We start from the raw sequence: 57,671 nt of genomic DNA, 5'->3' as shown, positions 1-57,671 counted from the left end.
GCTGCTCAGGAGAAACTTCTCCGGTCAGCGCACCCTGTTCGGGTTGTACAGCAGAATTCTGTGCGCCGACAGTAATTTCTTTACCTGCCAGGCCATCGATCACTTGATTGATGAACAGGGCCGGTGGAAATACCGCGACTTCCACTCCGCTCGGCAAGGCAAGATTGCTCAAGCCTTCGGTCAGCTCAGCGACGCTAGCGCGGGTACCGTGCATCTTCCAGTTACCAGCTACCATAGGGCGACGCATGCTTTACCTCGTCGGTCAAAGTGGGCGCAGATCTTACCCAACCAGATCTGCGCTGGCAAGCGCCTTCAGACACAAACTTCGCCGACCAGCTTGGCCAGTGCTTCCGCATGACCACGCACCTGGCTTTCGTCCTCGCCCTCGACCATCACCCGCACCAGAGGCTCGGTGCCCGACTTGCGCAACAGCACGCGGCCACGGCCAGCCAGTGCTTCGGTAACCTTGGCACTGGCCTCCTTGACGGCCGGGTGCTCCAGCGGGTCGACCTTGCTGGCACCGAAGCGTACATTGATCAGCACCTGCGGGCACTTGCGCAGGGCCTGACGGGCCTGAGCCAGGGTTTCGCCACGACGCTTGAGCGCCATCAACACCTGCAGCGCAGCGATGATCGCGTCACCCGTGGTGGTGTGGTTGCAGCACACGACGTGGCCGGAGTTTTCACCCCCCACCAGCCATTCACGCTCCAGCAGCTCGGCCATGACGTACCGGTCGCCGACCTTGGCCCGCACGAACGGGATATCCAGGTCCTTCAGTGCCAGCTCCAGGCCCAGGTTGCTCATGAGCGTACCCACGACCCCGCCCTGCAACTTGCCACGCTCGTGCAGATCGCGCGCGATGATGAACAGCAGTTCGTCACCGTCAACAATGGCACCGGTGTGATCGACCATCAGTACGCGGTCGCCATCACCGTCGAAGGCAATACCGAGGTCGGCATGGCCTACCAGCACGGCGGCCTGCAACGATTCGATGTGAGTCGAACCGCAACCTTCGTTGATGTTCAGACCGTCCGGCTGGGCATGCAGCACCGTTACGTCGGCACCCAGCTCGCGGAATACGCTAGGCGCGACCTTATAGGTGGCACCGTGGGCGCAATCGACCACCAGTTTGAGCCCGTCGAAGCTGGTGCTGGTCGGTACGCTGCTCTTGCAGAACTCGATGTAGCGGCCGGCAGCATCGTTGATGCGCGAAACCTTGCCCAGCTTGCCCGAGTCAACAACCGTCATCGGCTGGTCAAGCAGCTCTTCGATCATCAGTTCGACTTCATCCGGCAGCTTGGTGCCCTGGCCCGAGAAGAACTTGATGCCGTTGTCTTCGTGCGGGTTGTGCGAGGCACTGATGACAATGCCCGCCTGGGCATGGAAGGTGCGGGTCAGGTAGGCGATGGCCGGCGTAGGCATTGGCCCCAGCAGCATGACATCGGCACCTGCCGCGGCCAGACCGGCTTCGAGTGCGGACTCGAACATGTAGCCGGAGATACGCGTATCCTTGCCCACCAGCACACGGCAGTGCCCCTGCTTGCGGAAGGCCATGCCTGCCGCCCAGCCAAGCTTCAGCATGAAGTCAGGCGTGATCGGGTATTCGCCGACGCGGCCACGAATGCCGTCGGTACCAAAGTATTTTCTGCTCATAGGGACTCCAATGTTCTTATTCGGCGTTTTGCACCGCAGCGATCATGCGCACCACATCGACAGTTTCGGCCACGTCATGGACACGAAGGATGCTGGCTCCCTTGGTCATGGCCAACGCCGCCAGCGCAAGGCTGCCGTACAACCGCTCGCCGACCGGACGTTCCAGCGTCAGGCCGATCATGCTCTTTCGTGAAACGCCCACCAACAACGGGCGCCCCAGGCGATAGAGCGCTTCCATGTGCTTGAACAGGCTCAGGTTGTGCGCCAGCGTCTTGGCGAAACCAAAGCCCGGGTCAAGAATGATTTTGTGCGTGTCGATGCCGGCGGCCGCACAGGCGGCCATCCGCTGCTCAAGATATCGCGCAACGTCGGCAGTCACGTCTTCGTAATGCGGGTCGTCCTGCATGTTACCGGGCTCGCCACGCATGTGCATGAGGCACACGGGCAAACCGGTATCTGCCGCTGCATCCAGCGCACCATCGCGCTCCAGGGCCCGCACGTCGTTGATGAGCCCGGCACCGAGACGGGCCGACTCACGCATAACGGCAGGCGTGGAGGTATCGACAGAGATGACCACGTCGAGGCGGCTATTGATGGCCTCGACCATCGGCGCCACCCGCTCCAGCTCCTCGATGACCGAGACCGCGCGCGCGCCCGGCCGGGTGGACTCGCCACCAATGTCGATCAGCGTGGCGCCTGCGGCAACCATGGCTTCGGCATGACGCAGAGCCTCGTCGCGCTGGCTGAAACGCCCGCCATCGGAGAAGGAATCAGGGGTGATATTGAGAATACCCATGACATGGGTACGTGACAAATCAAGAACCCGGTTGCCGCAAGGCAACCGGGTCGGGTACTGCACTGAGCTCATAGATGCCCTTAGTGTTGAGCTGCTGGGCCGCCGATTGGCGATTCCGGGCGATCATTCTGGGCCGCAGGCGTGCCCGAATCCTTGTCATCGTCCCAGTCACGCGGTTCGCGTGGCGTACGCCCAGCCATGATGTCGTCGATCTGATCGGCATCAATGGTCTCATACTTCATCAGCGCTTCGGTCATCGCTTCAAGCTTGTCGCGGTTCTCGATCAACAGCTGCTTGGCAGTGGCGTAGCACTGATCAATGATGCTGCGGACCTCGGAGTCGATCAGCTTGGCAGTTTCGCCGGAGACACTGGCGTGCTGGCTGCCGGCACTGCGGCCGAGGAACACTTCACCCTCTTCTTCGGCGTACATCAGCGGGCCGAGTTTCTCGGACAGGCCCCATTTGGTGACCATGTTACGAGCGATCTGGCTGGCACGCATGATGTCATTCGACGCACCGGTGGTGACGCCATCGAAGCCCAGCGTCATCTCTTCGGCAATACGGCCACCGTACAGCGAGCAGATCTGACTGATCAGCGCACGCTTGGACAGGCTATAGCGGTCTTCTTCCGGCAGGAACATGGTCACACCCAGGGCACGGCCACGCGGGATGATCGAAACCTTGTAGACCGGGTCGTGCTCAGGCACCAGGCGACCGACAATGGCATGACCAGCCTCGTGGTAAGCGGTGTTCTTCTTTTCCTTCTCGGACATGACCATGGTCTTGCGCTCGGCGCCCATCATGATCTTGTCCTTGGCCAGCTCGAACTCTTTCATTTCGACCAGGCGCTTGTTGGAACGCGCGGCAAACAGCGATGCTTCGTTGACCAAGTTGGCAAGGTCGGCACCGGAGAAGCCTGGGGTACCACGGGCAATGACGGCCGGGTTGACGTTCTCGCCAATCGGCACCTTGCGCATGTGCACCTTGAGGATCTGTTCGCGACCACGGATATCCGGCAGGCCAACCACTACCTGGCGGTCGAAGCGGCCGGGACGCAGCAGTGCCGGGTCGAGCACGTCCGGACGGTTGGTTGCGGCGATGACGATGATGCCATCGTTCATTTCAAAGCCGTCCATCTCCACCAGCAACTGGTTGAGGGTTTGCTCACGCTCGTCGTGACCGCCACCCATGCCGGCGCCACGGTGGCGACCAACGGCGTCGATCTCGTCGATGAAGATGATGCACGGGGCGTGCTTCTTGGCCTGTTCGAACATGTCGCGAACGCGGCTGGCACCGACACCGACGAACATTTCCACGAAGTCTGAACCGGAGATGGTGAAGAACGGCACCTTCGCCTCACCGGCGATGGCCTTGGCCAGCAAGGTCTTACCGGTACCGGGCGGGCCAACCATCAGCACGCCACGCGGAATACGGCCACCCAAGCGCTGGAACTTGCCCGGGTCGCGCAGGAACTCGACCAGCTCACCGACTTCTTCCTTGGCTTCATCGCAACCTGCGACGTCAGCCAGGGTCGTCTTGACCTGGTCTTCCGACAGCAGGCGCGCCTTGCTCTTGCCGAAACTCATCGGCCCGCCCTTGCCGCCCGCACCGCCCTGCATCTGGCGCATGAAGAACATGAACACGGCAATGATCACCAGGATCGGGAAGCTGGCTACCAGCAACTGGGTCCAGATGCTCTGCTGCTCAGGCTGTTTGCCTTCGACAACCACATGGTTGTCGACCAGGTCGCCAATCAGGCCGTTGTCGGTAATGGCCGGACGCACAGTCTTGAAGTTGTCGCCGTCGGCGCGTTTGCCGGTAATGATGTAGCCGTCGACAGTCACACGCTCGACCTTGCCATCCTTGACCTGCTGGATGAAGTCGGAGTAGTTGAGGGTCTGCGGCTCGTTAGGGCTGGAGAAGTTGTTCATCACTGTCACCAGGACAGCTGCGATGATCAACCACAGGATCAGATTCTTTGCCATGTCGTTCAATTCGCTACCCTCTGAGGCCGGCGCACGACGCAGCCGTGCCTCGCATGATATTCATCGCCCTAACTTACTACATTACCTACGCAGCCGCAGGCACCGTCTGTAACCCTTTGTGAAAGCTAGACTACACGAAGTTCGGACAATCCTGACGCCGCGGCCAATTGGAAATAACTATCAGCCGCCGCGCTTCACGCCTTTCAAGCGCCTTTGAAACCTTTGCCCAACAGGTACTGCTCACGCGAACGATCCCGCGAAGAGGATGGTTTGCGCATCTGCACCTTGTCGAATTTGGTGCGCACATCCTTCAGGTACATGTCGAAACCTTCGCCCTGGAAAATCTTGATCAGGAAATCACCGCCAGGCTTCAGTACACGGGTTGCCAGATCCAGGGCCAGCTCGCAGAGGAACATCGCGCGCGGCATGTCCACTTCGGGCGTACCACTCATATTGGGGGCCATGTCGGAAATCACAAGGTCTACATGCGAATCCCCTACCGCCTCCAGGATTTGCTGGAGCACGGCATCATCGGTGAAATCGCCCTGAATGAAGGTCACATCGGGGATCGAGTCCATTTCCAGGATGTCGGAAGCGATCAACCGACCCTGGCCACCAATCAGACGACTGGTCACCTGCGACCAGCCACCCGGGGCCGCACCGAGGTCGATGACGCTCATGCCGGGACGGATCAGGCGGTCTTTTTCCTGGATCTCCAGCAGTTTGTAGCTCGCTCGCGAGCGGTAGCCATCCTTCTGTGCCTGCTTTACAAAAGGATCGTTGAAATGCTCTCGCAGCCAGTTTGCGCTGCTTTTGGAACGTTGTACCACGGGGCACCTCGATGATATGCGTCGTGATTGACTGGGCGGAGCCGGTGGCCCTCGGGTAAAATGCCGGTCAATTTTACAGAATCAGACGGAAAGGGTCAGATTATGCCGCTCAATAACGAGCAGAAGAAGCAATACAAGTCCATTGGTCATGACCTGAAGCCGGTCCTGATCGTTGCTGGCAACGGTTTGAATGAAGGCGTCATCGCCGAGCTGGAGCGTGCTCTGGTCGACCACGAACTGATCAAGGTCGAAATCCGTTCGGAAGACCGCGAAGAACGCGCAGAGACCATTGCCGAGCTGTGCAAGGCCGGCCGTGCCGAGCTGGTGCAGACCATCGGCAAGAAAGCCCTGATCTACCGCAAGAACCCACAGCCGAACAAGCAGCTGTCCAACATCCACCGTTACAAGTAACGGTGGCTCCGGTCAGTGGCGCGTCGGACGCGCCCTGACCGGCACCGGCTGGGCCACCAGGACAATGCCGGAAAAGCCCAGCACCAAGAAGCAGAACATCTGCCAGCGCTCGCCGACGGAAATGCCGTAGCGCAAGGTGTAGTACCCCACGCAGGCACCGAAGCCGAGCAACAGCATCTGGCCCCGGAACTGCCGCCACCAGGCCGCCAGGCCGTCCACCCTTGCCAGCACTGCCAGCTGGGTCAACAAGCCAAGTAACGCCACGCCGATCAACCAGCGGTCGATCTGCCCGGCGATATCCTGCACCAGCAGCGGCGCCAGGCCACTGACCTTGAGCGCAGGCACCAGCCCCACGTGGAACACCCACAGGCCTCCGACCCAGAATACCTGGGCCAGTTGCCAGAGGATCCCCTCAAGGGATGGCGCCCGCAGGCGCCGGTCAGATGTGCTTGACTTCGACAATCTCGTACTCGACCGTGCCACTAGGCGTCTTGACGACGACGGTATCACCTTCTTCCTTGCCGATGATGGCACGGGCAATGGGTGCGCCGCTCGACAGCTTGCCCTGCTTCACGTCGGCTTCATCCTCGCCAACGATCTGGTAGGTCACCTCTTCATCTGTTTCGGTGTTGGCCAGTACCACGGTGGTACCGAAAATCACCTTGCCAGTATGAGGGATAGTGGTCACATCAATGACCACCGAATTCTGCAGACGGCCTTCGATATCACGGATACGCGCCTCGACCATGCCCTGCTCCTCGCGGGCGGCATGGTATTCGGCGTTTTCCTTGAGGTCACCCAGTTCCCGTGCTTCACCGATGGCCTGGCTCAGGCGCGGGCGCTCGGTCTTGCTCAGGAACAGATGCTCCTCTTCCAGGGCGCGGGCGCCCTGGACGGTCATTGGGTACTTGGTAATACTCATGCTTTGAGTCCTGCATGCAGATCCTGCAAGCGGCGAACGGTCTTTTCCGGACCGAATTTCAGCGCTTCGCAGATGGCTTCACCAGCCGCAATGGTAGTGGTGCAGTAAATCTTGTGCTGCAGCGCATTGCGACGAATCGAGTAGGAATCGGCGATCGACTGGCGGCCTTCGGTGGTGTTGATGATCAGCGAAACTTCGTCGTTCTTGATCATGTCGACCACGTGCGGGCGACCTTCGGTCACTTTGTTCACACGGCGCACTTTCAGGCCAGCCGCTTCGATAACCTTGGCGGTGCCGGCAGTAGCAACCACTTCGAAGCCCAGGGCGATCAGGTCGCGGGCAACGCCAGCCACTTGTGGCTTGTCGTCGTCGCGCACGCTGATGAACGCGGTACCGCCGGTCGGCAGCACTTCGCTGGCACCCATCTGGGCTTTGGCGAAGGCTTCACCGAAGCTGTCACCGACACCCATGACTTCACCGGTCGATTTCATCTCAGGGCCGAGGATCGGGTCAACCCCTGGGAACTTGGCGAACGGGAAGACGGCTTCCTTGACGCTGTAGAAGTTCGGGATGATTTCCTGGGTGAAGCCCAGCTCTTTCAGGGTTTTGCCAGCCATGACGCGGGCCGCGATCATCGCCAGGGAAGTGCCGATGCACTTGGACACGAACGGTACGGTACGCGAGGCACGCGGGTTGACTTCGATCACGTAGATCTTGTCGCCCTGCAGGGCCAGCTGCACGTTCATCAGGCCGACCACGCCCAGCTCCAGCGCCATTTTCTTGACCTGAACACGGACTTCGTCCTGCACTTCCTTGCTCAGCGAGTAAGGTGGCAGCGAGCACGCCGAGTCACCGGAGTGTACGCCGGCCTGCTCGATGTGCTGCATGATCGCGCCGATGACCACGTCGGTGCCGTCGCACACCGCATCCACGTCCATCTCGATGGCGCAGTTGAGGAAGTGGTCGAGCAATACCGGGCTGTCGTTCGACACTTGTACCGCTTCACGCAGGTAGCGCTTGAGCTCGTCCAGCTCGTAGACGATCTCCATGGCACGACCGCCCAGTACGTAGGACGGGCGCACGACCAGCGGGTAGCCGATGCTGCCAGCAGCACGGATGGCTTCTTCTTCGCTGCGCACGGTGGCGTTTGGCGGCTGCAGCAGGTTCAGGCGCTGAACCATCTGCTGGAAGCGCTCACGGTCTTCGGCGCGGTCGATGGCGTCAGGGCTGGTACCGATGATCGGAACGCCAGCTTCTTCCAGGGCGCGGGCCAGCTTCAGCGGGGTCTGGCCGCCGTAGTGAACGATCACGCCCTTCGGCTTCTCGACGCGGCAGACTTCCAGCACGTCTTCCAGGGTCAGCGGCTCGAAGTACAGGCGGTCGGAAGTGTCGTAGTCGGTGGAGACGGTTTCCGGGTTGCAGTTGACCATGATGGTCTCGTAACCGTCTTCACGCAGCGCCAGGGCGGCGTGTACGCAGCAGTAGTCGAACTCGATACCTTGGCCGATACGGTTCGGGCCGCCACCCAGGATCATGATCTTGTCGCGGGTGGACGGGTTGGCCTCGCACTCTTCCTCGTAGGTGGAGTACAGGTAGGCGGTGTCGGTGGCGAACTCGGCGGCGCAGGTGTCGACGCGCTTGTACACCGGGAACACCTCCAGCTTGTGGCGGTGACGGCGCAGGTTCTTGTCGGTGATACCCAGCAGCACAGCCAGGCGCTGGTCAGAGAAGCCCTTGCGCTTCAGGCGCAGCATGTAGTCCTTGTCGATTGCCGACAGGGCCAGGGTCTTGACCTTCTCTTCTTCTTTGATCAGGTCTTCCATCTGCACCAGGAACCACATATCGATGCCGGTCAGATTGAAGATTTCTTCGCAGGTCATGCCCGAACGCATGGCGTCGGCGACGTACCAGATACGCTCGGCACCCGGCACGGTCAGTTCGCGCTTGAGGATGCTGCCGGCTTCCGGGCTGGCCAGGTCGACTTTCGGGTCGAGGCCGCAGGCGCCGACTTCCAGGCCGCGCAGGGCTTTCTGCAGGGATTCCTGGAAAGTACGGCCGATGGCCATGACTTCACCCACGGATTTCATCTGGGTGGTCAGGCGGGCGTCGGCTTTCGGGAATTTCTCGAAGGCGAAGCGTGGCAGCTTGGTGACGACGTAGTCGATCGACGGTTCGAAGGACGCCGGGGTACGGCCACCGGTAATGTCGTTCTGCAGTTCGTCGAGGGTGTAGCCGATGGCCAGCTTGGCGGCGATCTTGGCGATCGGGAAGCCGGTGGCCTTCGATGCCAGCGCCGAGGAACGCGAAACGCGCGGGTTCATCTCGATGACGACCATGCGGCCGGTATTCGGGCAAATGCCGAACTGGACGTTGGAACCGCCGGTTTCCACACCGATTTCACGCAGCACCGCCAGCGAGGCGTTGCGCATGATCTGGTATTCCTTGTCGGTCAGGGTCTGCGCCGGGGCAACAGTGATCGAGTCACCGGTGTGCACGCCCATCGGGTCGAAGTTCTCGATCGAGCAGACGATGATGCAGTTGTCCTTTTTGTCGCGGACCACTTCCATCTCGTACTCTTTCCAGCCGATCAGCGATTCGTCGATCAGCAGTTCCTTGGTCGGCGACAGGTCCAGACCACGGGTGCAGATTTCTTCGAATTCTTCACGGTTGTAGGCAATACCGCCGCCAGTGCCGCCCATGGTGAACGATGGACGGATGATGCATGGGAAGCCGAGCTTCTCGAGGACCGCATTGGCCTCTTCCATGCTGTGGGCGATACCGGAGCGCGGGCACTCCAGGCCGATGTCCTTCATGGCCTTGTCGAAGCGCGAGCGGTCTTCGGCCTTGTCGATGGTGTCGGCGTTGGCACCGATCATCTCTACGCCGAACTTCTCCAGAACGCCGTGGCGCTCCAGGTCCAGGGCGCAGTTCAGGGCGGTCTGGCCACCCATGGTCGGCAGGACGGCGTCCGGGCGCTCTTTCTCGATGATCTTGGCCACCGATTGCCACTTGATCGGCTCGATGTAGGTGGCGTCAGCCATGGCCGGGTCGGTCATGATGGTGGCTGGGTTGGAGTTCACCAGGATGACGCGGAAACCTTCTTCGCGCAGGGCTTTGCAAGCCTGGGCGCCGGAGTAGTCGAATTCGCAGGCCTGGCCGATCACGATCGGGCCGGCACCGAGAATCAGGATGCTTTTGATGTCTGTACGTTTTGGCATGGTGGTCACTCAAATCCGGGGTCAGTCGGCAAGCCGCTTTGAACAATCTGGGTCAGGCGCTGCCGGGCGCGGCGTGTGCCGGCCCGGGGCCTTGAAGCAGGATGCTCAGCGGCGCTTGGCCATGGCATCGGTGAAACGATCGAACAGCGGCGCGACGTCAGTCGGGCCTGGGCTCGCTTCAGGGTGGCCCTGGAAGCTGAACGCGCTCTTGTCGGTACGCTCGATACCCTGCAGGGTGCCGTCGAACAGCGACTTGTGAATGGCGCGAACGTTAGCCGGCAGGGTTGCCTCGTCAACGGCGAAGCCGTGGTTCTGGCTGGTGATCATGACCACACCGGTGTCCAGGTCCTGGACCGGGTGGTTGGCACCGTGGTGGCCGTGGCCCATTTTCACGGTCTTGGCGCCGGAAGCCAGGGCCAGCAGCTGATGGCCGAGGCAAATGCCGAACACCGGGATCTCGGTTTCGAGGATTTCCTTGATCGCCTGGATCGCGTAGTCGCACGGCTCAGGGTCACCAGGGCCGTTGGACAGGAACACGCCGTCCGGGTTGAGTGCCAGCACTTCGCTGGCAGGGGTCTGGGCCGGCACCACGGTCACGCGGCAGCCACGGGCAACCAGCATGCGCAGGATGTTCAGCTTCACGCCATAGTCGAAGGCGACCACATGGTAGGGCAGGTCGGCTGCGTCGATGGTCGGGTGGCTGTCGGTTTTCAGCTCCCACACGCTGGAGCGCCACTCGTAGCGTTCCTTGGTGGAAACTACCTTGGCCAGGTCCATGCCCTTCAGGCCTGGGAAGCCGCGGGCGGCGGCGATGGCGGCTTCTTCGCTGATGTTGTCACCGGCGAGGATGCAACCGTTCTGGGCGCCTTTTTCACGCAGGATACGGGTCAGGCGGCGGGTGTCGATGCCAGCGATGGCAACGACGTTGTTGGCCTTGAGGTACTCAGGCAGCGACTGGGTGTTACGCCAGTTGCTGGCCAGCAGCGGCAGGTCACGGATGACCAGGCCAGCGGACCAGACACGGTTCGACTCGGCATCTTCCGGCGTAGTACCGGTATTGCCGATGTGCGGGTAGGTCAGGGTAACGATTTGCTGCGCGTAGGAAGGGTCTGTAAGGATTTCCTGGTAGCCGGTCATAGCGGTGTTGAATACCACCTCACCAACGGTCTGACCGTCGGCACCGATGGCTTCACCGCGAAAAATACTGCCGTCGGCAAGGGCGAGTATGGCTGGCTTTGTCAAGAAGACCTCCCGTAAATCAAGCATGAAAGGGCGATCGCAGGTTGCAAAAAAGCGGAGTGACGTATGGACACGTCACCCCGCTTTCATGTGCTGAATTCAATTCGCTGCGCGCTTTTAGTGGACACACTAAAGCTATAGCTTACAGAAAAGTGCGTTTTCGGTCTACCGTGAATGTGTCTCTAAAACACATCGATGCGACAGGCTGACATCCACGCCAGCCTCTTCGCGGGCTCGCCCGCCCCCACAGGAATCGCACCAGCCCAAGAACAACGCCGCACCTGTGGGAGCGGGCAAGCCCGCGAAGCAGCCAATACCCCTCGAACGGCTTAACGCAGCTCGAGCACATCCTGCATGTCGTACAGGCCAGGCTCGCGCCCATCCAGCCACAGCGCCGCACGCACGGCGCCCTTGGCGAAGGTCATGCGGCTGGAGGCCTTGTGGGTGATTTCCAGGCGCTCGCCTTCAGCAGCGAACAACACGGTGTGATCACCGACCACATCGCCGGCACGCACGGTAGCGAAACCGATGGTTTTGCGATCACGCGCGCCGGTTTGCCCTTCACGGCCATACACGGCCACTTCCTGCAGATCACGGCCCAGCGCATTGGCAACCACTTCACCCATGCGCAGCGCAGTGCCCGACGGCGCATCGACCTTGTGCCGGTGGTGCGCTTCGATGATTTCGATATCGACATCATCGCCCAGCACCCGCGCAGCCATGTCCAGCAACTTGAGGCTCAGATTGACGCCCACACTGAAGTTGGCGGCGAACACGATTGGAATGTCTTTGCCCGCCTCGGCCAGCAACTGCTTTTCTTCGACGCTGAAACCGGTGGTGCCGATCACCATCGCCTTGCCGTGCTTGCGGCAAAACGCCAGGTGCTTGAGGGTGACAGACGGATGAGTGAAATCGATAAGAACATCGAACTCATCAACCACCTTGGCCAGGTCATCCGACAGCAGTACGCCAATGCGCCCCAGCCCCGCCAGCTCACCTGCATCCGCGCCGACCAGCGAACTGTCCGGACGATGGACCGCTGCCGTCAGCCCGCCCCCCGGTTGTTGCTGCACGGCCTCGATGAGGGTCTTGCCCATCCGCCCGGCCGCGCCCATCACTGCAATACGTCGCATAGCTTTTTCCTTGTCAGAGATCGCCGAAGAAGCGCTTCACGCCATCGAACCAGCCACTGGCCTTCGGCGAGTGCGAGCTGTCGCCTTCCAGCGAGTCACGCAGCTCTTCGAGCAGCTCGCGCTGACGGCGGCTGAGGTTGACCGGGGTTTCCACCGCCACACGGCACAACAGGTCACCGGCACCACCACCACGCACCGGCGCCACACCTTTGCCACGCAGGCGGAACTGCTTGCCGGTCTGGGTGCCTTCCGGGATCTTCAGCTTCACGCGACCGTCGAGGGTCGGCACTTCCAGCTCGCCACCCAGGGCAGCATCGGTATAGCTGATCGGCACTTCGCAGTACAGGTGCTTGCCGTCCCGCTGGAAGATTTCGTGCTCACGCACGCTGATCACCACATACAGGTCGCCAGTCGGGCCACCATGGGTACCGGCTTCGCCCTCGCCCGACAGGCGGATGCGGTCACCGGTGTCGACACCCGCCGGCACCTTGACCGACAGCGTCTTGTATTCCTCGACACGGCCTTCGCCGTGGCACGAGGTGCATGGGTCGGTGATGATCTTGCCCTGGCCATGGCAACGCGGGCAGGTCTGCTGCACCGAGAAGAAGCCCTGCTGCATGCGGACCTGGCCGATGCCACCGCATGTCGGGCAGGTCGACGGGGTCGAGCCCTTCTTGGCGCCGGAGCCGTCGCACGGCTGGCAGTTGACCAGGGTTGGCACACGGATGCTGACCGTGGTGCCGCGCACCGCTTCTTCCAGGTTCAGTTCCAGGGTGTAGCGCAGGTCGCTGCCGCGCTGGGCACCGCCACGTCCGCCACCGCGGCCACCGCCAAAGAAGTCGCTGAACACATCACCGAAGATGTCGGAGAAGTTGGCGCCACCGAAGCCCGCACCACCACCGCCCATGCTCGGGTCGACACCCGCATGGCCATACTGGTCGAACGCCGCGCGCTTGCTGGCATCAGACAGCACTTCGTAGGCCTCGTTGGCCTCCTTGAACATGTCTTCCGACTCTTTGTCACCCGGGTTGCGGTCCGGGTGGTATTTCATCGCCAGGCGGCGATAGGCTTTTTTGAGGTCAGACTCGCTGGCGCCGCGCTCGACACCCAGTACCTCATAATAATCACGCTTGGACATAGGTCATTTGCACCTTGTTGGGCGTCCGGCATCTGCGCCGCGCCATCAGCACCTGCCACTCGCCCGAACGGGCCGCTGACAGATGCTGTAAAAATTCTCGAATTCCAGATACGCCAACGCGGGAGCAAGCCCCCGCGCGGCGACATCCTACCAGCTCACCGGCAAACGACGATGAACTGGCCGACAACATGCAACGATTACTTCTTGTCTTCGCCTTTCACTTCTTCGAACTCGGCGTCGACCACGTCATCGTGCTTGGCTTCCGGTTCAGCCTGCTGCGCGCCACCCTGAGGCTGCTCGGCCGACTGCTCGGCGTACATCTTCTGAGCAACCGGGGCAGACACCTTGGACAGTTCTTCGACCTTGGCGTCGATCGCGGCCTTGTCGTCGCCTTTGACAGCGGCTTCCAGGGCAACAACGGCAGCCTCGATGGCGGTTTTCTCTTCAGCGGTGACCTTGTCGCCCGCGTCAGCGACCATCTTGCGGGTCGAGTGAACCAGCGCATCACCCTGGTTACGGGCGGCAGCCAGCTCTTCGAACTTGCGGTCTTCCTCGGCGTTTGCCTCGGCGTCACGCACCATGCGCTCGATTTCTTCGTCCGACAGGCCGGAGTTGGCCTTGATCACGATCGACTGAGTCTTGCCGGTAGCCTTGTCTTTCGCGCCTACGTGCAGAATGCCGTTGGCGTCGATGTCGAAGGTCACTTCGATCTGTGGAACGCCACGCGGTGCTGGCGGAATGTCAGCCAGGTCGAACTTGCCCAGCGACTTGTTCTGCGCAGCTTGCTTACGCTCACCCTGCAGTACGTGAATGGTCACGGCGCCCTGGTTGTCGTCGGCAGTCGAGAACACCTGCGACTTCTTGGTCGGGATGGTGGTGTTCTTCTCGATCAGCGCAGTCATCACGCCGCCCATGGTTTCGATACCCAGGGTCAGCGGGCTGACGTCCAGCAGCAGCACGTCTTTCACGTCACCGGCCAGAACAGCACCCTGGATGGCGGCGCCCATGGCGACGGCTTCGTCCGGGTTGACGTCCTTGCGCGCTTCTTTACCGAAGAAGTCGGCAACTTCTTTCTGCACCAGTGGCATGCGGGTCTGACCGCCCACCAGGATCACGTCGTCGATCTTGCTGGCGTCGATGCCGGCGTCTTTCAGGGCGATGCGGCAAGGCTCGATGGTACGCTTGACCAGGTCTTCGACCAGCGACTCCAGCTTGGCGCGGGAGATCTTCACGTTCAGGTGCTTAGGACCGGTGGCGTCTGCAGTGATGTACGGCAGGTTGACGTCGGTCGACTGAGCGGACGACAGCTCGATCTTGGCTTTTTCTGCGGCTTCTTTCAGGCGCTGCAGGGCCAGAGGATCGTTCTTCAGGTCCATGCCCGACTCTTTCTTGAACTCGTCGACGAGGTAGTCGATCAAGCGCATGTCGAAGTCTTCACCACCCAGGAAGGTGTCGCCGTTGGTAGCCAGTACTTCGAACTGGTGCTCACCGTCGACTTCGGCAATTTCGATGACCGAAACGTCGAAGGTACCACCACCCAGGTCATAAACGATGACGGTGTGGTCGCCCTTGGCCTTGTCCATGCCGTAAGCCAGTGCAGCGGCAGTCGGCTCGTTGATGATGCGTTTTACGTCCAGGCCAGCGATGCGGCCGGCGTCTTTGGTAGCCTGACGCTGGCTGTCGTTGAAGTAGGCCGGAACGGTGATGACCGCTTCGGTCACAGGCTCGCCGAGGTAGTCTTCGGCGGTCTTCTTCATTTTCTTCAGGACTTCGGCGCTGATTTGCGGCGGAGCCATTTCCTTGCCAGCAGCCTCGACCCAGGCGTCACCGTTGTTCGCCTTGACGATCTTGTACGGCACCAGCTTGATGTCTTTCTGCACGACGTCTTCTTCGAAGCGGCGGCCAATCAGGCGCTTCACTGCGAACAGGGTGTTGTGCGGGTTGGTCACAGCCTGACGCTTGGCCGACTGACCGACCAGGATTTCGCCGTCGTTGGCGTAGGCCACGATCGAAGGGGTAGTACGCGCACCTTCGGCGTTTTCGATGACCTTGACGTTACCGTTTTCCAGAATGGAGACGCACGAGTTGGTGGTCCCCAGGTCGATACCGATGATTTTACCCATGTTAACTCTCCCGAAACTTGAATTTGGTAGCAGCGACTACTTTGGCCAACTGCGGTAATACTTGAAGGCTTGACACCTAGATGGGGATGCCCCGGAGGATTTCAAGCCTTTTCATTGATCGAGGGTTGCGCCGCGCTCGGCGCCTTGCTGACCACCACCATGGCGGGGCGCAGCAGGCGGCCGTTCAGCAGGTAACCCTTCTGGAACACATTCAGCACGCTGTTTGGCTCGACCTCGGCGTTTTCCTGCATGGCCATGGCCTGGTGGTGCTCAGGGTTGAATGGCTGACCGTGCGGGTCGACCGCTTCGAGGTGGTAGCGCTTGAGGATGTCCTGGAACATCTTCAGGGTCAGCTCGACGCCTTCGCGGATCTGCTTGACGTGCTCGTCCTCGGCACTGGAGTGGGCCAAGGCCAGCTCCAGGCTGTCGATCACCGGCAGCAGGTCGCTGGAGAACTTTTCCAGGGCGAACTTGTGAGCCTTTTCGACATCCTGCTCGGCGCGACGGCGCACGTTCTGCAAGTCGGCTACAGCGCGCAGCGACTGGTCCTTGGCGGCGGCCAGCTGTTCCTCGAGTTCCAGAACACGGGCGTCAGCAGTGGTTTCTGCACCAGTTTCTTCAACATTAAGGTCTTTTTCGTTCAGCTGTTCGTCAGCCATGGGGTCTCTCCTGCGCAATTTTGTGGACTGCGAGCCAGGCTCGCCTTGGATGTCGGCTATATGGGGCCGGAAAAACCAGCTTCAAGGGGCAAGGTGGTTTTCCAGCCCGAAACAGAATCTGCCAAGGGGCATTGGCAGGCCTGAAAAAAGTACTGTATAAATAACCAGACCTGACTTTCGGGAGCCGCCCCCATGCTGGTGCACCTGTCCATTCACAACTACGCCATCGTCGAGCACCTCGACCTCGAAATCGCCTGCGGTATGTCCGTCATCACTGGCGAGACCGGTGCTGGCAAATCGATCATGCTCGACGCCCTCGGCCTGGCCCTGGGCGACCGTGCCGACAGCGGCGTGGTGCGCCCCGGCACCGACAAGGCAGACATCCTCGCCACGTTCGACCTGGTGGACATCCCCGAGGCCCACACTTGGCTGGCCGAGCGTGATCTGGACAACGACGGCCTGTGCATCCTGCGCCGGGTCATCACCGCCGAAGGCCGCAGCCGTGGCTACATCAATGGCACGCCCTGCCCGCTTGGCGACCTCAAGGCACTGGGCGAACTGTTGATCGACATCCACAGCCAGCACGAGCATCAGTCACTGCTCAAGACCGACACCCACCGCCGCCTGCTCGACGAGTACGCCGGCGCGGTCGACCTGGCCCGCCAAGTGCAACTGGCCGCCAAACGCTGGAACCAGACCCGCCTCGAGCTGGAGCGCCTGTCCAACTCCGGTGACGAGCAACGCGCGCGCCATCAGTTGCTGAGCTACCAGCTGGAAGAACTGGACAACCTCGGCCTGGGTGAACACGAGCTGGAGCAACTGGAGCAGGAACACAAAAACCTGACCAGCGCCGAAGCCCTTTTCGGCATCTGCCGGCAGGTCATCGACCAGTGCAGCGAAAGCGATTCGGGGAATGTGCTCAGCGCCCTCACCGCCAGCCTCAACCGCCTGGGCGCTGCCACCAATTCGCCCAAGGCACTGGGCGAAGCCGCCAACCTGATCGCCAGCGCGCAGATTCAAGTCGAGGAGGCCATGGGTGAACTCAATCGCTTCCTCGACAACTTCGACGCCGACCCGATGCGCCTGCAGGCACTGGAAGAGCGCCTGGACACTATCTATACACTGGCACGCAAGCACCGCGTGCACCCGACCGAGCTGCCCCACCTGCAGCAACAGCTGATGGAAGAGCTGGAAGGCCTGAACGCCAGCGACGAATCGATCGAGCAGCTTGGCGAAGAACTGGCGGCCTTTGCCCAGCACTATAAAGAGAAGGCCCGCGAACTCAGCGCCCTGCGCCAGCAGGCTGCCCAGCAGCTGGCAGTGGCCGTGGAGCATGAAATCCAGCGCCTGGGCATGCCCGGCGGGCGTTTCTGCATCGAACTGACAGCGAACGAAGGCGCCGAACTGTCACCCCATGGCCTGGAGCAGATCGAACTGTTGGTCAGCGCCAACCCTGGCCAGCCGCTCAAGGGCCTGGCGAAAGTGGCGTCGGGCGGTGAACTGTCACGTATCAGCCTGGCGATCCAGGTGATTACCGCGCAGACCTCGCGCATTCCTACCCTGGTGTTCGACGAGGTTGACGTAGGTATTGGCGGGCCAACGGCAGAAATCGTCGGCCAACTGCTGCGGCGCCTGGGCGAGCGCGGCCAGGTACTGACCGTGACCCACCTGCCGCAGGTGGCGGCGCAGGGGCATCACCATTTGTTCGTGCACAAAGTACGCAACAGCGACACCACCCATACCGCCGTGGCTAGCCTTGGCAAGCGCGAGCGAGTCGAGGAAGTGGCGCGAATGCTGGGCGGCATCGACCTGACCAAGGAATCCCTGGCCCATGCGCGCAAGATGGTGGTGAGCGGGAAGGCCTGATCCTTTCTTTCCCAGGGCGATTCGCGGGCACGCCCGCTCCCACAGGGTGATCACAGGATCTTAAACCTGAGATGTACCTGTGGGAGCGGGCGCGCCCGCGAAGAGGCCGGCACGGGCAACACATTTTTCAACCCCAGAAAGCACAAAGGCGACCCGAAGGTCGCCTTTGTCATCCGTAACGAAAAAATCGTTACTTCTTCTTACGGACGTACAGGACCAGATTGTGGTCCACCAACTCGAAACCGTGCTCTTCCACGATTTCACGCTGACGCTTCTCGATTTCAGCATCCATGAACTCGATAACTTCGCTGGTATCCACGTTGACCATGTGGTCGTGGTGACCGCCATCGGCCAGCTCGAACACAGCGTGGCCGCCGTCGAAGTTGTGGCGAACCACCAGGCCCGCCGCTTCGAACTGGGTCAGTACGCGATACACGGTGGCCAGGCCGACGTCCTCGCCAGCTTCCATCAGCGCCTTGTAGACGTCCTCGGCACTCATGTGACGCTGCTCGGTAGAATCGAGCATCTGAAGGATCTTAACTCGAGGCAGGGTCACCTTGAGACCGGCTTTGCGCAATTCGCTATTTTCAACCATGGTCAGCTTTCTCGCCGATGCTGCTTCGCAGCTTCTCTTAATACGGGTATGATCGGGGTTTACGTTGTCCAGCCAAGATAGTGGAAGTCGCCCACCGATGCAAAACACCAAGCTCTTGCTAAACAGCCTCGCCCTCGCGGGACTGCTCGCACTCGCCGGTTGCTCGTTTCCCGGGGTTTACAAAATCGACATCCAGCAGGGCAATGTCGTCACGCAAGACATGATAGACCAATTACGCCCCGGAATGACCCGCCGGCAAGTAAGGTTTATCATGGGCAACCCGCTGATTCAGGACACCTTCAACACCAACCGGTGGGATTACCTGTACAGCCTGCAACCTGGTGGCGGCAAACGCCAGCAGGAGCGCATGAGCATTTTCTTCAACGAAAGCGACCAGCTGGTCAGCCTGTCTGGCGACTTCATGCCGGGCGTCAGCCGCGACCAGGAAATCCTGGGTGGCAGCGGCGACACCACGGTCAGCCCGGCCACCGAGCCAGGCCAGACCGAGCAGCCTGCTGTTCAGCCTGAAGAAAAGCCAGCCAAACCTGGTTCGACCGAAGAGTCCATCCAGCGCGAGATCGATACCATCGAGACCACCCCGGTCCCGACTCCGGCACCGCTGGAAACCCAGTAATCGGCACGCAGATGCAAAAAAGCCCGGACTTGTTCCGGGCTTTTTTGTTGTCGCGTACTCAGTCAGGCATGCAGTTGCTTGGCACGCTGGCAAAACGCATCAACCAGCGTATTGGCTGCCTGGTTGAACAGCGGCCCCAAGGTGGCGCGCACAATCGGCCCAGCGTAATCAAAGGACAGGTCCAGGCTGATTTTGCAGGCTTTTTCGCCCAGCGGCTTGAACACCCAAACACCATGCAACTGGGTGAACGGCCCCTCCTCCAGGTTCATCTCGATGGACTGCCCCGGCACCAGTACGTTACGCGTCACGAAGTGCTGGCTCATGCCCCCCTTGGCCACCTCGAGCTTGGCGCGCATGTGGGTGTCGCCGGCTTCGATCACCGTCGAGGCCGAGCACCACGGCAAAAACTCAGGGTAGCTGGCCACATCGTTGACCAGATCGTAGAGCGCCTGGGCAGGGTAAGGCAGCAGGGCGGAGCGTTGAATATGGGTAGTCATCCAGGCGTCACTTCCAAGGCTGGGTGGCGGTGCTTCGCAGCGTGCCGAAAACAGGTTCTGTACGTATGACAGGCCTTGTATTGTCCGGTATTCATTCCGGTGGCTCAAGCACACCGAAATCCCGTAGCGGACGACGCTTCGAGTTGCCTATAATGCGGCCCCTATGGCTAAGCAAAAGAAACATCCGACCGGGACCATCGCGCAAAACAAGAAGGCGCGACACGATTACTTCATCGAACACAAGTTCGAGGCCGGGCTGGTCCTGTCCGGTTGGGAAGTAAAAAGCCTGCGAGCCGGCAAGGCGCACCTCGTTGACAGCTACGTGCTGCTCAAGGACGGCGAAGCCTGGCTGTTCGGCAGCCACATCACCCCGCTGACCACGGCCAGCACCCACGTCATCGCCGACCCTATCCGCACCCGCAAGCTGCTGCTGAACAAGCGCGAGCTTGAACGGCTGGAAGCTGCGGTCGCGCAAAAGGGTTACACCTGCGTGGCCTTGTCGCTGTACTGGAGCAAGCACCTGATCAAGTGCGAAATCGCACTCGGCAAGGGCAAGAAGGAATTCGACAAGCGCGATACCGTGCGCGAACGCGATTCCAACCGCGAGCTGCAGCGGGCTGTGCGGAACAAAGGCAAGGAAGAGTAACCACTCTTCAGCCTGTTCTGGCCTCTTCGCGGGCACGCCCGCTCCCACAGGAATGGCACCAGGTTCAAGCCCGGCGCCTACCCTGTGGGAGCGGGCTTGCCCGCGAAGAAGGCAGCACTGCCCATAAAAGCCTCAGCGCCCGCTGCGCCGCTCCGCCCGCGCCACCCGCTGCGCTTCTTCGTGCGCCTCATGCAGCACTTCCTGCACATACAAAATGTGCCGGCTGGACACTTCCCGCGCATCCTCCGCCCTGCCCTCGACAATCGCCAGGTACAGCTCCCGGTGCTGACTGATCAGCATGTCCCGGGTTTCGGTACGCTGCTGGTACATGCCCCCGATGTTGGTCACCACGTTGCGTTTCAGCAGGTCGAACAAACCCCGGATGGTGTGCAGCAACACCGCGTTATGGCTGGCCTCGGCGATCGCCAGGTGGAAGCGCGCATCAGCCGCGCCCTCCTCCGCACGGGTCACCTCATCGACCCTGGCATAGCAGTCCTGCAGCGTGTCGAAGGCCGCCTTCAACCGTGCCCGGTCCGGCTCGGTGGCACGCTGGGCCGCGTAATAGGCGCAGGACGCCTCCAGGGTATGGCGGAACTCGAGCAGGTCCCGCTGCGCCTCAGCACTGTGCTCGAGCAATTGCAGTAGTGGATCGCTGAACGTAGACCCCAGCGATTCGGCAACAAAATTGCCGCCACCCTGGCGGCTGACCAGCAGCCCTTTGGCTACCAGCTTCTGGATCGCCTCACGCAGTGACGGGCGGGATACACCAAACTGCTCGGCCAGGACGCGCTCGGCCGGCAGCCGCTGCCCCGAGGTCAGCGTGCCTTCCAGAATCATCCCTTCCAGCCGATCGACAATGTCGTCGGACAGGCGCCGTTGGCGGACCTGATCAAAAACCATCACATGCTCTCCACAAACCCCCGGCAAATTTCAGGGGTTGCCTATTCTCGCCGATCCAGGCAGCGCGAACACCCATCACACCGCGTTTTTCGCAGCACATCAGGTGCCCGCTCATCGATACACGACCAAAGTTTTGCACGGGACAAATTGACACACCCACGACAGCCCTTTTAACCTAGCGACCAGCCATTGTAAATTGGTCTTACCAATTATCCAATGCCAGTGCCTGACCAACAACAATTAGGGGCCACCCCATATGCAAACCTGGCAACAACTCTATAGCCCGCTTGGTAGCCTTGGCCTGTCCGCACTCGCGGCGGTCATCCCGATCGTGTTCTTCTTCCTCGCCCTGGCCGTGTTCCGACTCAAAGGCCACGTGGCTGGCAGCATCACCCTGGCACTGTCGATCCTGGTAGCGATCTTCGCCTTCCAGATGCCTGTCGACATGGCCTTCGCCGCTGCGGGTTACGGCTTCCTCTACGGCCTCTGGCCAATTGCCTGGATCATCGTTGCCGCGGTGTTCCTGTACAAACTCACGGTCAAGAGCGGCCAGTTCGAAGTGATCCGCAGCTCGGTGCTGTCGATTACCGACGACCAGCGCCTGCAAGTACTGCTGATCGGCTTCTGCTTCGGTGCCTTCCTGGAAGGTGCGGCAGGCTTTGGCGCACCCGTGGCCATTACGGCCGCGCTGCTGGTAGGCCTGGGCTTCAACCCGCTGTACGCCGCCGGCCTTTGCCTGATCGCCAACACCGCCCCCGTGGCCTTCGGCGCCCTCGGCATCCCGATCATCGTGGCCGGCCAGGTCACCGGCATCGACGCCTTCCACATCGGCGCCATGACCGGTCGCCAGTTGCCGCTGCTGTCGCTGTTCGTGCCGTTCTGGCTGGTGTTCATGATGGACGGCCTGCGTGGCGTGAAGGAAACCTGGCCCGCCGCCCTGGTCGCCGGCCTGAGCTTTGCCGTCACCCAGTACTTCACCTCCAACTTCATCGGCCCAGAGCTGCCTGACATCACTTCGGCCCTGGCCAGCCTGATCTGCCTGACCCTGTTCCTGAAAGTCTGGCAACCCAAGCGTTCGTTCGGCGAAGCCAAGGGCAGCGTCGGCGCCGCCGTGGTCCAGCCAAGCGGCAGCCAGCCAAGCCCCTACAGCTTTGGCGAGATCTTCAAGGCCTGGTCGCCGTTCCTGATCCTCACCGTGCTGGTCACCATCTGGACCCTGAAGCCGTTCAAGGCGGCCTTCGCCCCGGGCGGCGCGATGTACAACTTCGTGTTCAACTTCGCCATCCCGCACCTGGACCAGCTGGTCATCAAGACCGCCCCGATCGTTGCCGCGCCAACCGCCATGCCAGCGGTGTTCAAGCTGGACCCGATCTCTGCCACCGGCACCGCGATCTTCCTTTCGGCACTGATTTCCATGGCGGTACTGAAGATCAACTTCAAAACTGGTCTTACCACTTTCAAAGAGACCTTCTGGGAACTGCGCTGGCCGATCCTGTCGATCGGCATGGTGCTGGCCTTCGCCTTTGTCACCAACTACTCGGGCATGTCCTCGACCATGGCCTTGGTGCTGGCCGGCACGGGCGCAGCGTTCCCGTTCTTCTCGCCGTTCCTCGGCTGGCTGGGCGTGTTCCTGACCGGCTCGGACACCTCGTCCAATGCCCTGTTCAGCTCGCTGCAGGCCACCACCGCGCACCAGATCGGGGTCAACGACACCCTGCTGGTAGCCGCCAACACCAGCGGCGGCGTGACCGGCAAGATGATTTCGCCGCAATCGATCGCCGTGGCCTGCGCCGCTACCGGCCTGGTCGGCAAGGAATCCGACCTGTTCCGCTTCACCGTCAAGCACAGCCTGTTCTTCGCCACCATCGTCGGCCTGATCACCCTGATCCAGGCTTACTGGCTGACCGGCATGCTGGTTCATCACTAAAGTGAAAGGGGCCGGGCGCCGTCACGCGCCCGGCATTCCCCACAAGCAACGCTGCGAGAATCCATGATCATTTCTGCCTCTACCGACTATCGCGCCGCGGCCCAACGCAAGCTGCCTCCCTTCCTGTTCCACTACGCTGACGGCGGCGCCTACGCCGAACACACCCTGCGCCACAACGTGTCCGATTTGGCCAGCATCGCCCTGCGCCAGCGCGTGCTGAAGAACATGTCCGAACTCAGCCTCGAGACCCGGCTGTTCGACGAGACCCTGAGCATGCCGGTGGCCCTGGCCCCGGTCGGCCTCACCGGCATGTACGCCCGCCGTGGCGAAGTGCAGGCCGCGCGTGCAGCCGCCGCCCATGGCATCCCGTTCACCATGTCTACGGTATCGGTTTGCCCGATCGAAGAAGTGGCGCCGGCCATCGACCGGCCGATGTGGTTCCAGCTGTATGTGCTGAAGGACCGCGGCTTCATGCGCAATGCCCTGGAGCGGGCCAGGGCTGCCGGGGTCAAGACCCTGGTGTTCACCGTCGACATGCCGGTGCCCGGCGCCCGCTACCGCGACGCGCACTCCGGCATGAGCGGCAAGAACGGGCCGATGCGCCGGGTATTGCAAGCGATGACCCACCCAGAATGGGCGTGGGACGTTGGCGTAATGGGCCGCCCGCACGACCTGGGCAACATCTCCAGATACCGCGGCAACCCCACCGGCCTGGCCGACTACATTGGCTGGCTGGGCAACAACTTCGACCCGTCCATCTCGTGGAAAGACCTGGAGTGGATCCGCGAGTTCTGGGACGGCCCGATGATCATCAAGGGCATTCTCGATGCCGATGACGCCCGCGATGCGGTCAAGTTCGGTGCCGACGGTATCGTCGTGTCCAACCACGGCGGGCGCCAGCTCGACGGCGTGCTGTCCAGCGCCCGCGCCCTGCCGGCAATCGCCGACGCGGTCAAAGGTGACCTGAAGATTCTGGCCGACTCCGGTATCCGCAGCGGCCTCGATGTGGTGCGCATGATCGCCATGGGCGCCGACACCGTGCTGATCGGCCGGGCCTTCCTCTGGGCCCTTGCCGTGCATGGCGAAGCCGGGGTGAAGAACCTGCTGGAGCTGTTCGAGAAGGAAATGCGCGTGGCCATGGTGCTGACCGGCGCCAAGTCGATCAGCGAGATCACCCGCGACTCGCTGGTACGCGAACTGGGCGCCTGACCGCCTGCAAGAACCAACGCCTGATTGACCTGGGGCATGTGGCGCACAGACGCCACAGCCCCGCGAGGAGACTGCATGAGCTTGCCCGCCGCGTTCCTGCGTGATGCCGAGCGCCTGATACCCGCCGAACGCCGCTTCGACGACCCCACGTCCACCCTGGCCTTTGGCACCGACGCCAGCTTCTACCGGCTGATCCCCAAGCTGGTGGTGCGCGTCGAGTCCGAAGACGAAGTAGTCGGCCTGATCAAACTGGCCCAGCGCGAGCGGGTGCCGGTCACCTTCCGCGCTGCCGGCACCAGCCTGTCTGGCCAGGCCATCAGCGACTCGGTGCTGATCGTGCTCGGTGACAACTGGAATGGCCGCGAGATCCGTGGCCAGGGCGAGCAAATCCGCCTGCAACCCGGCGTGATCGGCGCCCAGGCCAACGCCTGGCTGGCCCCGTTCGGGCGCAAGATCGGCCCTGACCCGGCCTCGATCAACGCCTGCAAGATCGGCGGCATCGTCGCCAACAACGCCAGTGGCATGTGCTGCGGCACCGCGCAGAACACCTACCACACCCTGGCCGGCCTGCGCCTGGTGCTGGCCGACGGCACCCGCCTGGACAGCGAAGACCCGGCCAGCGTTGCCGCCTTCGAAAACAGCCACGCCGAACTGCTGGAAGCACTGGCCCGCCTTGGCCGCGAAACCCGCGCCAACACCGCGCTGGCCGACCGCATTCGGCACAAATACCGGCTGAAGAACACCACGGGCCTGTCACTGAACGCACTGGTGGACTACGACCAGCCGCTGGACATCCTGCAGCACCTGCTGGTCGGCTCGGAAGGCACGCTGGGCTTTATCAGTGCTGTCACTTACGACACCGTGCCCGACCACCCGCACAAGGCCAGCGCCCTGCTGGTGTTCCCCAGCGTCGAAAGCTGCTGCCGCGCGGTACCCGTCCTCAAGCAGCAGCCGGTCTCGGCCGTGGAACTGCTCGACCGCCGCAGCCTGCGCTCGGTGCAGAACATGCCCGGCATGCCGCTCTGGGTAAAAGGCCTGTCGGACAATGCCTGCGCCCTGCTGATCGAATCCCGCGCCGCCAGCCAGAGCCTGCTGCACGAGCAACTGCAGCAGATCATGGCCTCGATCGCCGACTTCCCGCTGGAACAACAGGTGGACTTCAGCGAAGACCCGGCCGTGTACAACCAGCTGTGGAAAATCCGCAAGGACACCTTCCCCGCCGTCGGTGCCGTGCGCCAGACCGGCACCACGGTCATCATCGAAGACGTGACCTTCCCCGTCGAGCAACTGGCCGAGGGCGTCAACCGCCTGATCCAGCTGTTCGACAAGCATCACTATGACGAAGCGATCATTTTCGGCCACGCGCTGGAAGGCAACCTGCACTTCGTCTTTACCCAGGGTTTCAACAGCGCCGAAGAAGTCGCCCGTTACCAGGCGTTCATGGACGACGTGGCCCAACTGGTGGCGGTGGAGTTTGGCGGCTCGCTGAAGGCCGAGCACGGTACAGGCCGCAACATGGCACCGTTCGTGGAGCTGGAATGGGGCCAAGACGCCTACCAACTGATGTGGAAGCTCAAGCGCCTGCTCGACCCCAACGGCATCCTCAACCCCGACGTGGTATTGAGTGAAGATCCGGACATCCACCTGAAGAACCTCAAGCCGCTGCCGGCCGCCGACGAAATCGTCGACAAGTGCATCGAGTGCGGCTTCTGCGAACCGGTATGCCCCTCCAAAGGCCTGACCCTCAGCCCACGCCAGCGCATCGTCATGTGGCGTGACATCCAGGCCAAGCAGCGCGCCGGCATGGATACCCGCGAACTGATGCAGACCTACCAGTACCAGGGCATCGACACCTGCGCCGCTACCGGCCTGTGTGCCCAGCGCTGCCCGGTCGGCATCAACACCGGCGAGCTGGTGAAGAAACTGCGCAGCCAGGCCGCCGACCACACCAAGACCGCCAACTGGCTGGCCGAACACTTCCACACGGCCTTGGGCGGCGCCCGTCTGACGCTGACCGCTGCCAACACCGCACGCAAGCTGCTAGGCGCCCCGCGCCTGGGCCGCCTGAGTGCGTCGATGAGCAAAGCCAGCAAGGGCCGCCTGCCGCAGTGGACCCCGGCCATGCCGCAACCACTGCGCCCACTGGATTTCGGCCCGGCCAGCAACGACGCCCGCCCCCGCGTGGTGTACCTGGCTGCCTGCGTGTCGCGGGTGATGGGCCCGGCGTATTCCGATCGCGAGCAAAGTTCGCTGCTGGACAAGACCCGCGCCCTGCTGGAAAAGGCCGGTTACCAGGTGGTGTTCCCCGACAACGCCGACAGCCTGTGCTGCGGCCAACCGTTCGCCTCCAAGGGCTACCCCGAGCAGGCCGAACACAAGCGCCAAGAGCTGATCACCGCCTTGCTGCACGCCAGCCGCGGCGGCCTCGACCCGATCTATTGCGACACCAGCCCCTGCACCCTGCGCCTGGTGCAAGACCTGGGCGAGACCCGGCTGGACCTGTACGACCCCGTGCGCTTCATCCGCACCCACCTGCTCGACCGACTGGAGTTCACCCCCCAGGACGAACCGGTAGCTGTGCACGTGACCTGCAGCACCCAGCACCTGGGCGAAAGCCAGGCCTTGATCGACCTGGCGCGGCGTTGCAGCAAGCAGGTGGTGATTCCGGAAGGCATTCATTGCTGCGGGTTCGCCGGGGACAAGGGCTTCACCACCCCCGAGCTGAACGCCCACTCGCTGCGCAGCCTGAAAGATGCGGTGCAGTATTGCAGTGAAGGGATTTCTACCAGTCGCACCTGCGAGATTGGGCTGTCGAGCCACAGTGGCATTGACTATCACGGGTTGGTTTACCTGGTCGATCGCGTCACCCGGCCGCGTAGTATTTAGGCGGGGGGCGGTTCGCCGTGAGGGGTGCGGCGCCTGGGCGATCGAGCGCCGCCCGCGCGGCGCATCGCGAGCTGCGCTCGATCCCACGTTTGTTTCGGGCCAATTATGCCTGTGGGATTTGCGCGCGAACGCCTTGGTGCATGGCGCGATATCGCGTCGTATGAACCAGGCGGTCGCGCGCGCCTGTCACGCAATTATTCCTGGGGAAATTGCGCGCGAACGCCCTGGCGCATGACGCGATATCGCGTCGTACAAACAAGGCGGTCGCGCGCGCCTGTCACAGGCGTAACTGGCCCGAAACAAATGTAGGAGCGAGCGCAGCTCGCGATGCGCCGCGCGGGCGGCGCTCGATTTCTGCAACACCCTAAAACTCGCGCCAAACACTCCCGGGCATTCCGCAATCTCATGCCATGCGGTGTCGCTTTAAGGGTATGGCTGGGCCTGCCCAGTGAGACCGAGCGCCGCGCGGGCGGCGCTCGATCTCCCAGCCCCCGAACATGCCCCGCCAAGCACCTACCCCACCCCAAAAGAATCCCGATTGAACCCCCGCCCTCCCCCCACAGTCCACCCTACAGGCCCACCTTCCCGAGGCCCCAGAGGAGACTCCCATGAAAGGTACCGCGCTTTCGGCCCTGTTCGCGGCCGCCACCCTGCTGGCTTCGCCGGTGTTCGCCGCCGATGACCTGTGCACCACCAACCTGCAGAAAATCGACGACAGCATGGCCACCGCCGGCGCCACCTCCGAAGGCCTGGACAAGGCCCTCACCGAGCACGTCGACAAAGCCAAGGCCGCCCAAGCCTCGGGCGATACCAAAGAATGCATCGCCATCACCAGCAAAGTGCTGGAGCGCCTTGAGAAAACCGAGAAAGGCAGCGGCTCGGCCGGCGGCGGCGCCTAAGCCCAATCGCGGGCGACCGGATCCGCTGTCGACGTCGCCCGCGCAATGGCGTATACTCCGCCCTACGTGCCGTAAGGTGCGTTAGCCAAGAGCTAGTGTGGGGCCGATTAGGATTCGACGCCGGTAGCGAAACTCTAGGTGCATGCCGAGTTGGTAACAGAACTCGTAAATCCACTGTTGCAACTTCTATAGTTGCCAATGACGAAACCTTCGGCGAGGAATCCTACGCTCTCGCAGCGTAAGTGACCTTTGCTTCTGGTAGCTTCGGCTCCAGCAATCACTAGGGGATGCCTGTAAACCCGAAATGATTGTCATACAGAACAGGATCGTCGCGTAGCACGTTGTGGGCGAAGTGACTAAAACTTACACAACTCATCCAAAGCACCCTGCCCGTCGGGCGGCTGCGGATTAAATCAGTAGACACGGCTAAGCATGTAGTACCGACAGCGGAGTACTGGCGGACGGGGGTTCAAATCCCCCCGGCTCCACCAAATCCAAAGAAGAAGACGCCCTCGGGCGTCTTTTTTTGTGCCTGGCATTTGGGCGCTGCGGGTCGAAAAATCGGATTTAACCCCTTTCTTGTAGGGCGTTTCCCAAAGATACTCCCAGCGCCTGTTTTCCGTTGCACACGTTAAATACGGTCTCTAGTCTCGACGTGTCGTTGGCATTCAACGACCGGGTTTAGCCGCCCGCTATCGTCAGACAACACAGCCGTGCAATTCCGAGCAATCGGCATTGGCGCTTTATGGCGGCTGTGCGTGGGGCACCTTCGGGTGCGCCGGGTGCCTGACGTCCCGGTCGGCTAACCCGCGTACAGTTGCCACCTTACTGTTTAGCCGCGGTGGGTGGTTGCTTCATTACGACAGGAGCCACGCCATGCTAAAGATAGTCCCTGACCCACCCCATCACCTCCACTCCCTGGAAGACACGATCATGATGGCCTCGGACTACGCGCTCTGTGCAGAAGCCGTAGCCCAGCAGGCAATACTGATGCAGCCCAAGTCACCCGCGTCGGTTTTGATCATGGCCTCGATGCACGAGCTTGAAACCCTGCGACGGCTACTCGAATCCGCGCTGACGCAAATACAGCAAACAGCCAACCCGCAACCGATGCATTGATTCGCAGACCGGAGCGGAAAAACTGTGGAAGCCCAGCTTACCGGCGCATCAGCACAACCAGGGAAACTGAACAATGACAACCGAAGACACCCAATGCACAGTCGGTAAAACCATCTTCTTTCAAGGTGAAAACCAGACCCACCCACTGTTCCGCATCGAAGCAGGCATTCCTTGTCAAAACGCCCGCGAACAGGCCTCGGAACTGATGGGCTACGCGCGGGACCTGACCATCGACGGGCTGATGGAAGACAAGCCCAAACTGATCTGGGCGGCGCACTACCTCTGTGCTTTGGGCAAAGCGCTACTGGATGATGCCGAACTCGGCATGATGCGTTGAATCACGCACCGCGAAGTGTCATGGGGTCAGCGTCAGGCGCCTGGCCCCAGTTACTACACCAGTAAAGTCAGGCTCGTGCCAAACGTGGTCTTGATCTGCACATCTCGCCCCTCGTCGCAGACCGCATCATGGTGCTTCGTCAGCCCTTCGTTCAGCGTCAACTCGTACGCCAGGCTGGCAACCACTTCCCCGAGATCAACGACTAAACGGCCATCCAGGGTGAACGGTTTGCCAGGGTAGGCCGGTTTCAACTGGGAGACGACTGCGAACAGCCCTTCCGATGCCGTTTTGATTTTGGACTCAATCTTTGGGTCCATGTAGTCCCTTTATGCTAAGGAATCTTTGCCCCATTACAGACAAAATCGGAGCCTGCCTTTCAATTAAAATCCCAGCTACGCAAACGATATCGAATTCATACCCCGAGGCCTATTTACGAGGCCAACGCCCCTATCTCTTCCGTGTACTGGTCGCAGATGGTTTTGCGGAAATCCCGCTCATAACAAACGCCAATGTCACCAGCAACAGCCATGCAGATGATGGTGCTAGACCATGGAATGGACTGCACATGACTGACAGTAAGGCACGCCCCCTGTCATGACAGTTCTGCTTTCATCCGGCTCAGGATCTCGCGGCGCTGGTCGGGTCACCCAGTGCAGCCTGTACCCCCCACCGCTATCGGTGCTCAGGAGGCCAGATCATGAGATGCCCTTGCTCCTGGTCGTAAGGTGCCGCCAGTCCCGCTTTAGAGGACAACCCACAGGTCGCAGGGGCCTTGATCCCTGATAACACTCAGCATTCTTGGCGGGATGACGTGGGGCTAAGATCGTAGAGCAGAAGATGAGGTGACCAACATGGCATTGGTGGGTAAACGAGATGGCCGCAATTTCGGCAACGGCAGGCAATTGAGCTACGCAGGGCCGCAAGCGCTAAAAGATATGTTCGGCAGCGGTCATTAGGGCACGGTCAAGGCGCACTGTGATCGCTGGCAGGCATTCGTTAGATGGTGCCGTTCCGAACAGGGGCCCGATATCAGTGATGCGCGGCAGATTGATCGAAAGGTGTTGATCGACTACGCAACGTATCTGCGCGACATGGTTAGGCGCGGTGACCTCGCCGTAAGCACCGCACAAAACCGACTATCCAGCGTTAACAGGACCATGGCGGCGCTTCGCGGTGATCAGTACGTGAAGTTGCCAAGTCCGAGCAAGGCGTTGGGTATGCAGCGCACTGGGGTTCGCCAATCGGTGCCGCAGGGCTAAGACCGAGAACAGGTGAAGCAGATCGTCGATGCACTTTGAAGTCAACATCAGCTACGGGCCGCCGCGATCGTTCTGTTGGCGCGAGCCACCGGCATGCGCTTGCGTGAGGCCATCCTAGCTGACCTGCTACGGTTGAGCCGTGAGGCTAACGACCTCGGCAGGATCAACATCCAAGATGGCACCAAAGGTGGCCGGTCCGGCGCCTCGGCGCCACGTTGGATTGCGGTGGACGACCACGTTCGAAGTGCACCTGGTTTTGCACTGCAGGTGTCGCCGGCGGAAAGCCACCATCTGATTGCGCCACATGAAAGCTAACTGAGTATGCTGCAAACAATTATCCGCCCGGCACGGGACATCCTGCGACCATAGATCGGTGAAGACGCACCTAGGGAACCAAAGGTGCCCCACAAATAATTCTATAGAAAGAGCGCCTCTCGATTAATTTTTTTAATAACTAAAGATCCAGCCCGCTGGTAACGTCCTGCTAATGAAACTTTCAGGCCTCTCGAGCTGGGCGCTTTGAGACAGAATCCAATCATTTGCTGAACTAAAGGGACTGCTATGAAGCTAGAATCATGGGATCCGCTGACCAGCGGTCAAGATGTGGATGCAGAGATCCTATTCGCTGCGAAGAAGCGTGAAATCAAGAATATTTTAAAGTCCTACGTTGGTATGTATGACTCTTTTTCCGAGCTTATTCAAAATGCGATGGATGCCGTGGACCGCCGTGCAACTGAGCTTGAGGAGCCAGACTACATCCCCAAGCTTTGGCTAACCATAAATCTTGAGGAAAATTCTTTTTCCATAACTGACAATGGCATTGGGTTCAACGAAAAAGAATTTAAGTCATTCCTTGCTCCAAATATTTCATTTAAAAATGGCGGGCAAACAAGGGGCAATAAAGGAGTTGGAGCCACCTACATAGGCTATGGCTTCGACTACCTACAATTTGGCACAAAAGTTTCCGGCCATACGTTCCATGGAGAGCTTTTGAAGGGGCGGGACTGGGTAGAAGACTTTCACGGCACGGTGACGCGCCCAATGGTCACATCCTCGGAGATTACCGACCCAGCGTTCGCAGAAGTAACAAGGGGATCTACGTTCAAAATAAAATTTGGAGGATCCAGCACTCGACCGAAAGATCTATCCTGGTACTCAGCCACTACTGCCGAACAATGGTTGTACCTACTGCTTATCAAAACCCCACTCGGCGCAATAACATTTGCATCAGAAAGCTCAAAGATTAAATTCCAGCTCACAGTCAAAAACAAGCTGGGTGAAGCCTCAGCTCTATCCGAGCAAAGCTGCAGCTATATATATCCGCATACAAAATTAAGCGCCAGCGTCAACCTAAAAGACGTACTGGAAGTTCAGCAAAAACTTCAATCCCAGGGAAAAGATTCATCCAACCTTCCTATGAAATATCTGAAGGCGAATGGAATTTATGAATTCTTTAGCCCTGACGATCTGCTTTCCGTGTTATCACCCAGCGATAAGTTTAACTCCCTAATCAACCAATATCAGATTTCAGCATACGGCTACTTTGCTTACTCTACGTCTATTTGGGATCAATTCAATGACGAGCTTGCAAAGCTTAGAAAACAGTACAGAGTCTTGAAAGGTGGCCTACAACTCGCTAACAATCAGATGATACAGGGTGAATTGATCACAATCCCACTGACCTCTAACATCGGCCACCAGAACCAGTGCCATGTCATTGTTCACTTTGTAGATGCAGATCCAGATTTAGGACGGAAAGGTTTTCAACCTGAGCTAAAAGAGGCTGCAGAACATATTTCAGTGGAGATAGTGAAGCGTTTCCAGAAATGGCGTCGCCTCCTAAGAATAGATACAGGTGCCAAGAACGATATAACTAGGGAGGGATCCCTTCATGACTGGGTACGAGCGCAAGAAGCCCACGAAATAGAACGACCATTGAGCCTCACAAACAAGAACTTCTTTGCACCCACAAATGAAATCTCAATAACATCCGAGCCTGTATCAGAGCAAGATGTGATTGTACTATTCAATCAATTAATTGCTGGCGGAGTTATACGAGGGATAAAATTATTGGCCACCAGCCAGACCCAGCAGTATGATGGAGTTTTTAAGTTCATTATTAGAGACCCTCTATCCAACCATGAGTATGACAAAGAAAACAATCCACTGGGAGTTCAACAACTCCAGTACAACAAGGAGTACACGAGCCCTCCAAAAATCCTTGAGTACAAATTCAATATTGATGCGCTAATTCGCGAATTTGAGTCCGAATACAAAAGCGAAAAAGAAATTCATCTCGCTATCGCCTGGGAGTTAGGCTCGGAATGCCTCCGCAATTATGATGTCGTTTCGTTATTAGACTTGGACAACTTGCACCTGCGCGACTATCATGGAATTACTCACATTTTAAATTCCACAACAACTAAATTCTATGTCATCGTTCTCAAAGAGCTAATCGACTATCTGAACTCGGTAGACGGAGTTCAGGAGTATCACCGTAAGACCTACAGCGGCGGGCTATTCGACTAATCTACCACCTTGAATAGCTTGAGATTGCTGCTAGAATATTAGCTCCGCTTGGCTGTCAGCATCCCAAGCTGAAATAAGGGTTTGATTCCGTTCATTCCCAACCACATGCTTTGGTTGCGGCAATAGTGACAGTTACCTGCTGGCCTCACGCCCATCGAAGAACGACGTAATATCTGCATCACGTAACTTACGGCGGCGCGCCATAGATCGTTAGCAAGCCGCAGTTGATCGCGCGCTTACCAAAAAGTGGTGTAGTTGAACCAGTTTCATAGCACCAATCCGCTGGAGCAGCCCAACCGCGAACCGACCGACCATGGGATTGCTACCAACGGCCATTGGAAAGCTAAGGAAGGTCTTCAATTAACCCTGCTGCGACGTCAAACTGCCTTAGCGTACGGCAGAGCAGATTTTGCGGTGACGCGTCAGGCGGTTAGAAGAACCTCCTGAACTTCCAATACGTCGAGGGACGGCAGGCTGCTGACGTTGATGCTGTACTTAATGCCGGTCACACCGAGTGGCGCCACGTAGTCATCGGGAAGCCTGGGGAAGTTTCCGGCAACTTCAAAGACATGGACATCACGGAATGTGAACCTGAGAAGAGCACCTGTCTGTCGTAGGCCCTCGTGCCAGCCGAGTTGCGCCAAGCGAGAATCGAAAACATCTAGCGCACGCCCATCGGATACCAGCTTCTCCCGAATTTCATCGACGCGGTCTGCAAGCGTTTCTTCGCCGCCCAGACTGCGCTCCAGCATGACGCTGACAAACAGGAGGCGCTTGCTGGCGGGCGCTTTCAGCTGATCGAGACGGGATATTTCGTGCTTCGGTTCCGATCGCGTAGTGGTTTTCACTTCAACGTGGACGCCCTGTCCGACGAAATCATGACGTTCGCCTTCAGGCCCGCTCCAAAGGTGGCTGACACGCGGTCCGATGGTCGGGAGCAGCACATTGGACAGCACCCAGAGCTCGCCGAAAAGACCGATCTGCTCTGCCGCGCTCAGGTCAAGTGCAAGCGGGCGCAAAGCCGCACGCATATCGTCGATGATGCGTTCAACCGAGATAGCAGGATCGCGGCCTTCAATGCAAATAGCGTGGAGGACCTTATTGGCTATCAGCGTAAGTAGCTGCTCGTGGTGGCTGCATGCGGAAACGTCCAGCCAAGTCTGTCCGCCGCCCTCCAGGATGCGGACCTGAAGGCTCTGCAGATCCGGCGGTAGTTTCTGCGGGGCGATATCGATGGCCAGCATCAGGTGCAGACGTCCGTCGTCTGACACTCCTATCAGGGCTGCCTCCTGGTCCTCAGCGGCCTGCTCGTAAATATCCTCGTGTGGAAGGCGCTGCTCGCGCAAACTTGCCCAGCGGTCCTGCGAGATCTCAAACATTGCGTACCCCACGGTTTACAACAAACCGTTGTTCACCGTCCGTAGTGCGTGGCAGCGAAAGTGCGAGGCCCAGCACTGTCTGCGTTGGCGCGCGGAGCGGTTCGGGATCGAGGGGGTAGAGCAGGAGCAGGCCCTGCTGTACGGGTCGGTCCTCGCGCATTGCTCGTGCATTGAAGCCTGAGCCAACGCGGTAGTTCTCCGGTCCACCATGCAGGTCGGCACCTTCATGGCGTGGATCGATAAGGATGCCGATCGACTCGTTGGCCTGCAACGAACGCCGAACAAGGCCGAAAGGCCTTCCACCCAGGAGTACCTGTCGTTCCCGATCCGGGTTGGCTACGAACACGGTCCAGTTCGTGAGCTCTCCCTTTTCAGCTCGCTCCAGGATCCAGTCGGCAATCTCCGAGCCCTGAAATGCAATGCTGTTCGGGTGCCCTTCATAACGCCTCAGGAAAAGTGCGATGTGCTCGGCCGGTACATCGTGTGCTATGGCGCCGCCGTGTGCATCCTGTGTCGGGGGATGCTGTCGCAGCAGGGCGGACGCTAGGTCCACGTTCCTCTCCAGCAATTCCCGATCTTGCATGGGAAACAGGATCGTCTGCGGGTTCTCGCCAGACCATGACCGCGCATCATCCATCTGCATCCTGCTTTTGTTCTTACTCGTGAGCAGAAGCTTTGAATGGGCGCGCATCCGGATGGCCATTTGGTCAGGTCTGCGGCCGGCCTTGTTTAGAGCTGTAATGGAGTCACGCAGGGATTCTTCGACCAGCGCCAGCTCCACGAACCACTGAGCGATGCCTTCGGTGGTCCAGATACGGATCAGGTCTTCATAGCCTGCCCTGAAACCATACCAGCGGGCCATCTGCAGCAGAGCATCTGCCAGTGTTGTAGTACGCAGGAAGTATGCAATCGTCAGTCCCTCAAGCGTCAATCCGCGCGACAGCCTATTGCCACCTACTGCAACGAGCTGCCGTCCAGGCCTAGCGTCGTAATCGAGTTCGTCGCCCGTCGTGCTATTGAGCACAACGACCACTAACCGGGCCAAATTCGTCACTGCCTCTTCCAGCAGAACCTCCACGCTGCAAGGCAGATCTACCTGCCCCAGCCCCGCGAGCGTTGATCGGAACATCTGTTTGAGCACACCGGGCTCAGCGCTCTCATGCTGAAACCAGTTACGAATCTGTTCCTCGATCGCCTCCCCAACGCGCAACTGGTCCTGCTGGAGCCGTGATACGTGCACCAGCATAGTATTCGGCTTACCCATCTGGCCGCGCTGCAGTCTGATAGCGCCAGCAAGCGCGAAGGTCAGGAGGGCATCGGCAAGCGACTGTGGAAGATCCAGCGGTCCGCGGGCAACAATTGCTTCGCTCTTTTTGCGCTGCTTCGGCTTCAAAGCTTTCACATCCACAGCGTCTACAGGGCGCATTACATCACGCCCCTGCGAACTGACGCCGAAAAGCTCTTCCGTTCCCGTGTAGCCGTCCGGCCTCGGAAGCTGCACGACGAAGTCCTTGGGGAACAGGTCTGCGCCGACTTGGCTGTCACTAGCGTCTGGGTCGATGAGGATGTTGGCGAATGGTGTAGCCGTGTAGGCGATGTATGTGGCTCGCGGGATCTTTCTGAGAATGTCGCGAATCAGGGTGTTGGTCAATGACGGGGCCGTGTCGTCATCCGGTTCGGTGTCGGTGTCGATACTGGGGTCGCACCGATTTCCGCGTGTATTGATGGATGCCTGATCGGCTTCGTCATCGATGAGAAGGACCGGTACATCAGCGAGCCGGCCTTCGAGTTTACCGAACCACTGGTTGAGCCGTTTAAGGATGGGCGTGATCTTCTTCGCGACGATCAGAACGGTACCGGTCGATGCGAATCCGTCGGCCACCTCCGGCTCACGAAAGTCTGATGCTTCATCGGTCAGCGAGATCCAATCTACACCGGTCCCGGTCAGCTCCACATCCAGGCGTTTCTGCGTCTGGTTCCGGAGTGAATCGTGAATGCCTGAAAGAACGATGATCAGGCGGTAGCCGACATCGGCTGCGCGCGCTGCGACGGCCGTGAAGTTGGCGGTCTTGCCGGACTGAACGTAGCCGACGACCAGACCGCGGCACTGAAACTCCGGACGATCTACCGGTGTGGTTTTCGAGATGATCCGCAGTGACTCTTCTGCGACCGACGCAATCTGGTGCGGCTTCCATTTGGGCTGGGCGTGCAGATAGGCTTCATGCCGAGACCAATTGGTCCAGGTGATTGCATCGGTCCACAGGGCCAGCCTGGGCTTCAGTGTAAGGGGAAGCGGAAGCCGGACTTTCATCAGACCTTGTCCGTCAACTGGTCCGGAACCCCGGCCGACTCTAATGCGCGAAGGAATTCAGACAGAGCCGTCTTGACCTCGGCATCCTTGTCGATGAGCTGCACGAGCGTCACCAGCGTCGGCATCAGCGGGGTGACCTCAACTTCCTCCCCCTTGAACCCGGTCTTGCGTTGCCATGGCTTGTCGCCGCTGCTGACAAGGCGGATTGAAGCTCTGTCCTTCTTTGTAGTCGGGGCCGGAGCAGGTGCGGCCACGGGAGTGCCTCCCGCTGTTGTCGTTGGGGGCAAGAAGCCGCCTGGCGCTGGTGTGCCGGCCGGCAACACAGTCTTGCCGCCACCTTTCGGAGTCGGCGCAGTTTTTTCCTTCTTGTTGTAACGGGCGCGGGCTGCTGCACGAGGGGCCTTCAGCAGGTCTCCGAGGGGCTTGGTGATCGCATAGGGCAGGCGAATGAGCTGCTTGCTGATGTCTACCTGAAGCTGCTCATCTGCCAGCCTGTCGAAGTCGACTGCGACACGAATCAGCTTGGTGTGCTCATCCTTGGCGAAGAGATCTTCCCAACCGCCCCATTTGATGAGGCGGTCAAGTCGATAGAAGTATAGGCCCTGAGCATCGTTTGCGCGGCCATTCAGGGAGTGGCGGTCTCGTTCGACGCGCTGTACCAACGGAGACAGGTCCTTGATGTATTCGTCAAACTCTGCCTCGTTTGGCGAGACGTACGCACGAACATAGAGGACAGGCATCTTGTCCGGAGAAGCGCCGGGAAGCTCGATGCGATGCTGGTCGAACTCTTTCGTCAGCGGGTGCCCCATAGGGTTGTTGCCACGCAGAACGTCATCGTTCAGTCGTATGACTACCTTCTCGCGCCCCCGAGCCTTGCCTTCAAGATACCGGTGGAAGACCAGTTCGAGGTGTGACTTGATGGCAGCGAGCTCCTGCGCGTAGGGAGAATCTGCTCTGCCCCTCGCAGGCTCCATCGAGGGGCGCATCTGCGTAAGCAGCACGGCCGTGCCCGAGTCGCCGATGTTCACTGCCGAGGCATGCTCGGGAGCTACCGGGTCGCTCAGAAGCTCCCAGCGGCGTGTCTTGGCAAGATGGTCCTTGTCCCAGGTGAGTGTCGTGCTCTCGCTTCCGGTAGCTTTTGATACGACCGTCAGTCGATCGGCTTGGGACCAGGCCGCCCCCTTAAGCCCATAGCCGAACTTGCCCAAATCGCTGTCGTCATATTCACGCTGGTGCCCGATCTTCATGGCGTCGCGCAGACCCGATGGAGTCATGCCCGTGCCGTCGTCGCGAATACACATCCACCGGCCGCCCGTATTGGGATTCGGGAAGGTGATGTCAATTTCCCGAGCGCCATGCGACAGGCTATTGTCCACGAGATCGGCGACGGCGCTGGGCAGGCTGTGCCCGGCACGTGCCAGGATCTTGAACAGACCGAGCGGATCCGGTGCGGCGTCATCATCGTTGCGGATGTTGTCGTTTTCATTCTGTGACGTCTCGGACACTGTTTCTGCCTCCTTGAATAGCTCCGGGAAGTGATCCGAGAGCACTGCCTGGCAGTGCTGGCCTTCCTCGCCGTACAACGCAATCATTGCGGATTTGCCAAGCTGGGCGCTCTCTCCATGGCTCAGTATCGAAGAGCGGGCTGGGTGGTCTGCCGGGATGACAACCCAGGATGCATTGGCTGGGCTAATCGAGGCGTCCACCACCATCGCGAACAGGACGCCTGGGTCAACGAAACTGTAGAAGGCGCTTTTCGGGCAATCGCCTTCGAATCTCCAATTTTTGTGCTGCCTCTTGAGCCATGAATCGATCTCAACTACGGTGCCTTCGTCTTCGAGACGTCGGCAGGTGATTGGAATGATGTCCGGGCTCTCTGCTGAAGGAAAAACCTTGCCGACGACGTCCCAGTCGAAATTGATGGAACGCTGTTTGGCGCGTTCCTTCCCCTGGCGGCGGTACTCATGAAACATGCCGAGTTCAGAATGAGTAAGCAGTCGGAGAATGGTGAACTTCACTTCCTACCCTCTGTCGTCTTGATCTGGGATTGCTCCAAATTGAACAATGCCACACGCATATCCTGTGTCTCCGGTGCCCCCAGGCACTCCCTCATTCCACGAGCGATTGCATAGGCAAATAGTGGTGGTACGGCGTTGCCAATCTGCTTGAATGCCGGGTTCATCGAACCTTTGAAAACAAAGCCGTCCGGGAATGACTGGAGCCGCGCAGCCTCACGGACGGTGATGGTGCGTGCCTGTTCCGAGTCGAAGTGGATGTGGGAATAAGAGTCCTTGCCGAGGTGCGCCATCAGCGTACGTACCGGGGCATCGGCGCGTAGCTTCCACCACTTGTTCGGAAACTTTCCCGGGTCATACGGGATGCGCCAGGACATGATGTATGCGCTGACGTCTGCGTTTCTAGGATCGGTGGGCAGACCGAGTCTCCTGCGGTCGGCAAGCCAGTCTGCAATTTTCTGCTCTACATAGGCATGCACCTGCGGGTACTCCCAGCCAGGCTGAATCTCGGCGAAGATCTTGTAGTCGCGCGGCAGATACCGGAAAACATGGCCAGTCGTAGACTTGGTCGTAAATCCGTGCCACTCCCGCATCAGGCGCGAATAGGCAGTCGACGGATTTTTCGCTGTGTACTCGACAGGTTCTGATGGGTCTTTCGCCCCGCGACGAATGGCACCCGAGCGAAGCATTTCTTCGGCGTACAGGTGCGGCAGATCTGCCAGCGCATCAGAAGCCGATGTGGCCGCGGGAGAGTCGGGAGCTGGATCGGGAATCCAGCGGTGGTGCGCCGAGCCTTCGGCTTTGATAACCCGCCTCGCAGCATTCTTGGAGCTGGTGTAGCCGGATGGAAGAACCAAATGGTGCGTTGGCACCGGGAATCTTGGCTTGATGCCGGTAGAACGATGGAAGCCGACCAGAATCATGCGTTCCCGCATCTGCGGAACGCCGTACCAGACGGAATTCAGCAGTGTGTAGGCTACGTCGTAGCCTTCTTCGGCAAGGCTTTTGGAAACGAGCTCGGCAACATTGGTGCCGCCATGATTGAGAATGTCTGGCACGTTCTCCATCAGAAGCGCAACAGGCTTTGTCGCCCGGATGAATGCGACGTAGCGCTCCCACAGGCTGACCCGTCCATCGACCAGGAAGGCTTGATCTGCGGTCACCTCTTCGCGCAAGCGGGCCTGCTCGCGGAGCTTAGCCCGGCCTACACGGGCGAACGCCTGACAGGGTGGCCCGCCGACGAGGACATCGATCTGACGGTCCGTGGCGCCCTGCAGCCCGAGCTCGCCGAAGACGGTGTCAGCGGTTTCGGTTACCGCGTCGCGCGGGACGTGGTGCGCTTCCTTGTCACCCCCGACCGAGCGCGAGCCGAAGTTGGCTCCGTGCGACTTCGCAGCCCACGGGTCCATTTCGATCGATGCGACCGGTGTAAATCCGGCGGTCAGGAAGCCAAGGGATATGCCGCCACAGCCTGCGAACATGTCCATGTAGCGGATTTCGCCGCCTTCCTGAATACGCTGCAGCTTGCTGCGGATCAACTCGTCGTCCGGGGTCGAGGCGCGGGAATTCTCGCCAGTCGAGGGGGACAGGTCTGCAGCCGGGGTAATGGGCTTTTCGTAGGTATTGCTGGGCTGCGATCTGAGCAGCTCGGTTTGGATGGACATCCGGTATCTCTCATAGGGAACATGCGCCAAGACCAGCTGCACGTAGCGCAGAAGGGCGGCGGCTCAGGCCTGCTCATACCACGCGGCGCAGCCCGGCTTTACGAATCGTCAACCGGGCGCCAAATGTTACATTGTGTCAGAGTGTAATGAAAATACCGCGAGGTGTCGCCTGCGCAGACTGCGTGAACCTTCATATTTAGCCAGCCTCAGCCAGCGAAAGAATGCCCATAACCTCAAGATTTCACGGGCAACGGGGTCTATCTCGACCTAAACGATGATATCTAGTCGCTTGCCATTGCCTGATGGGGCAAAGCCTTCGCCGAGCCCTTCGGACTTGCGAAGAATCCACGATTCGAATTGGCTCACGAAGCAGAAATGTTTTTTCAAGGAGATATCCTGTGACAGGGGCAAGCTCATCTGGGGGTGGTTCATGGACATAGTCAGCAGAGAAGTCAGGTCTCGAATGATGGCGGGCATTCGCGGTAGCGATACATTGCCAGAGATGAAGGTCAGAAAGCTGCTTCATCATCAAGGCTTCAGGTATCGCTTACATCAGCGAAATCTTCCAGGTAAACCCGATATCGTGCTCCCTCGTCATCGTGTCTGCATCTTCGTTCATGGTTGCTTCTGGCACAGACATCCGGGCTGCAGATACGCCACCATCCCAAAGACCCGCGAGGACTTTTGGCAGACGAAATTCGATCAGAACGTGAAACGTGATATCAGGAACCGAGATGAACTGCTCAGGTCAGGCTGGCGAGTGATCGAGCTCTGGGAGTGCGGAATACGCGGACCGGAAGCGGGGATGAACTGGCTTCTGGAAACGATCCCGGACTGTACCCAAAAATACGTCTCTTGGCCCAATTACTCCGACCTGCTCGTCCCCAGTCATCCGCCTACAGTAAACTGAGCTTATTGGCTTCCGGCACTCAATTCCAAGAATTCAAAAAGATTTTTCGATCCAGTCTGGCTCGGGTGGCGCGCAACGATCAAGAGCAACTCTTCACCAGCCATGTCTAGCTTTCTCACAACCATTTGCTTGATATGTTCAATGCCGACGGTGTAAGGGGCAGAGTTCGAATTACACCGTCCATCGGAATCCAAATCGCGCAGCGTTCCAACTGGTATTCCAAACCAGGGTGCTCATTAATTATTAACCAACAAAAACAGTTAGATACCCCTTTGTTTCAAATTACCCTGGCTCAGCTACAGCCCCCCCGATCCGGTAGGCTACCGCAGCCGGCGATGGCAAAGGATGCAACTACCCCAAGTGCAACTTAAACGCATCGTACGCCGCTAACGGCAAGCTAATCCCCTCACGAACCGCACAATCATAAGCTTGCTCTTTCCCCTTCCCCGGCAAGTAAACCCCCAAGGCTTCAAGCCGAGCCATCTGCTCGTCCAACCTTGAAGCAAAGCACTCATCCAGCAACCTGGGAGCAATACCAACCACCAGCATCCCAGCCCCAGGGGATTCACTACCAGCACGAAAATCCGCTGCATCCAGCGACCAATTGGCCCCCGTCACCCCCGCCGCAAGCACCTCAACCATCAACGCAATATTAGCCCCACGGCCGCCCCCAAACGCCAGCAACGTCCCATGCAATGCCTCCCGCGCGCTGTGCGTTTCATTGCCTTGTGCATCAACCGCCCAGCCTGCCGGTATCGCCTCCCCCGCTTCAGCAGCCCGCAACAGGTTCACGTAAGCCGTGGCGCTGCTAGCTTGGTCAATCGCCAGTAACCGCCCAGTGTCACTGGCGGCGGCAAATGCGATGGGGTTGGTGGAGTACAGCGGCCGGCTCTGGCCGGCCACGGTGAGCAGCGGTGAGCCATTGGTGAACGCCAACGCAACCAACCCCTCGCGCGCCAAGCGACGGGTGTAATAGCCCAACTCGCCGCAGGTGAACGCGTTGTACTGCGCAAACAGGGCGATACCCAGTTGATGCGCATTGCTGCACAGCGCTGGGAAGGCGCGATCGAACCCCAGTTGTGCGATGCCTCGGGCCGCGTCGCAGCGGATCATGGCTGGCGCGACCTGGGTCACGATGGGCTCGGCCGCCTTGGCAATTCGGCCGCTGGCAAAACCGCTGAGGTAGTCAGGCAAATGGCCGAAACCGAGTTCGTGTTGGCCATGGGCCTGGGCTGATACCGTGGCGGCGGCAAGCGCCGAGGCCACGGCGTGGCTGGCGCCGTGGGCCAGGCAGAGCTGTCGGGCGAAGGTGGTGGCATCGGTCAGGGACAGGCGCTTTTCGGGGTTTTCGTCGTCCATGGTTTCAGTGTTCCCGGATAGTAGGTGTGCCGCAGGCTGAAAACCTGCAGGGGCGGGCTTGCCTGCGAACACCGGCACAGCCGGTGCCAACCACCGCGTTGGATTCTTCGCGGGCACGCCCGCTCCCACAGGGTATGCGGCGCGCTCACGGGCCTTGTTCTCTGCGCGACAGCGCTGCCCGGAGGGCTGGGTAATCTCCCACAGGATTTGGGTCGTTCAGTTAGTCATCTTTACTGAATCATCCTCGGCTCACCCACTTTTGCAGCCTCGCGGTCCAGGCCAAACGAGGCGAGGATTTCTGCGATTTCGCCTGAGGCATGCAAGGCCTGGATGTTCTTGCCCAGCGCCTCGCCCAGGGCGGCGTTGGCCTTGGTGTACGGGAAGGCGCTCTGCCCGGGCTCAAGCGTGGCCTTGACCCGTTGATCGGGCTCGGACACCTTGATGCTCTTGCCGGGGTAGCCGCCCTTCTGCTGCGAAGACACGGCCACCGCGAAGCTGTCCGCGCCAACCTGGATGCGCCTGGACGCCAGGTCCTGGGCCATGGCCACGGGGTTTGGGTAGAGCACCAGGTTATCGCCAAAGGCTTTCTTCAAATCGTCCACCCACAGGTAGCCCTGCACGGTGCCGATACGCTTGCCATCCAGTTCGGAAATCTTCGTGTAACCCTCATCCGAAATGATGCCCATCACGTCCAGGTACAAGGGTGCCGACAAGCCCAACGCCTTGCTGCGCTCTGCCGTGCGATACCAATCACCGATGCCGACATCGGCGCGCTTTGCCACCACTGCCTGGACGACGGCTGCCGTGTCCACCACCATGGTTTTGACTTTGAGGCATTCGCGCTCGGCGATGCGCTTGATGATCTCGCCGTCCACGCCGCTCAACTGGTTGTTCGGCCCGGGTATCGAGTAAGGCGGGAAAACATACGCCGCCACGGTCAGCACACCCGGGGTGATGGTTTCAAACTGGTTCGCGGGGGTGCATTCGGCCAAGGCGTACGGGGCGCCGGCCAAGGTCGAGCACAAGAACATCCAACGGGTAAAACGCTTGAATGAGCGAGTCATGACTTCACCTTTGCAATAAGAGAGCAGCAGCCGAAATCGGCGCGAGTGGATTTGTTGTTATGGCTGGCTGGGGGCCAGTCTTTTTTCCAGCGCTGCCACACCCAGGGTCGCCGGGGCGCAGACAGCGGCATACATCAAACCGGCCAGTATCAGCACCGGCATGTACTCGAACGTGGAAGAGCCAATGGAAGACGCCCGGCTGACAATTTCTGGCAGGGCGATGGTGAAACACAGCGAAGAGGCCTGGAACATCATGATCGAGAACCCCAGCAGCGATGGCAGCGCCACCCGCAAGGCCTGAGGCAGGATCACAAAGCGCAGCGCGTCGAACCGGTTGAGGCCGATCACTTCGGCGGCCTCGGTTTGCCCTGCGGCCACCGACTCGATGCCACCGCGAATGATTTCACTGGTGTAGGCCGCCGTGCAGTACGCCATGGCCAGCGCAGCGGCCCAGAACGAAGTCAGGGTGAGGTTGACGCTGGGCAGGCCAAAGTAAAAATACTGCAGCAGGATCAACGCCGGTGCGCCACGCCCCAGTTCCACCACCACCAGGGAGGGGTAACGCAACCAGCGGCTCGGCGACGAAACGCCCAGTGCCAGCAACAGCCCCAGCACAACGCCCAGGCCCAGGCTGACCGCCGTGACCTGCATCGACAGCACAAAGCCCTTCCACAGCTCCGGCAACCATTGCACCCACATCGTCAGCAGTTCGCTCATCGGGCAATCCTCTGTTTCAACGTGGCCGACAGCCAACGAGAGAACAAGGCCACTGGCACGCTGAGCACCAGGTACACCACCGCCGCCGCGCTGTAGACGCTCAGGCCCTGAAAGGTTTGCTGTGAAACCTGGTAAGCCTGAAAGCTGATTTCACCAACGCCAATCGTCGAGGCCACGGCCGAATCCTTGAGCAGGCCAATGGCGTAGGTGGCTGAGGTGGGAATGGCGATACGCACCAACTGCGGCAACACCACATCGAAAAACCGTTGCGGCGCCGACAGGTTAAGCACATAGGCGGCTTCGAACTGGCCGGCGGGAATTGCCGCGAACGCACCGCGGTACACCTCGGACATGTGCGCCGCCGTGATCAACCCCAGGCCAACCACCGCTGCGGTAAACGGCGACAGGCTGATATAGCCGCCACCGATGCCGAAGAAGATGAAGAACAGCCAGACAATCGGGGGGATTGAGCGCAGGGTCAGCACCAGCATGGCAGCCAGAATGCTCAGCACCTTGAACCTGGACATGCGCAGGGCACAGATGGGAAACCCCAGCACTACGCCGACACAGAATGCGAGCACGGTAACGGCAATGGTCCAGGGTATGCCGTTCAACAGCATCATCAGGATATCTTTCATCAGCGATTCCTCACTGCCTGGAGGAACTGGATCACCCGTTCATGCTCGGGCTCGCGCATCACTCGCTGGCTCGGCCCGTGTTCGATGATGCGCCCGTCAGCCATGACCACCACCCGGTCGGACACGGTTTCGGCGAAGTGCATCTCGTGAGTCACGACAATCATCGACATGCCTTCGCCGGCCAGCTCTTTCATCACCGCCAGCACCTCCAGGCCCAACTCGGGGTCCAGCGCCGAGGTCGGCTCATCGAACAGCATCAGCTCAGGGTCCAGTGCCAGGGCGCGGGCGATGGCGATACGTTGCTGCTGGCCACCAGAGCAGCGCGCCGGATAATGCTGGGCCTTGTCAGCCAGCCCAACGCGTTCGAGCAGTTGCAAGGAGCGGGAGTCGGCTTCCTTGGCGCTGCGGCCCAAAGTGCGGATTTGCGCCAGGCTGACGTTGCGCAGCACCGTCAGGTGCGGGAACAGGTTGAACGACTGGAACACCATGCCAATACGTCGGCGCAACTTCAGCAGCTCTGTACGGGGCAACGCCTTGCCAGCTTCGATGTGCACGCCATCCATGCTGACCCGCCCCTTGGTCGGTGGCTCCAGTTGGTTGATACAGCGCAGCAAGGTACTTTTGCCCGACCCACTGGGGCCGATAATGGCCACCACCTCGCCCTTGTTCATTTCAAAACACACGTCGTGCAAAACGGGGTAAGGGCCAAACTGTTTATGAATGCCTTCCAGGCGCAAGAACGGTTCGGCGCTGGCCACCGGGCGCGGCGCCAAGGTGGGTGCGGTTTCGATCACAGTCATGCTGCTCATGGTTTTGCTCCAGCTATCGATCGCCGTCGACCAAGGGTGTGCGCGAGAGTTTGATCGGCCCGTTGGCGCTGATCAGCACCTGCTCTTCGAGCTTCACCCCTTCCCCACCGCCTTGTTCACCGATGTAACTTTCCACCGACACCACCATGTTTTCCTCGAACAGGCCGTCGTACCCCCACTCGGCGAAATCCACGGCGTAGGCGACGCTGGGGTACTCGTCCACCAGCCCGACACCGTGCAGCATCATCATGTAGCGGTTGTGCTCGAAGCGCTGGGGCACCGGCCAGCAGCGCTCGGCGAACTCGCGAAAGGACAGGCCCGGGCGTAGCAGTTCGACGTTGTGGTTGATCTGCTGTGAGGCGATGTCCAGCAAGTCGCGTTGGGCCATGGTCGGCGCCTTGCCGGGGCAGATGAAGCTGCGCGAGATGTCTGAAAGGTAACCGCCGGGCCCGACCATGTCGGTGTCGAAACAGACCATTTCACCAGCCTTGATGACCTTGTCGGTGGCGTCCTGAAACCACGGATTGGTGCGCGGCCCGGAGCTGAGCAGGCGGCTTTCGGCCCACTCTCCGCCGTGCGCGACGTTGGTGCCGTGCATGATGCTCCACAGCTGGTTTTCAGTAACCCCCGGCACCAGGCTTGTGCGCATCCGGGCAATGGCCAGGTCGCACACGCCCATGGACACCCGGTGGCTGGCCACTTCTTCAGCCGATTTGATCAAGCGTGCCTGCTCCATCAATGGCTGCGCATCGAACAGTTCGATGCCTTGGTGTGTCAGGCGCTGCGCGCCCCAAGGGTCGCAGCGGTCGACCGCCAAGCGGCGATTGCCGCCACCGTGGCGGGCCATCAGGTCCGCCACCTCCTGTGCCCAGCGCTCGGCTTTTTCCTGCACGCGGGGGCCGGCGAGGAAATACAGCCAGGGAATCGCCGGGCGAATTTCATCGATGGTTTCAACGTGCTCGCTGTTGTGCCGGCTGCTGGTGAACTCGAACAGCACCACCGGGCCGTCGGTGGCGACGAACACATAGCGGCTGGGCGAGTGCATCACCCACAAACCAAGGTTATTGGTGTCGGTGGCATAGCGAATATTGATCGGATCGGCCAACAGAATGGCGGCGTAATCCTGGGCGCGCAGTTGCTCGCGAATGCGCTCCAGGCGGTAATGGCGCAAGGCTTTGCGATCGATGGCGGCATACGCATCGAGTAACGCCGTGTCGACCGGCGCGATGGCATGTTCAGTGACCTTGGCATCGCTGCGAAAGCGCAGGTCGCGTTCGGTTAACGCCGTGAGCAGCTCAATGGAATCAGAACCCGTTTGCATGCAACAACCTCCGCTGAGTCAGACCAACTTTCGGGGCAGTAACTAAAAGGTTTCTAAATCTGGTGACGGCTGTCTTTATTGTTGTGGGCGAGATGCGGCAGCTAGAGGTCCTTGACCAGCCGCAGGGCATCGTAGATGGCCGCATGGGTATTGCGCGACGCCACTGCATCACCAATGCGGAACAGCTGGAAGCGCCCTTCGGGGTTGCTGAGAACATTTTGCGGCTTGCCGACAATCAGGTCCATGTACTCCAAGGCACCTTCGTTGCTGGCCAGGGGCTTGAGGTCGAAATACAGCTCGTCCAGCGGCCGGGTGCCGTGGTTGACCACCACCTGATCCACCAGGCGCGTTTTGGTCAGGTCGCTGTAATCGGTGCCGATCGTGGCCAGCAATTGGTCGCCTTGTTTCTCCACGGCCTTGAGCCGGTAGGTGACGGTAAACGTGGTGTCCAGGTGCTGTAACGCACGCATGTAGGGCACCAGGTTCATGCCCATGACTTCTGGCGCGAACGAGCGGTCGGGGGTCATGATTTCAGTCTTGGCGCCACTGCGGGCTATGAATTCGGCGGCTTGCAGGCCGGCGTGGTCGCCCGCATCATCGTACACCAGCACATTGCGCCCAGGCTTCACGTCGCCGGAAATGATGTCCCAGCTTGAAACCAGAAACTGATTGCCGTGCTCCAGCACTTCGGTGTGCGGCATGCCCCCGGTCGCCACGATCACTACGTCGGCATTTTCATCGAGCACAATCGCGGTGTCTGCCCAGGTGTTGAAGTGGAACCTCACGCCAAGGCGCTCGCATTGCGCCATGCGCCAGTCGATGATGCTGATCATTTCCTTGCGCCGCTCGGACTGTGCGGTCAGGCGAATCTGCCCGCCGGGTTTGTCCGCCAGCTCGTACACCACCACCTCGTGGCCGCGCTCGCCTGCCACACGTGCCGCCTCCAGGCCACCAGGGCCGGCACCGATAATCGCCACTTTGCGCTTCTGCACAGCCTTGGGTATTTCGTGAGGCATGGTGGTTTCACGCCCGGTCGCGGCGTTGTGGATGCAGTAGGCCGCGCCTGCGTTGTAAATGCGGTCCAGGCAATAGTTGGCGCCTACGCATGGGCGGATATCGTCTTCACGGCCTTCGATGATCTTGCGCACGATGTGCGGGTCAGTCATGTGCGCGCGGGTCATGCCGACCATGTCCACCAACCCCGAGGCAATGGCATGACGCGCCGTGGCCACGTCGGGAATTTTTGCTGCATGGAAGGTCGGGAAGCCGGTCAGCGTCTTTATTTCGCCAGCAAAGTCCAGGTGCGGGGCATTGCGCATACCCTGGATCGGGATGATGTCGGTCAGCCCGGCGTCGGTGGCGATGTTGCCGCGAATCACATTGAGGAAGTCGATCATGCCACTGTCTTTCAACAGTTGAGAGATCTGCAAGCCCTCCTCTTTTTGCAGGCCACCGGCGAGCACTTCGTCCCCGGTGTAGCGAATGCCGACAATAAACTCCGAGCCCACGCGCTTGCGAATGGCCGTAAGCACATCGAAGGTGAAGCGCAGGCGGTTTTGCAGCGAGCCGCCGTACGGCCCTTCCAGTTCGTTGGTCAGTGGCGACCAGAACTGGTCCATCAAGTGGCCGTAGGCTTGCAGCTCGATGCCATCCAGGCCGGCGGCCTTCATGCGTTCGGCGGCATCGGCATAGTCGCGAATGATGCGGTCGATGTCCCACTGTTCAAGCTGCTTGGGGAAGGCGCGGTGTGCGGGTTCCTGATTGTGGGAGGGCGACACCACCGGTAGCCAGTCGCCTTTGTCCCAGCGGGTACGCCGGCCCAGGTGAGTGAGCTGGATCATCACCGCTGCACCATGTTCGTGGCACTCGTCGGTCAGGTCTTTCATCCAGCCGACCACTTCGTCCTTGTAGGCCAAAATGTTGTTGAACACGGGTGGGCTGTCACGGGAGATCGCGGCGGAGCCAGCGGTCATGGTCATGGCTACGCCGGCTTTGGCACGTTCAACGTGGTAGGCCCGGTAGAGCTTTTTCGGCATCCCGTCTTCCGGGTAGGCCGGTTCGTGGGACGTGGTGATGATGCGGTTGCGCAGGGTCAAATGCTTGAGGCGATAAGGCTGAAGTAGCGGATCGTTTTTCATATCGGTCTCGCAAACAGGTCATCAGGCACGCCGACAATATGCCCCTGTGTACACAGGTGTCAATACTCTTGACGATGGTGTACAGTTGCCACAAAGCGCACATTGAAAAGGGAAGAAATGCCCATGAAAGGAACCACCTTAAAGGCGGAAGCAGCAGGCCGAGGTTCACTTGAAGGCTGGCTGAATGCGGCCTATGAAAGCCTGACCGAGTCAGGTGTGGATGCCGTGCGAGTGATGCCGCTGGCCAAAAAGCTGAATTTGTCGCGCACCAGCTTCTACTGGTTTTTCGAAGACCGCGATGCCTTGCTCGTGGCCTTGATCGAGCAATGGAAAAACAAGAACACCTTCAACCTGGTGACCAAATCCCAGGCCTATGCCGAGTCCATCACCGAGGCGATTCTCAACGTCTTCGACTGCTGGCTGAACAGCGAATTGTTCGACTCGCAATTCGAGTTCGCCATGCGCAGTTGGGCGCTGCAGTCGCCAGAAGTGGCGCAGGAAATCGGCCAGGCAGACGCGCAACGCGTCGAGGCATTGCGGCAGATGTTCGACCGCTTCGGCTTTGAACACGATGCTGCGATTACCCGCGCCCGTTCCATCTACCTGACGCAAATCGGCTACATCAGCATGAAAACCCGGGAGCCCCTGGCCCAGCGCATGCGCTACATTCCCGAGTACCTGAAGATATTCACCGGCAGGGAACCGGAAGCCCGTGAGCTGGAGCGTTTTTATCAGCGCAACGGTTTTAGCGACGCCGATTTGAAGGTCTAAAAACACCGGCTCAAAAGTCAGTCTCTTTGCAGATACGGGGGTTCATTGCAAGCTTCAGGATCTTGCGCACCTGTAGGCACGGGTTCACCCGCGAACAGGTGCGCAACCCGTGCCATACCCTGGCCGCCTTACCAGCTGTAACTCACCTTGGCCGTAATCTCACGCCCCGGGTTGTAGTAATTCGCCGTCCCCGACCCCACCACATGCTGTTCATCAAACAAGTTGCTCACATTCAGCGCCAGGTCTGTCCCGTTGGCAATCTTGTAGTTGAGCGCCGCATCAAACAGTGTGGTGCCATCGCTTTTCTTGGTGTTGGCAGCATCCATGTAGTACCCCCCGACATAGCGCGCACCCAGGCCAACGCTCACGTCAGTGGCGGGAATGTCGTAGTAGCTCCACAGCGAGGCGGTATGTTTGGGCGCGACGGTGAATTCCTTGCCCTTGAGCGAAGAGCCGTCATACAGCGAACCGCGCAGCACTTCGGTCTCCATGTAGGAATAAGCACCGATCAGGCTGAGGTTCTGCGTGACTTGGGCCTTGGCTTCCAGGTCCAGGCCGCGTGCGCGCGACTCGCCCACCGTTTGCTGTTCGATAATGCCGCTGGGCAGCACCACAGCGATGGTGACGTTTTCCTGGGTCAGGTCATAAACGGCAGCGGAGAACAATGCGTCCATGCCCAGCGGCGAGTACTTCACGCCCACTTCGTACTGCCTGCCGGTCTGCGGGGTAACGCCAACCTGGGGGGGCGAAACCGATTCCACCATGCTTATGTAGGTCGACACCTCGTCGTTGACGATGTAGGTCAGCGCACCGCGGTATGAGGTTTCAGAGAAGTTGTCGCTTTGCTTGTTCACGCCACCGACGTATTCGGTGCTGGACAGGTCCATGGAGTCATTACGCACACCGGCAGTCGCGATCACACGGTCGTAGAACGACAGGTTCTGCTGCAGGAACACCGCCTTGGTGGTGGCGTCGTTTTTCTTGCGGGTGTAGGGCGTGACACCACCGGGAACACCGGTGAACACTGGGTTGGCAATGTCGATGGAGGGGGCAAGGCTGTATACCGAGCTCTGTTTGGTGCTCGAGTCCAGGTACTCCACACCGACCAGGGTGCTGCTGTCGATGTGCTCGAACTGCGCATCGTACTGCAGCATCAGGTTGCCGTTGAGCTGGTCGGCATCGCTGTCGGTGCCGAAAACGTAGCGCGGGATGGTGGTGCCGACGCGCGAGGCGCTGTCGCTCAGGTAGACATAGCCGAAGTCATCGCTCAGCTCGCTGTAGCGCAGGTTGCTGCGCAGGGTGAAGCCGTTGTCGAAGTCGTGGGTGATGTTGCCGCTCAGGCTGGTGCGTTCGACATCGTGGAAGTTGTAGCCAGGCTCGCCGTAGAAGTCGCTGCGGTCGTACTCCTTGTCCAGCGGGTAGCCACCGCTGTTCGGCGAGCTGTTGGTCTTGAGGTAATCCAGCACCACCGTCGCCGAGGTGAAGTCGGTGGGTGCCCAGGTCAGGCCGCCCATGACGAAGCGGTTATCGTCCTGCGAATGGTCGTACTCGCGGTCGCTGTTCTGCATCTTGGCCGTGAAGCGGCCGGCCAGTGTTTGTTCGTCGTTCAGCGCATCGCCTACATCGATCCCGGTTTCGGCATGGTCGTAGGAGCCGTAGGTCACGTAGCCTTGGCCAAACTTCTCGAAGCGTGGTTGCTTGGTCACGAAGTTGACCGAGCCACCCGGGTCTGCCGGGCCGAACAAGGTGGAGTTGGCGCCACGCAGGATCTCGATGCGCTCGTAGGCATACGGGTCTTCGCGCACACCACGCATCGAGCTCAGGGTCAGGCCGTCACGGTAGGTAGTCGCCTGGAAGCCGCGGATCTGAAAGTAGTCGTTGCGGTCGTCCGAGCCATAGAAGTCACTGACCACGCCAGGGGTGTACTGCAGGGCCTCCTCGGTGGTGCTGACGCTGCGCTGCTGCATTTCCTTGTTGGTCACCACAGACACGGACGCAGGGGTGTTGAGGATGCTGGTCGCCACCTTGCCGCCCACCCACAGTTCCTTGGCCACCACCGAGTTCAGGTCATCATCGGCGCTGGCCTTGACCTTGGCATTGATGATGACCGGCGCCAGGCGATAGTCCTCGGTGGCGCCAAGCTCCAGCGGGCCGGCAGGCTTTGCCTGGGGGATGACCAAGTAAGCATTCGGGCCCTGCTGCTCGACCTGCAAGTCGGTACCCTGCAACAGCGTCGACAGTGCTGCCGATGGCGCCAGGCTGCCCTGCACGCCTTGGGTCGTGCGATTGGCGACGTTCTGCGCATCGAAGGACAGGCTGATACCTGCCTGCCGGGCAAAGCGGTCCAGCGCCGGGGCCAATGGGCCGCCAGGGATGTTCCACTGCTGCATCTGGGTGTTCTGATCAGCGCCCGAGGGTTGCGCCAGCGACGGCAATGCGTGGCTGCTCACTACCAAACCCAGAATTGCAGCGTGCAAGGCACGGTTCAATGGATGGCGCTGTGGTACCGGTGTCGAACTCATTCTCTAGCTCCGTGGAGGGTCGGCAACTGGCCTGTATTCCGGCCTTATCCACAGGCCGAACGAGAATGAGAAAACACCTCATTTATTTTCGCTGCTGCGCAATGACATCGTGCCATCACGTCAATTTCGGTAAAGTCCGCAGCCCCATGGAACCTTGGAGCAACTCGAAATGGACTTCATCGCAGTTATCAGCCAGAACGCGGGCACCCTCAGCTGGTTCGTCCCGCTCGTCATACTCCTGATGGTACTCAAGCAGCCCGCGACCAAGGGGTATCTTGGCGAGCTGCTGGTGCGCTACTTCGTCTGGCTGAAGCTGGACGAGCAGGTCTATCGCAGCCTGCACAACATCACCCTGGATACCCCGGACGGCACCACGCAGATTGATCATGTGTTCATCTCGGTGTACGGCATTTTCGTGCTGGAAACCAAAAACATGAGCGGCTGGATCTTCGGCACTGAAAAGCAGGCGCAGTGGACGCAGAAACTCTACAAGCGCACTTTCAAGTTCCAGAACCCGTTGCGGCAGAACTACAAGCACCTCAAGGCGCTGGAGGCAACGTTGGGCGTCGACGCCACGCACCTGCATTCGGTCATCACCTTCGTGGGTGACAGCACGTTCAAGACCGCAATGCCAGCCAACGTCACCCAAGGCAGCAAATTCATTCGTTACATGAAGTCGTACGAGGAAGCGGTTTTCAGCGAGGCCGAAGTCGACGCCATGTTAGAAGCCCTGCAGGCCGGACGCCGCGCGCCGACGCTTGCCACCCATCGCGCGCATGTGCAAAACCTCAAGCGCCGCAGCGACCCGACAGCCGAGCGGCAATGCCCGAAATGCGGCAGCGCCCTGCTGGTTCGGAGCTACAAGTCGGGCACCAAGGCCGGCCAGCAATTCTGGGGCTGCTCGGCATTTCCCAAATGCCGAATCATGCAGAGTCTCTGAGGCAGGCGTTCACGCCATAGGGTCAGGCCCGCCCTCCTCCTGATCGGGGCCTCCCTTCTCCCACCTCGCGCAAACCCTGCGCTTCAGCCGCTGATTACGCACCACGAGCCGCTCCCGAGTGAGCAAGTTCCGCAGCGTATCAGCGGCCACCCTTCACCGCGCAAGCCACGCCAATCAAGGCATCCAACTGAATCTTCAGGCGCGAACCGCCCGCTGCACAGTGGCCATTTGCCAACATCGTGCACTTGTAATTCCCATGTCAAAAAGTTGATACGCCAGCATTTTTGATACAGAATTAGAAACAGGATGCATTTTAGCGTATTTCAGTATGCTTTAACCGAGTGCAGGGAATGGACGAATACACAACCGCCGGTGCGCACATACCGCCCATCGACTCGCTGGACCTCACGGCACACGGCGTCCTTGGCCATTTCGCGAAATCGTCGCGCAATGCCCTGCTGGTGAAGTTTCTGGTGAGCATGGACCACCTGGACCGCTGGGCGGTGGACTTCGACGAGGATGCCCCGGCGCATCAGTTCGAGATCCAGTTGCTGATGCAGGAGCTGCAGTCGTTCGTCGAGACCTATGCACGCGTCCTGCATCAGGTTCCACAGGCCTTTGCCGAGCTCCTGGCCCACCTCACCTCTTCGCGCTGCATGTACCTGGTCCGTTATGTGGCACAGCACAACGACGCGTTTAGCGGTGCGCTGGCGCCGCTGCTGGCTGGCGACCTGTCACAACTCGCTGACCTCACGGCATTTCGCCGCCGGCTGGATGCCTTCAGCAAAGCTCACCTGCTCAGCGAGATTTTCTCTGCAGAGCGGCTGCGCGAGATTTCACAGATCATGGAGAGTTACGCAGATGTATGACGGACGACTGAACCCTGTCGCTGTGGCAGTGGGCAAATCTGTGGGCAAGCGCGCGGTGCTGGGGGGTGTGCTAGGTGCCTGGCTTTTGCTGGCCGGGCCGGCGTTCGCCGCCACCAGCAGCCTGGGCTCCACGTCCAGCACCCTGCTCTCGGAGCAAAGCTCCGTGGTGGCCGAGGCCATCAAGGCCGACGCCCAGGACTGCGCCGACGGCACCAAGGAGGGGACGATCGGTGCCTCCATCAACGACGCGTTGAGAATCCATACTGAACTGGCTGCCGCAACGCCCAATGTCGAGTCGCTGTTCAGCGCCACGGCGGATTGCTTTGGGGGCCTGGGCAGCCTGTTCGACCTCTCCGGCTCCATCCCGAGCCTGGGCTCCATTTTCGCGGCAGCCCAGCAAGCGGTATTGAAATACGCGCAGAAGAAAGTCTGTACCGCGGTACAGCAGGTTTCTTCGATGGTCACCAGCCCCATCAACCAGGCGATCGGCAAGGTCAGCAGCGGCACTTCACTGGCGGACCTGAACGGGCTGACCAATGGCCTGGTCAGCAAGGGCATGAGTACACTCGACCCGGAACTGGGTAGCAGTTACCACAGTACCCCCGCCGGCTACGAGGCCACCTACACCGTCGACGTCAACCCGTTCAACTACATACAGACCGACTTCGGCGGCGGCGCCAGCACGGGTACCGGTACCGGTACTGGCACCACCACCAGCAGTGCAGCCACCACCAGCACCGTGGCGCCTGCAGCGAGCACCTCGTCTTCGAGCACCTCGAGCAGTACCAGCAGTTCGTCGTCCGGGTCAGCCAGCGGGTCGTCCGGCTCGGCTGCAGGCCTGTTCAACTAAAGGGGGCTGGCGATGAAGAAAGTCGCGGCAGTTCTGGCCGTTGGCCTAGGCCTGGGCGCTACGGCGCTTCCGGCCCAGGCACTGACCTGGGCTTCGGTGCTGACATTCATCAGCACCATGCAGAGCGAGATGAGTGCCTGGTCGGTGACCGTCAAGCAGACCGCGTTGTCCGCCAACGTGGTCTCGCAAATGGACAACGATTCGAAAAAGCAGCTTGCCAACGCAGTTGGGGCCATCGAGATGTCCGACCGGGCGATGGCGGCCGTGACCTCGTTCGACTCCGCAGTGGGGCAACCGGTCACCAGCAAATGCATCGCCCAGCAGCAGGGCAAGCTGATGGTCGAAGCGGTGTCACAGCGGGACAAGGACGCAGCGCGCCTGATGGCGACCTATTCCTCGCAGCGGGTGGGCTCCAGGGCAGTGGCCGACCGGGAAACCCTGGCCATGCACCGCGACAACTACTGCAGCGTGTCCGAAGCCAGGCAGGGCATGTGCACGCTCAACGCCAACGGCATGCAGGGCTGGGATGTGGACTACGCCGGGCCGTTCAGCGAAATGACCCTCGCCCCGGAAGGCGAGACCGCAGCGTATGCGTACACCGCCATGATCACGGATCAACGCGCGGAAGCGCACATCGACTGCACCACGGTCGCCTGCAATGCTGCCCAGTCGCAGCAACTCGCCGCCTCGGCCATGACCGCGATGGCTGCCAACTCTCTCGTAGGGCAGGTGACGGACCGTCGCGTGCCAATGCTCACAGGGCAGTGATATGAATTTTCGGCTCAAGCTAGCCAGCATTGTCGTGGGATCGACAATGCTCTCGGGTGTTTCCTACGGTGCGCTTTACGGTTTCGGCCCTGCCGAGATGTGGACCGCTGCGCAGATCAGCGCGCTGTCAGCATCCGTGGGTACCAACATCACCACGTTCGGCACGACCTTCGGTAACCAGATGACCATAAAGTTCGAGCAGATCATCTCGGCCGTGGCCGTAGCCACCAAGCAGGAAGCACTGTCAGCGAGCGTGGTCGCGGACAACAGCAGGCAAACCGCCGAGCAACTGATCAATGCCAGCCGCGCGCAGCAACAGAACGCGGCCGCGACCAAGGCCTACCTCGACTTCAACGCAGCGACCGGCCAAGGTTTCGACCCTTGCGGCACCGTGATCAAGAACAAGTCGATGGACATTGCATTCACCAGCATGGCGGCCAAGGCCAAGGCAGCTGTCGGTGAGCTGGATGCCTCTCCGGGTCGCCTGGTGGCTTCCACAGGCAAGGCGATGCAGCAACGCCTGCAAGAGCACCGCGACAAGTTCTGCACCGCCGCAGAGGCAGATGCCGGGCTGTGCACGCTCAGTACACTACCCGGTGGTGACACCAACGCCGCCCTGCTGTTCGAAGCCGCGGATGCTGACTCGCTGGCCACCGAAGCGCGTACCGCCTACATCCAGCACGTGATGGGTCCACCGGACGAAGCCTTGGTCAAGGCCGCTGGCGCTACGCCCGCCGGCGAAACCTACATGGTGCAGAAAAACCGCAAGGACTCGATGTTGTCTGTACCGGCCTACAGCCTGTCGATGATCAATGCCGCCAACACCCGCAGCACGGAGTTCGGCGGCAAGTCCCCCAATGAAGTGCTCAAGCTGCGCGTGAACCAGTACTTCGGTGGCAAGGAAGCGCAGGAATGGTCGGGCAACCTGGCCCGCCAGACCCAGCGCGGGTTGCTGGTGGAGGCTGCCAAGATGGGCGGCCTCGAGGTCTGGATTCATCAGCAGCAGTACGAGCAGAACCAACGGCTGCTCGCCAACCTGGCAACGCTGGTAATCGCCTCCTCTGACGGCCTGGACGCCCCGTTGGAAGCGCGCTACCAGAAAGTGTTGTCTGAAACAGCAGCGCAGTCGGTACAGTGAGGTGCCCATGAAAAAGGATTTCGACGCAGCGCGTGAAGCGCGCAAATGGAAGGTCTCGCTGGGTGCTTCGCTTGTGCT

General features: G+C 60.2%; 48 protein-coding genes, 1 other RNA gene and 1 pseudogene (2 of these 50 running past the window's edge). 21 read left to right on the top strand and 29 right to left on the bottom strand.

Annotation, left to right across the window (positions count from 1 at the left end; genetic code table 11):
* From tpiA to rlmE, 5 genes are all read right to left on the bottom strand, one after another.
* Positions 1–247, bottom strand: partial view of a triose-phosphate isomerase gene (gene tpiA, locus E8E68_RS20720; RefSeq protein ID WP_266031266.1) — the start only. Its footprint begins 509 nt before the window's first position; only the first 247 of its 756 coding nucleotides appear in the window; the start codon lies at positions 245–247; its stop codon lies off the left edge, out of view.
* A 65-nt stretch (positions 248–312) separates the two neighbouring features.
* On the bottom strand, positions 313–1,653 hold the full coding sequence (gene glmM, locus E8E68_RS20715; RefSeq protein ID WP_110746160.1) for a phosphoglucosamine mutase: 1,341 nt from the start codon (positions 1,651–1,653) through the stop codon (positions 313–315).
* 16 nt (positions 1,654–1,669) lie between these two features.
* Positions 1,670–2,521 carry a dihydropteroate synthase gene (gene folP / locus E8E68_RS20710; protein WP_266031262.1) on the bottom strand — a complete coding sequence of 284 codons (852 nt, stop codon included), beginning with the start codon at positions 2,519–2,521 and terminating at the stop codon, positions 1,670–1,672.
* A gap of 8 nt (positions 2,522–2,529) precedes the next feature.
* Positions 2,530–4,434 (bottom strand): ATP-dependent zinc metalloprotease FtsH, encoded by a 1,905-nt coding sequence (ftsH, locus tag E8E68_RS20705; protein WP_110746155.1) that lies wholly within the window; start codon positions 4,432–4,434, stop codon positions 2,530–2,532.
* 203 nt (positions 4,435–4,637) lie between these two features.
* Complete coding sequence (rlmE, locus tag E8E68_RS20700; RefSeq protein ID WP_110746153.1) at positions 4,638–5,264, bottom strand: 23S rRNA (uridine(2552)-2'-O)-methyltransferase RlmE; 627 nt, start codon at positions 5,262–5,264, stop codon at positions 4,638–4,640.
* 102 nt (positions 5,265–5,366) lie between these two features.
* Between rlmE and yhbY the strand changes: the two genes are divergently transcribed.
* Positions 5,367–5,675 (top strand): ribosome assembly RNA-binding protein YhbY, encoded by a 309-nt coding sequence (gene yhbY / locus E8E68_RS20695; protein WP_003249945.1) that lies wholly within the window; start codon positions 5,367–5,369, stop codon positions 5,673–5,675.
* Between the two features lie 12 nt (positions 5,676–5,687).
* Here the strand turns inward: yhbY and E8E68_RS20690 are convergent, their stop codons facing one another.
* From E8E68_RS20690 to grpE, 8 genes are all read right to left on the bottom strand, one after another.
* A complete protein-coding gene (locus E8E68_RS20690; RefSeq protein WP_110746151.1) occupies positions 5,688–6,137 on the bottom strand; it encodes an MFS transporter in 450 nt (149 codons plus the stop codon).
* On the bottom strand, positions 6,115–6,597 hold the full coding sequence (gene greA / locus E8E68_RS20685) for a transcription elongation factor GreA (protein WP_003249939.1): 483 nt from the start codon (positions 6,595–6,597) through the stop codon (positions 6,115–6,117). Before greA ends, E8E68_RS20690 begins: the two co-directional genes overlap by 23 nt.
* Complete coding sequence (gene carB / locus E8E68_RS20680) at positions 6,594–9,815, bottom strand: carbamoyl-phosphate synthase large subunit (RefSeq protein WP_110746149.1); 3,222 nt, start codon at positions 9,813–9,815, stop codon at positions 6,594–6,596. Before carB ends, greA begins: the two co-directional genes overlap by 4 nt.
* A 105-nt stretch (positions 9,816–9,920) precedes the next feature.
* Complete coding sequence (gene carA, locus E8E68_RS20675) at positions 9,921–11,057, bottom strand: glutamine-hydrolyzing carbamoyl-phosphate synthase small subunit (protein WP_110746147.1); 1,137 nt, start codon at positions 11,055–11,057, stop codon at positions 9,921–9,923.
* Between the two features lie 326 nt (positions 11,058–11,383).
* Positions 11,384–12,187 (bottom strand): 4-hydroxy-tetrahydrodipicolinate reductase, encoded by an 804-nt coding sequence (gene dapB, locus E8E68_RS20670; RefSeq protein WP_266031257.1) that lies wholly within the window; start codon positions 12,185–12,187, stop codon positions 11,384–11,386.
* A 13-nt stretch (positions 12,188–12,200) separates the two neighbouring features.
* Positions 12,201–13,325 carry a molecular chaperone DnaJ gene (gene dnaJ / locus E8E68_RS20665; RefSeq protein ID WP_110746145.1) on the bottom strand — a complete coding sequence of 375 codons (1,125 nt, stop codon included), beginning with the start codon at positions 13,323–13,325 and terminating at the stop codon, positions 12,201–12,203.
* Positions 13,326–13,522: 197 nt separating this feature from the next.
* Positions 13,523–15,448 carry a molecular chaperone DnaK gene (gene dnaK / locus E8E68_RS20660; protein ID WP_266031254.1) on the bottom strand — a complete coding sequence of 642 codons (1,926 nt, stop codon included), beginning with the start codon at positions 15,446–15,448 and terminating at the stop codon, positions 13,523–13,525.
* A gap of 101 nt (positions 15,449–15,549) precedes the next feature.
* Positions 15,550–16,107, bottom strand: coding sequence for a nucleotide exchange factor GrpE (gene grpE, locus E8E68_RS20655; RefSeq protein WP_110746141.1), 558 nt, complete (start codon positions 16,105–16,107; stop codon positions 15,550–15,552).
* Between the two features lie 192 nt (positions 16,108–16,299).
* Between grpE and recN the strand changes: the two genes are divergently transcribed.
* A complete protein-coding gene (gene recN / locus E8E68_RS20650; RefSeq protein ID WP_280344280.1) occupies positions 16,300–17,973 on the top strand; it encodes a DNA repair protein RecN in 1,674 nt (557 codons plus the stop codon).
* 190 nt (positions 17,974–18,163) lie between these two features.
* On the opposite strand, the gene fur is transcribed toward recN, so the two are convergent.
* The gene (fur, locus tag E8E68_RS20645; protein WP_110746137.1) at positions 18,164–18,568 is read right to left on the bottom strand and encodes a ferric iron uptake transcriptional regulator; all 405 of its coding nucleotides are present in this window, start codon (positions 18,566–18,568) and stop codon (positions 18,164–18,166) included.
* 97 nt (positions 18,569–18,665) lie between these two features.
* Between fur and bamE the strand changes: the two genes are divergently transcribed.
* Positions 18,666–19,202 carry an outer membrane protein assembly factor BamE gene (gene bamE, locus E8E68_RS20640; RefSeq protein ID WP_110746135.1) on the top strand — a complete coding sequence of 179 codons (537 nt, stop codon included), beginning with the start codon at positions 18,666–18,668 and terminating at the stop codon, positions 19,200–19,202.
* A gap of 62 nt (positions 19,203–19,264) precedes the next feature.
* Here bamE and E8E68_RS20635 read toward each other — a convergent pair whose 3' ends face one another.
* Complete coding sequence (locus E8E68_RS20635) at positions 19,265–19,699, bottom strand: type II toxin-antitoxin system RatA family toxin (RefSeq protein ID WP_110746133.1); 435 nt, start codon at positions 19,697–19,699, stop codon at positions 19,265–19,267.
* Positions 19,700–19,862: 163 nt separating this feature from the next.
* Here E8E68_RS20635 and smpB point away from each other — a divergent pair, with 163 nt between their 5' ends.
* A complete protein-coding gene (smpB, locus tag E8E68_RS20630) occupies positions 19,863–20,345 on the top strand; it encodes an SsrA-binding protein SmpB (RefSeq protein ID WP_110746131.1) in 483 nt (160 codons plus the stop codon).
* A 132-nt stretch (positions 20,346–20,477) separates the two neighbouring features.
* On the opposite strand, the gene E8E68_RS20625 is transcribed toward smpB, so the two are convergent.
* The gene (locus tag E8E68_RS20625; protein WP_003249911.1) at positions 20,478–21,245 is read right to left on the bottom strand and encodes an FCD domain-containing protein; all 768 of its coding nucleotides are present in this window, start codon (positions 21,243–21,245) and stop codon (positions 20,478–20,480) included.
* A gap of 256 nt (positions 21,246–21,501) precedes the next feature.
* Between E8E68_RS20625 and E8E68_RS20620 the strand changes: the two genes are divergently transcribed.
* The 7 genes from E8E68_RS20620 to E8E68_RS20590 all read left to right on the top strand — a co-directional run bounded on the left by E8E68_RS20620 (position 21,502) and on the right by E8E68_RS20590 (position 29,622).
* Entirely contained in the window at positions 21,502–23,172 is a 1,671-nt protein-coding gene (locus E8E68_RS20620) for a lactate permease LctP family transporter (protein ID WP_110746129.1), read from the top strand.
* A 63-nt stretch (positions 23,173–23,235) separates the two neighbouring features.
* Entirely contained in the window at positions 23,236–24,381 is a 1,146-nt protein-coding gene (gene lldD, locus E8E68_RS20615; protein WP_280344270.1) for an FMN-dependent L-lactate dehydrogenase LldD, read from the top strand.
* A 75-nt stretch (positions 24,382–24,456) separates the two neighbouring features.
* Positions 24,457–27,267: an FAD-binding and (Fe-S)-binding domain-containing protein gene (locus E8E68_RS20610; protein WP_280344268.1), complete on the top strand. Its 2,811-nt coding sequence runs from the start codon at positions 24,457–24,459 to the stop codon at positions 27,265–27,267.
* 608 nt (positions 27,268–27,875) lie between these two features.
* Positions 27,876–28,166 carry a hypothetical protein gene (locus E8E68_RS20605; RefSeq protein WP_110748155.1) on the top strand — a complete coding sequence of 97 codons (291 nt, stop codon included), beginning with the start codon at positions 27,876–27,878 and terminating at the stop codon, positions 28,164–28,166.
* A gap of 99 nt (positions 28,167–28,265) precedes the next feature.
* Positions 28,266–28,657: a transfer-messenger RNA gene (gene ssrA, locus E8E68_RS20600) on the top strand.
* A gap of 385 nt (positions 28,658–29,042) precedes the next feature.
* Positions 29,043–29,285, top strand: coding sequence for a hypothetical protein (locus tag E8E68_RS20595; RefSeq protein ID WP_003249899.1), 243 nt, complete (start codon positions 29,043–29,045; stop codon positions 29,283–29,285).
* A 73-nt stretch (positions 29,286–29,358) separates the two neighbouring features.
* Positions 29,359–29,622, top strand: coding sequence for a DUF3077 domain-containing protein (locus E8E68_RS20590; protein ID WP_003249898.1), 264 nt, complete (start codon positions 29,359–29,361; stop codon positions 29,620–29,622).
* 53 nt (positions 29,623–29,675) lie between these two features.
* Here E8E68_RS20590 and E8E68_RS20585 read toward each other — a convergent pair whose 3' ends face one another.
* Positions 29,676–29,939 (bottom strand): hypothetical protein, encoded by a 264-nt coding sequence (locus E8E68_RS20585; RefSeq protein WP_280344261.1) that lies wholly within the window; start codon positions 29,937–29,939, stop codon positions 29,676–29,678.
* A 534-nt stretch (positions 29,940–30,473) separates the two neighbouring features.
* Between E8E68_RS20585 and E8E68_RS20580 the strand changes: the two are divergent.
* Positions 30,474–31,193 (top strand): annotated as a pseudogene (locus tag E8E68_RS20580) (integrase); the annotation flags it as partial.
* A 249-nt stretch (positions 31,194–31,442) separates the two neighbouring features.
* Positions 31,443–33,410: a hypothetical protein gene (locus tag E8E68_RS20575; RefSeq protein ID WP_280344258.1), complete on the top strand. Its 1,968-nt coding sequence runs from the start codon at positions 31,443–31,445 to the stop codon at positions 33,408–33,410.
* A 422-nt stretch (positions 33,411–33,832) separates the two neighbouring features.
* Here the strand turns inward: E8E68_RS20575 and E8E68_RS20570 are convergent, their stop codons facing one another.
* The 4 genes from E8E68_RS20570 to E8E68_RS20555 are packed head-to-tail and all read right to left on the bottom strand — an operon-like array spanning position 33,833 to position 40,779.
* Complete coding sequence (locus E8E68_RS20570; RefSeq protein WP_280344255.1) at positions 33,833–34,789, bottom strand: PD-(D/E)XK motif protein; 957 nt, start codon at positions 34,787–34,789, stop codon at positions 33,833–33,835.
* On the bottom strand, positions 34,782–37,100 hold the full coding sequence (locus E8E68_RS20565) for a Z1 domain-containing protein (protein WP_280344253.1): 2,319 nt from the start codon (positions 37,098–37,100) through the stop codon (positions 34,782–34,784). The genes E8E68_RS20570 and E8E68_RS20565 overlap by 8 nt, the downstream gene beginning before the upstream one ends.
* Complete coding sequence (locus tag E8E68_RS20560; RefSeq protein WP_280344250.1) at positions 37,100–39,118, bottom strand: ATP-binding protein; 2,019 nt, start codon at positions 39,116–39,118, stop codon at positions 37,100–37,102. Before E8E68_RS20560 ends, E8E68_RS20565 begins: the two co-directional genes overlap by 1 nt.
* The gene (locus E8E68_RS20555; protein ID WP_280344247.1) at positions 39,115–40,779 is read right to left on the bottom strand and encodes a DNA cytosine methyltransferase; all 1,665 of its coding nucleotides are present in this window, start codon (positions 40,777–40,779) and stop codon (positions 39,115–39,117) included. The genes E8E68_RS20560 and E8E68_RS20555 overlap by 4 nt, the downstream gene beginning before the upstream one ends.
* A 430-nt stretch (positions 40,780–41,209) precedes the next feature.
* Between E8E68_RS20555 and E8E68_RS20550 the strand changes: the two genes are divergently transcribed.
* Positions 41,210–41,689, top strand: a complete 480-nt coding sequence (locus tag E8E68_RS20550) for a very short patch repair endonuclease (protein ID WP_280344245.1) — start codon at positions 41,210–41,212, stop codon at positions 41,687–41,689.
* A gap of 351 nt (positions 41,690–42,040) precedes the next feature.
* Here E8E68_RS20550 and E8E68_RS20545 read toward each other — a convergent pair whose 3' ends face one another.
* From E8E68_RS20545 to E8E68_RS20515, 7 genes are all read right to left on the bottom strand, one after another.
* Positions 42,041–43,048, bottom strand: a complete 1,008-nt coding sequence (locus tag E8E68_RS20545; RefSeq protein WP_280344242.1) for an Ldh family oxidoreductase — start codon at positions 43,046–43,048, stop codon at positions 42,041–42,043.
* Positions 43,049–43,278: 230 nt separating this feature from the next.
* Positions 43,279–44,112 carry a transporter substrate-binding domain-containing protein gene (locus E8E68_RS20540; protein WP_004576158.1) on the bottom strand — a complete coding sequence of 278 codons (834 nt, stop codon included), beginning with the start codon at positions 44,110–44,112 and terminating at the stop codon, positions 43,279–43,281.
* Positions 44,113–44,169: 57 nt separating this feature from the next.
* Complete coding sequence (locus E8E68_RS20535; RefSeq protein WP_280344236.1) at positions 44,170–44,829, bottom strand: amino acid ABC transporter permease; 660 nt, start codon at positions 44,827–44,829, stop codon at positions 44,170–44,172.
* Positions 44,826–45,467 carry an amino acid ABC transporter permease gene (locus tag E8E68_RS20530; RefSeq protein ID WP_004576156.1) on the bottom strand — a complete coding sequence of 214 codons (642 nt, stop codon included), beginning with the start codon at positions 45,465–45,467 and terminating at the stop codon, positions 44,826–44,828. The genes E8E68_RS20535 and E8E68_RS20530 overlap by 4 nt, the downstream gene beginning before the upstream one ends.
* Positions 45,467–46,276, bottom strand: coding sequence for an amino acid ABC transporter ATP-binding protein (locus E8E68_RS20525; protein ID WP_280344231.1), 810 nt, complete (start codon positions 46,274–46,276; stop codon positions 45,467–45,469). Before E8E68_RS20525 ends, E8E68_RS20530 begins: the two co-directional genes overlap by 1 nt.
* 13 nt (positions 46,277–46,289) lie before the next feature.
* Positions 46,290–47,597, bottom strand: coding sequence for a Xaa-Pro peptidase family protein (locus E8E68_RS20520; RefSeq protein ID WP_280344227.1), 1,308 nt, complete (start codon positions 47,595–47,597; stop codon positions 46,290–46,292).
* Between the two features lie 101 nt (positions 47,598–47,698).
* Complete coding sequence (locus tag E8E68_RS20515) at positions 47,699–49,735, bottom strand: NADH:flavin oxidoreductase (protein WP_280344226.1); 2,037 nt, start codon at positions 49,733–49,735, stop codon at positions 47,699–47,701.
* Between the two features lie 123 nt (positions 49,736–49,858).
* Between E8E68_RS20515 and E8E68_RS20510 the strand changes: the two genes are divergently transcribed.
* Positions 49,859–50,506: a TetR/AcrR family transcriptional regulator gene (locus E8E68_RS20510; protein ID WP_280344223.1), complete on the top strand. Its 648-nt coding sequence runs from the start codon at positions 49,859–49,861 to the stop codon at positions 50,504–50,506.
* Positions 50,507–50,634: 128 nt separating this feature from the next.
* Here E8E68_RS20510 and E8E68_RS20505 read toward each other — a convergent pair whose 3' ends face one another.
* A complete protein-coding gene (locus E8E68_RS20505) occupies positions 50,635–53,028 on the bottom strand; it encodes a TonB-dependent siderophore receptor (RefSeq protein ID WP_280344220.1) in 2,394 nt (797 codons plus the stop codon).
* Positions 53,029–53,197: 169 nt separating this feature from the next.
* Here E8E68_RS20505 and E8E68_RS20500 point away from each other — a divergent pair, with 169 nt between their 5' ends.
* The 6 genes from E8E68_RS20500 to E8E68_RS20475 form a co-directional block, all read left to right on the top strand.
* Positions 53,198–53,968, top strand: coding sequence for an NERD domain-containing protein (locus E8E68_RS20500; RefSeq protein WP_266031211.1), 771 nt, complete (start codon positions 53,198–53,200; stop codon positions 53,966–53,968).
* Between the two features lie 350 nt (positions 53,969–54,318).
* Positions 54,319–54,837 carry a type IV secretion protein IcmW gene (locus tag E8E68_RS20495; protein ID WP_266031209.1) on the top strand — a complete coding sequence of 173 codons (519 nt, stop codon included), beginning with the start codon at positions 54,319–54,321 and terminating at the stop codon, positions 54,835–54,837.
* Positions 54,830–55,687 carry a hypothetical protein gene (locus E8E68_RS20490; protein WP_266031207.1) on the top strand — a complete coding sequence of 286 codons (858 nt, stop codon included), beginning with the start codon at positions 54,830–54,832 and terminating at the stop codon, positions 55,685–55,687. The genes E8E68_RS20495 and E8E68_RS20490 overlap by 8 nt, the downstream gene beginning before the upstream one ends.
* Before the next feature lie 12 nt (positions 55,688–55,699).
* Positions 55,700–56,455 carry a hypothetical protein gene (locus tag E8E68_RS20485; protein WP_110746373.1) on the top strand — a complete coding sequence of 252 codons (756 nt, stop codon included), beginning with the start codon at positions 55,700–55,702 and terminating at the stop codon, positions 56,453–56,455.
* Between the two features lie 46 nt (positions 56,456–56,501).
* Positions 56,502–57,593, top strand: coding sequence for a hypothetical protein (locus E8E68_RS20480; RefSeq protein ID WP_266031203.1), 1,092 nt, complete (start codon positions 56,502–56,504; stop codon positions 57,591–57,593).
* Positions 57,594–57,600: 7 nt separating this feature from the next.
* Positions 57,601–57,671 carry the 5' end (the start) of a hypothetical protein gene (locus tag E8E68_RS20475; protein WP_266031201.1) on the top strand. It continues 1,105 nt past the right edge of the window, so the window shows 71 of its 1,176 coding nt (coding positions 1–71); the start codon lies at positions 57,601–57,603; its stop codon lies off the right edge, out of view.

The sequence above is a fragment of the Pseudomonas sp. BN607 genome, assembly GCF_029871175.1.
Taxonomy (GTDB): domain Bacteria; phylum Pseudomonadota; class Gammaproteobacteria; order Pseudomonadales; family Pseudomonadaceae; genus Aquipseudomonas.
This window is presented reverse-complemented; position numbering and strand designations above follow the sequence as displayed.

Coding starts and splice junctions, on each gene's coding strand:
- dnaK (WP_266031254.1), bottom strand. CDS start 15,448: ATGGGTAAAATCATCGGTATCGACCTGGGGACCACCAACTCGTGCGTC.
- yhbY (WP_003249945.1), top strand. CDS start 5,367: ATGCCGCTCAATAACGAGCAGAAGAAGCAATACAAGTCCATTGGTCAT.
- smpB (WP_110746131.1), top strand. CDS start 19,863: ATGGCTAAGCAAAAGAAACATCCGACCGGGACCATCGCGCAAAACAAG.
- E8E68_RS20530 (WP_004576156.1), bottom strand. CDS start 45,467: ATGAAAGATATCCTGATGATGCTGTTGAACGGCATACCCTGGACCATT.
- E8E68_RS20495 (WP_266031209.1), top strand. CDS start 54,319: ATGGACGAATACACAACCGCCGGTGCGCACATACCGCCCATCGACTCG.
- E8E68_RS20535 (WP_280344236.1), bottom strand. CDS start 44,829: ATGAGCGAACTGCTGACGATGTGGGTGCAATGGTTGCCGGAGCTGTGG.
- lldD (WP_280344270.1), top strand. CDS start 23,236: ATGATCATTTCTGCCTCTACCGACTATCGCGCCGCGGCCCAACGCAAG.
- E8E68_RS20570 (WP_280344255.1), bottom strand. CDS start 34,789: ATGTTTGAGATCTCGCAGGACCGCTGGGCAAGTTTGCGCGAGCAGCGC.
- E8E68_RS20505 (WP_280344220.1), bottom strand. CDS start 53,028: ATGAGTTCGACACCGGTACCACAGCGCCATCCATTGAACCGTGCCTTG.
- E8E68_RS20610 (WP_280344268.1), top strand. CDS start 24,457: ATGAGCTTGCCCGCCGCGTTCCTGCGTGATGCCGAGCGCCTGATACCC.
- fur (WP_110746137.1), bottom strand. CDS start 18,568: ATGGTTGAAAATAGCGAATTGCGCAAAGCCGGTCTCAAGGTGACCCTG.
- E8E68_RS20540 (WP_004576158.1), bottom strand. CDS start 44,112: ATGACTCGCTCATTCAAGCGTTTTACCCGTTGGATGTTCTTGTGCTCG.
- carB (WP_110746149.1), bottom strand. CDS start 9,815: ATGCCAAAACGTACAGACATCAAAAGCATCCTGATTCTCGGTGCCGGC.
- glmM (WP_110746160.1), bottom strand. CDS start 1,653: ATGAGCAGAAAATACTTTGGTACCGACGGCATTCGTGGCCGCGTCGGC.
- E8E68_RS20575 (WP_280344258.1), top strand. CDS start 31,443: ATGAAGCTAGAATCATGGGATCCGCTGACCAGCGGTCAAGATGTGGAT.
- dnaJ (WP_110746145.1), bottom strand. CDS start 13,325: ATGTCCAAGCGTGATTATTATGAGGTACTGGGTGTCGAGCGCGGCGCC.
- E8E68_RS20550 (WP_280344245.1), top strand. CDS start 41,210: ATGGACATAGTCAGCAGAGAAGTCAGGTCTCGAATGATGGCGGGCATT.
- E8E68_RS20590 (WP_003249898.1), top strand. CDS start 29,359: ATGACAACCGAAGACACCCAATGCACAGTCGGTAAAACCATCTTCTTT.
- recN (WP_280344280.1), top strand. CDS start 16,300: ATGCTGGTGCACCTGTCCATTCACAACTACGCCATCGTCGAGCACCTC.
- E8E68_RS20565 (WP_280344253.1), bottom strand. CDS start 37,100: ATGAAAGTCCGGCTTCCGCTTCCCCTTACACTGAAGCCCAGGCTGGCC.
- E8E68_RS20520 (WP_280344227.1), bottom strand. CDS start 47,597: ATGCAAACGGGTTCTGATTCCATTGAGCTGCTCACGGCGTTAACCGAA.
- E8E68_RS20525 (WP_280344231.1), bottom strand. CDS start 46,276: ATGAGCAGCATGACTGTGATCGAAACCGCACCCACCTTGGCGCCGCGC.
- E8E68_RS20595 (WP_003249899.1), top strand. CDS start 29,043: ATGCTAAAGATAGTCCCTGACCCACCCCATCACCTCCACTCCCTGGAA.
- E8E68_RS20625 (WP_003249911.1), bottom strand. CDS start 21,245: ATGGTTTTTGATCAGGTCCGCCAACGGCGCCTGTCCGACGACATTGTC.
- E8E68_RS20485 (WP_110746373.1), top strand. CDS start 55,700: ATGAAGAAAGTCGCGGCAGTTCTGGCCGTTGGCCTAGGCCTGGGCGCT.
- E8E68_RS20635 (WP_110746133.1), bottom strand. CDS start 19,699: ATGACTACCCATATTCAACGCTCCGCCCTGCTGCCTTACCCTGCCCAG.
- greA (WP_003249939.1), bottom strand. CDS start 6,597: ATGAGTATTACCAAGTACCCAATGACCGTCCAGGGCGCCCGCGCCCTG.
- E8E68_RS20510 (WP_280344223.1), top strand. CDS start 49,859: ATGAAAGGAACCACCTTAAAGGCGGAAGCAGCAGGCCGAGGTTCACTT.
- E8E68_RS20620 (WP_110746129.1), top strand. CDS start 21,502: ATGCAAACCTGGCAACAACTCTATAGCCCGCTTGGTAGCCTTGGCCTG.
- E8E68_RS20585 (WP_280344261.1), bottom strand. CDS start 29,939: ATGGACCCAAAGATTGAGTCCAAAATCAAAACGGCATCGGAAGGGCTG.
- E8E68_RS20555 (WP_280344247.1), bottom strand. CDS start 40,779: ATGTCCATCCAAACCGAGCTGCTCAGATCGCAGCCCAGCAATACCTAC.
- E8E68_RS20515 (WP_280344226.1), bottom strand. CDS start 49,735: ATGAAAAACGATCCGCTACTTCAGCCTTATCGCCTCAAGCATTTGACC.
- E8E68_RS20605 (WP_110748155.1), top strand. CDS start 27,876: ATGAAAGGTACCGCGCTTTCGGCCCTGTTCGCGGCCGCCACCCTGCTG.
- E8E68_RS20490 (WP_266031207.1), top strand. CDS start 54,830: ATGTATGACGGACGACTGAACCCTGTCGCTGTGGCAGTGGGCAAATCT.
- dapB (WP_266031257.1), bottom strand. CDS start 12,187: ATGCGACGTATTGCAGTGATGGGCGCGGCCGGGCGGATGGGCAAGACC.
- grpE (WP_110746141.1), bottom strand. CDS start 16,107: ATGGCTGACGAACAGCTGAACGAAAAAGACCTTAATGTTGAAGAAACT.
- ftsH (WP_110746155.1), bottom strand. CDS start 4,434: ATGGCAAAGAATCTGATCCTGTGGTTGATCATCGCAGCTGTCCTGGTG.
- bamE (WP_110746135.1), top strand. CDS start 18,666: ATGCAAAACACCAAGCTCTTGCTAAACAGCCTCGCCCTCGCGGGACTG.
- E8E68_RS20545 (WP_280344242.1), bottom strand. CDS start 43,048: ATGGACGACGAAAACCCCGAAAAGCGCCTGTCCCTGACCGATGCCACC.
- E8E68_RS20500 (WP_266031211.1), top strand. CDS start 53,198: ATGGACTTCATCGCAGTTATCAGCCAGAACGCGGGCACCCTCAGCTGG.
- folP (WP_266031262.1), bottom strand. CDS start 2,521: ATGAGCTCAGTGCAGTACCCGACCCGGTTGCCTTGCGGCAACCGGGTT.
- E8E68_RS20480 (WP_266031203.1), top strand. CDS start 56,502: ATGCTCTCGGGTGTTTCCTACGGTGCGCTTTACGGTTTCGGCCCTGCC.